The 57671-nt window shown below is 64.0% G+C and carries 48 protein-coding genes (1 of these 48 cut by a window edge); 24 read left to right on the top strand and 24 right to left on the bottom strand.

Annotation, left to right across the window (positions count from 1 at the left end):
- Positions 1-430: 430 nt before the first annotated feature.
- Positions 431-979 (bottom strand): CreA family protein, encoded by a 549-nt coding sequence (locus ABIB66_RS13640; protein WP_354203884.1) that lies wholly within the window; start codon positions 977-979, stop codon positions 431-433.
- A gap of 208 nt (positions 980-1187) precedes the next feature.
- Between ABIB66_RS13640 and ABIB66_RS13635 the strand changes: the two genes are divergently transcribed.
- The 4 genes from ABIB66_RS13635 (at position 1188) to ABIB66_RS13620 (ending at position 5203) form a co-directional block, all read left to right on the top strand.
- Positions 1188-2786 (top strand): L,D-transpeptidase family protein, encoded by a 1599-nt coding sequence (locus ABIB66_RS13635; protein ID WP_354203886.1) that lies wholly within the window; start codon positions 1188-1190, stop codon positions 2784-2786.
- A gap of 91 nt (positions 2787-2877) precedes the next feature.
- On the top strand, positions 2878-3447 hold the full coding sequence (locus tag ABIB66_RS13630; protein WP_354055048.1) for a glutathione peroxidase: 570 nt from the start codon (positions 2878-2880) through the stop codon (positions 3445-3447).
- Between the two features lie 167 nt (positions 3448-3614).
- The gene (locus ABIB66_RS13625) at positions 3615-4643 is read left to right on the top strand and encodes a polysaccharide deacetylase family protein (protein WP_354203888.1); all 1029 of its coding nucleotides are present in this window, start codon (positions 3615-3617) and stop codon (positions 4641-4643) included.
- Positions 4644-4651: 8 nt separating this feature from the next.
- On the top strand, positions 4652-5203 hold the full coding sequence (locus ABIB66_RS13620; RefSeq protein WP_354203890.1) for a dihydrofolate reductase family protein: 552 nt from the start codon (positions 4652-4654) through the stop codon (positions 5201-5203).
- Between the two features lie 11 nt (positions 5204-5214).
- On the opposite strand, the gene ABIB66_RS13615 is transcribed toward ABIB66_RS13620, so the two are convergent.
- The gene (locus ABIB66_RS13615) at positions 5215-5667 is read right to left on the bottom strand and encodes a DoxX family protein (protein WP_354203892.1); all 453 of its coding nucleotides are present in this window, start codon (positions 5665-5667) and stop codon (positions 5215-5217) included.
- A 261-nt stretch (positions 5668-5928) separates the two neighbouring features.
- Positions 5929-8238: an NADP-dependent malic enzyme gene (locus tag ABIB66_RS13610; protein WP_354254942.1), complete on the bottom strand. Its 2310-nt coding sequence runs from the start codon at positions 8236-8238 to the stop codon at positions 5929-5931.
- A 245-nt stretch (positions 8239-8483) separates the two neighbouring features.
- Between ABIB66_RS13610 and ABIB66_RS13605 the strand changes: the two genes are divergently transcribed.
- On the top strand, positions 8484-10454 hold the full coding sequence (locus ABIB66_RS13605; RefSeq protein WP_354254941.1) for an aq_1923 C-terminal domain: 1971 nt from the start codon (positions 8484-8486) through the stop codon (positions 10452-10454).
- A 157-nt stretch (positions 10455-10611) separates the two neighbouring features.
- On the opposite strand, the gene aspS is transcribed toward ABIB66_RS13605, so the two are convergent.
- Positions 10612-12384 (bottom strand): aspartate--tRNA ligase, encoded by a 1773-nt coding sequence (gene aspS, locus ABIB66_RS13600; RefSeq protein ID WP_275167165.1) that lies wholly within the window; start codon positions 12382-12384, stop codon positions 10612-10614.
- Positions 12385-12578: 194 nt separating this feature from the next.
- Here aspS and ABIB66_RS13595 point away from each other — a divergent pair, with 194 nt between their 5' ends.
- Positions 12579-14054 carry a protein adenylyltransferase SelO gene (locus tag ABIB66_RS13595; RefSeq protein ID WP_354254940.1) on the top strand — a complete coding sequence of 492 codons (1476 nt, stop codon included), beginning with the start codon at positions 12579-12581 and terminating at the stop codon, positions 14052-14054.
- Between the two features lie 126 nt (positions 14055-14180).
- Here the strand turns inward: ABIB66_RS13595 and ABIB66_RS13590 are convergent, their stop codons facing one another.
- Positions 14181-14714 (bottom strand): REP-associated tyrosine transposase, encoded by a 534-nt coding sequence (locus tag ABIB66_RS13590; RefSeq protein WP_354203899.1) that lies wholly within the window; start codon positions 14712-14714, stop codon positions 14181-14183.
- A 198-nt stretch (positions 14715-14912) separates the two neighbouring features.
- Here ABIB66_RS13590 and ABIB66_RS13585 point away from each other — a divergent pair, with 198 nt between their 5' ends.
- From ABIB66_RS13585 to rnd, 5 genes are all read left to right on the top strand, one after another.
- The gene (locus ABIB66_RS13585; protein ID WP_275167168.1) at positions 14913-15764 is read left to right on the top strand and encodes a phosphodiesterase; all 852 of its coding nucleotides are present in this window, start codon (positions 14913-14915) and stop codon (positions 15762-15764) included.
- Position 15765: 1 nt separating this feature from the next.
- Positions 15766-16713: a carbohydrate ABC transporter permease gene (locus tag ABIB66_RS13580; protein WP_354203901.1), complete on the top strand. Its 948-nt coding sequence runs from the start codon at positions 15766-15768 to the stop codon at positions 16711-16713.
- Positions 16710-17579 (top strand): carbohydrate ABC transporter permease, encoded by an 870-nt coding sequence (locus ABIB66_RS13575; RefSeq protein ID WP_354203903.1) that lies wholly within the window; start codon positions 16710-16712, stop codon positions 17577-17579. Before ABIB66_RS13580 ends, ABIB66_RS13575 begins: the two co-directional genes overlap by 4 nt.
- An 11-nt stretch (positions 17580-17590) precedes the next feature.
- Positions 17591-18922: an ABC transporter substrate-binding protein gene (locus ABIB66_RS13570; protein ID WP_354254939.1), complete on the top strand. Its 1332-nt coding sequence runs from the start codon at positions 17591-17593 to the stop codon at positions 18920-18922.
- A gap of 411 nt (positions 18923-19333) precedes the next feature.
- Positions 19334-20485, top strand: coding sequence for a ribonuclease D (rnd, locus tag ABIB66_RS13565; RefSeq protein ID WP_007591909.1), 1152 nt, complete (start codon positions 19334-19336; stop codon positions 20483-20485).
- Between the two features lie 185 nt (positions 20486-20670).
- Here the strand turns inward: rnd and ABIB66_RS13560 are convergent, their stop codons facing one another.
- The 5 genes from ABIB66_RS13560 to ABIB66_RS13540 all read right to left on the bottom strand — a co-directional run bounded on the left by ABIB66_RS13560 (position 20671) and on the right by ABIB66_RS13540 (position 24226).
- Positions 20671-22053 (bottom strand): aspartate aminotransferase family protein, encoded by a 1383-nt coding sequence (locus tag ABIB66_RS13560; protein WP_275167172.1) that lies wholly within the window; start codon positions 22051-22053, stop codon positions 20671-20673.
- A 158-nt stretch (positions 22054-22211) separates the two neighbouring features.
- Entirely contained in the window at positions 22212-22382 is a 171-nt protein-coding gene (locus ABIB66_RS13555) for a hypothetical protein (RefSeq protein WP_275167173.1), read from the bottom strand.
- 30 nt (positions 22383-22412) lie between these two features.
- Entirely contained in the window at positions 22413-22976 is a 564-nt protein-coding gene (locus ABIB66_RS13550) for an isochorismatase family protein (protein ID WP_275167174.1), read from the bottom strand.
- Positions 22977-23001: 25 nt separating this feature from the next.
- Positions 23002-23622, bottom strand: coding sequence for a GNAT family N-acetyltransferase (locus ABIB66_RS13545; protein WP_275167175.1), 621 nt, complete (start codon positions 23620-23622; stop codon positions 23002-23004).
- The gene (locus ABIB66_RS13540; protein WP_354203909.1) at positions 23609-24226 is read right to left on the bottom strand and encodes a hypothetical protein; all 618 of its coding nucleotides are present in this window, start codon (positions 24224-24226) and stop codon (positions 23609-23611) included. The genes ABIB66_RS13545 and ABIB66_RS13540 overlap by 14 nt, the downstream gene beginning before the upstream one ends.
- A gap of 71 nt (positions 24227-24297) precedes the next feature.
- Between ABIB66_RS13540 and ABIB66_RS13535 the strand changes: the two genes are divergently transcribed.
- Positions 24298-25338 carry a LysR family transcriptional regulator gene (locus ABIB66_RS13535; protein WP_275167177.1) on the top strand — a complete coding sequence of 347 codons (1041 nt, stop codon included), beginning with the start codon at positions 24298-24300 and terminating at the stop codon, positions 25336-25338.
- A 78-nt stretch (positions 25339-25416) separates the two neighbouring features.
- On the opposite strand, the gene ABIB66_RS13530 is transcribed toward ABIB66_RS13535, so the two are convergent.
- Complete coding sequence (locus ABIB66_RS13530; protein WP_354203912.1) at positions 25417-26571, bottom strand: autotransporter outer membrane beta-barrel domain-containing protein; 1155 nt, start codon at positions 26569-26571, stop codon at positions 25417-25419.
- 378 nt (positions 26572-26949) lie between these two features.
- On the opposite strand from ABIB66_RS13530, the gene ABIB66_RS13525 reads away from it, so the two are divergent.
- Positions 26950-27156 carry a cold-shock protein gene (locus tag ABIB66_RS13525; RefSeq protein WP_007591938.1) on the top strand — a complete coding sequence of 69 codons (207 nt, stop codon included), beginning with the start codon at positions 26950-26952 and terminating at the stop codon, positions 27154-27156.
- Between the two features lie 99 nt (positions 27157-27255).
- On the opposite strand, the gene purN is transcribed toward ABIB66_RS13525, so the two are convergent.
- Together purN and purM are read right to left on the bottom strand one after the other, a co-directional pair.
- Positions 27256-27909: a phosphoribosylglycinamide formyltransferase gene (gene purN, locus ABIB66_RS13520; RefSeq protein WP_354203914.1), complete on the bottom strand. Its 654-nt coding sequence runs from the start codon at positions 27907-27909 to the stop codon at positions 27256-27258.
- 14 nt (positions 27910-27923) lie between these two features.
- The gene (purM, locus tag ABIB66_RS13515) at positions 27924-28997 is read right to left on the bottom strand and encodes a phosphoribosylformylglycinamidine cyclo-ligase (RefSeq protein ID WP_354203916.1); all 1074 of its coding nucleotides are present in this window, start codon (positions 28995-28997) and stop codon (positions 27924-27926) included.
- Between the two features lie 155 nt (positions 28998-29152).
- On the opposite strand from purM, the gene ABIB66_RS13510 reads away from it, so the two are divergent.
- The 4 genes from ABIB66_RS13510 (at position 29153) to ppx (ending at position 34304) form a co-directional block, all read left to right on the top strand.
- Positions 29153-29695, top strand: coding sequence for a CDP-alcohol phosphatidyltransferase family protein (locus ABIB66_RS13510; RefSeq protein ID WP_027569696.1), 543 nt, complete (start codon positions 29153-29155; stop codon positions 29693-29695).
- A 93-nt stretch (positions 29696-29788) separates the two neighbouring features.
- Complete coding sequence (locus ABIB66_RS13505) at positions 29789-30466, top strand: P-loop NTPase family protein (RefSeq protein WP_354203918.1); 678 nt, start codon at positions 29789-29791, stop codon at positions 30464-30466.
- Positions 30467-30593: 127 nt separating this feature from the next.
- Positions 30594-32786, top strand: a complete 2193-nt coding sequence (locus ABIB66_RS13500; RefSeq protein WP_354204551.1) for an RNA degradosome polyphosphate kinase — start codon at positions 30594-30596, stop codon at positions 32784-32786.
- A gap of 15 nt (positions 32787-32801) precedes the next feature.
- Entirely contained in the window at positions 32802-34304 is a 1503-nt protein-coding gene (gene ppx, locus ABIB66_RS13495; RefSeq protein ID WP_354203920.1) for an exopolyphosphatase, read from the top strand.
- A 5-nt stretch (positions 34305-34309) separates the two neighbouring features.
- On the opposite strand, the gene ABIB66_RS13490 is transcribed toward ppx, so the two are convergent.
- From ABIB66_RS13490 to ndk, 4 genes are all read right to left on the bottom strand, one after another.
- Positions 34310-35434 (bottom strand): PepSY-associated TM helix domain-containing protein, encoded by a 1125-nt coding sequence (locus ABIB66_RS13490; RefSeq protein WP_354254938.1) that lies wholly within the window; start codon positions 35432-35434, stop codon positions 34310-34312.
- Between the two features lies 1 nt (position 35435).
- Entirely contained in the window at positions 35436-37367 is a 1932-nt protein-coding gene (locus ABIB66_RS13485; protein ID WP_354204554.1) for a TonB-dependent receptor, read from the bottom strand.
- A 622-nt stretch (positions 37368-37989) separates the two neighbouring features.
- Complete coding sequence (locus ABIB66_RS13480) at positions 37990-38850, bottom strand: TerC family protein (protein WP_275167185.1); 861 nt, start codon at positions 38848-38850, stop codon at positions 37990-37992.
- 44 nt (positions 38851-38894) lie between these two features.
- Positions 38895-39317, bottom strand: a complete 423-nt coding sequence (gene ndk / locus ABIB66_RS13475) for a nucleoside-diphosphate kinase (protein WP_275167186.1) — start codon at positions 39315-39317, stop codon at positions 38895-38897.
- On the opposite strand from ndk, the gene ABIB66_RS13470 reads away from it, so the two are divergent.
- From ABIB66_RS13470 to ABIB66_RS13455, 4 genes are all read left to right on the top strand, one after another.
- Positions 39310-39486, top strand: a complete 177-nt coding sequence (locus ABIB66_RS13470; RefSeq protein ID WP_275167187.1) for a hypothetical protein — start codon at positions 39310-39312, stop codon at positions 39484-39486. The genes ndk and ABIB66_RS13470 overlap by 8 nt on opposite strands.
- Before the next feature lie 140 nt (positions 39487-39626).
- Positions 39627-39884 (top strand): sulfur globule protein precursor, encoded by a 258-nt coding sequence (locus ABIB66_RS13465; RefSeq protein ID WP_354203925.1) that lies wholly within the window; start codon positions 39627-39629, stop codon positions 39882-39884.
- Positions 39885-40116: 232 nt separating this feature from the next.
- Positions 40117-40290, top strand: coding sequence for a hypothetical protein (locus tag ABIB66_RS13460; RefSeq protein ID WP_247434138.1), 174 nt, complete (start codon positions 40117-40119; stop codon positions 40288-40290).
- Between the two features lie 72 nt (positions 40291-40362).
- A complete protein-coding gene (locus ABIB66_RS13455) occupies positions 40363-42225 on the top strand; it encodes an ABC-F family ATP-binding cassette domain-containing protein (protein WP_354203927.1) in 1863 nt (620 codons plus the stop codon).
- A 158-nt stretch (positions 42226-42383) separates the two neighbouring features.
- On the opposite strand, the gene ABIB66_RS13450 is transcribed toward ABIB66_RS13455, so the two are convergent.
- The 7 genes from ABIB66_RS13450 to ABIB66_RS13420 all read right to left on the bottom strand — a co-directional run bounded on the left by ABIB66_RS13450 (position 42384) and on the right by ABIB66_RS13420 (position 53019).
- Positions 42384-43349, bottom strand: a complete 966-nt coding sequence (locus ABIB66_RS13450) for a tripartite tricarboxylate transporter substrate-binding protein (RefSeq protein ID WP_354203929.1) — start codon at positions 43347-43349, stop codon at positions 42384-42386.
- Between the two features lie 164 nt (positions 43350-43513).
- A complete protein-coding gene (locus ABIB66_RS13445; protein ID WP_354254937.1) occupies positions 43514-44968 on the bottom strand; it encodes an HlyD family type I secretion periplasmic adaptor subunit in 1455 nt (484 codons plus the stop codon).
- Complete coding sequence (locus tag ABIB66_RS13440) at positions 44955-47087, bottom strand: type I secretion system permease/ATPase (RefSeq protein ID WP_354254976.1); 2133 nt, start codon at positions 47085-47087, stop codon at positions 44955-44957. The genes ABIB66_RS13445 and ABIB66_RS13440 overlap by 14 nt, the downstream gene beginning before the upstream one ends.
- A gap of 29 nt (positions 47088-47116) precedes the next feature.
- The gene (locus tag ABIB66_RS13435; protein WP_354254936.1) at positions 47117-49963 is read right to left on the bottom strand and encodes a beta strand repeat-containing protein; all 2847 of its coding nucleotides are present in this window, start codon (positions 49961-49963) and stop codon (positions 47117-47119) included.
- A gap of 439 nt (positions 49964-50402) precedes the next feature.
- Complete coding sequence (locus ABIB66_RS13430; protein ID WP_354204558.1) at positions 50403-50894, bottom strand: hypothetical protein; 492 nt, start codon at positions 50892-50894, stop codon at positions 50403-50405.
- A gap of 166 nt (positions 50895-51060) precedes the next feature.
- Complete coding sequence (locus ABIB66_RS13425; RefSeq protein WP_275167194.1) at positions 51061-51513, bottom strand: DNA polymerase III subunit chi; 453 nt, start codon at positions 51511-51513, stop codon at positions 51061-51063.
- 6 nt (positions 51514-51519) lie between these two features.
- A complete protein-coding gene (locus ABIB66_RS13420; RefSeq protein ID WP_354203936.1) occupies positions 51520-53019 on the bottom strand; it encodes a leucyl aminopeptidase in 1500 nt (499 codons plus the stop codon).
- Between the two features lie 341 nt (positions 53020-53360).
- On the opposite strand from ABIB66_RS13420, the gene lptF reads away from it, so the two are divergent.
- The 3 genes in view from lptF to ABIB66_RS13405 are tightly spaced (each overlapping or abutting the next) and all read left to right on the top strand, a layout consistent with a single transcriptional unit that may run on beyond the window.
- A complete protein-coding gene (gene lptF / locus ABIB66_RS13415; RefSeq protein WP_275167196.1) occupies positions 53361-54530 on the top strand; it encodes an LPS export ABC transporter permease LptF in 1170 nt (389 codons plus the stop codon).
- On the top strand, positions 54527-55624 hold the full coding sequence (gene lptG / locus ABIB66_RS13410) for an LPS export ABC transporter permease LptG (protein ID WP_275167197.1): 1098 nt from the start codon (positions 54527-54529) through the stop codon (positions 55622-55624). The genes lptF and lptG overlap by 4 nt, the downstream gene beginning before the upstream one ends.
- A protein-coding gene (locus ABIB66_RS13405; RefSeq protein WP_354203939.1) for an LPS-assembly protein LptD crosses the window boundary here: on the top strand, positions 55624-57671 show its 5' portion. Its footprint extends 442 nt past the window's final position; the window shows 2048 of its 2490 coding nt (coding positions 1-2048); its start codon is at positions 55624-55626; its stop codon lies beyond the right edge, outside the window. Before lptG ends, ABIB66_RS13405 begins: the two co-directional genes overlap by 1 nt.

Genomic DNA, 57671 nt, shown 5'->3' with positions numbered 1-57671 from the left:
CGCGCCGGAACGCCGGCGCCGTCATCATCCCGCCTCACACCCTTCACATGCGTTTTACGTTTTTCTGTTGAAGAGAAGCCGAACGACGGCTGGGTCCTGTCGAACCGGGGGCGCTTCGACTGCGACCCAAGCTACCGAGACCGAGACGCCCGGGCATCGCCGAGCGCGTTCATGTGAGGAACGGCCATCATGACGGCGCAGAATCGCGCAACGACGCGCGATGCGGACCAACGAACGGACCGCCGGGAGCAACAACCTGTTCGCAGCAGCGCCAATTCGCCTGGCGAAATGGCGCTGCAATCGAGCCGGGGCTTTGAGGCAACGCCGCAGTCATTCGTGCGGCTGACCGGCTCCCATCTTGCAAAACCGCGTGGCAGCCGGGCTGACGTCACCGGGTGAACGCAAGCGCGTCACCGTGAACGCAAGAGCGTCACTGAGTGAAGAACTCGCCGCACTTCTGGACGTTCGCGTCCGCCGGTCCCCACGGCATGACCGGGACGGTCGAGGTCGAGTTCTTCGGCGAACCCTCGATCAGCCTGTCTGAATAGACCATGTAGACCAGCACGTTGCGCTTAGCGTCACAGCCGCGCACGATCTGCATCTTCTTGAAGAACAGCGAGCGGCGCTGGCGGAACATGTCGTCGCCCTGCTCCATCTTGTTCTTGAACTTGATCGGGCCGACCTGACGGCAGGCGAGCGAAATGTCCGAGACCTCTTCGGCAAGGCCCAGCCAGCCCTTGAAGCCGCCCTTCTCCGGTACCGTGAAATGACAGGCCACGCCCTCGACTTCGGGGTCGTCGAGACCATAGGTCGCAAGCTTGTCGTTCGGGCTCATCCATTTGAACACGGTTGAGCGGCGGAAGATCAGATCCGGCTCGTCCGCGGCGAAGGCGAACGCTGCCGGCACGGTCAGCGCCAGGAGGAATAAAGCGAGGCCTTTCAAGCGGATGCTGGAAAGACTGGGGAAACGAGATGACATGAAGTTCTCCGATAACAAGTCCCAGCAATGTAGGCATGAGGCGACCGATCAGGAAGACGATCGGCAGGCCGATACGGCCGCCGTTTACCGCTCCGTGAGGCTTTTTTGCTACGCTTTGGACAAAATTAGCTGATCGCAGAACCGCCGTGCTGGTGAACGCGTATCCCCTCTGAGAGACTAACATCTGATTTGGATTGTGGATTCGATGATGAACAGCGTGAACGGGTCTGGTTTTTCTGCCAAGCCGGCGCGATTTTGGCAGGTCGCCATTTTGACGGCGGCGGGTGCGATCGGCACGGCGAGCCAGGCGGACGCAGCATTTTATTACTGGACGGATTATTCCGACGGATCGTACGGGCGCCAGGAGCGCCATCCCGAAGTCCCGCGCCAGAAGCCCCAGAAGCGCGGTGCGGCCGGCAAGAAAGACCTCGTTTCCGAAAAAGAAGCGGGCACAAAACCGCAAGGTCCCCTCGTCATCGTCGTCTCGATCGACCGGCAGAAGGTCACGGTCTACGATACCAACGGCGTGTTCGCGGAATCCCCGGTGTCGACCGGCATGAAGGGCCATTCGACGCCGATGGGTGTGTTCAGCGTCATCCAGAAGCACAAATTCCACCACTCCAACATCTATAGCGGCGCGCCGATGCCGTACATGCAGCGGATCACCTGGTCGGGCGTTGCCATGCATGCCGGCGTGCTGCCGGGGTATCCGGCCTCGCACGGCTGCATCCGCATGCCGATGGCGTTCGCCGTGAAGATGTGGAACTGGACCAGGATGGGCGCGCGCGTGATCGTTTCGCCCGGTCAGATGTCGCCGCAGAACTTCTCACATCCGCTACTTGCCTCGGTGCGGGTGCCGCCGCAACCCGCGGCCAGCCTCGAGCCGCAGACCAATGCCGGCGACAAGGCCGATAAGGTCGCGGCCAATACCGGAGCCGCCGAAGCAAAGCCGGTTGAAACGAAGACCGCCAGCGCGGACGGCGTGCTCGAGCTGCGCTCGTCGGTCGGCCACACCGTGATGTCGGACGTGACCACCGGATATGCCCCGGGCCGCGAGGAGTCCGCGACATCCGCCGACCAGACCGAGACAACGGCAAAGCCCGAGACCAAGACCGCTGAGGCGGCGGACGCGGCCAAGTCTCAGGCCGGAGACGCCGCGCAGCCCGCGAGCACTGAAGCGAAGCCTGTCGAGGCCGCGGAGACGCCGAAATCCGAAACGGCCAAGTCCGAACCCGCGAAGACGCCCGATGCGCCGGCCGTGGCGCCAGCGCAGGCGGCAACGCCCGACGTCAAGAAGGACGAAACCCGCGTTGCCGATCCGGCGCCCGTGGCAAAACCTGACGCGCCCAAGCGGGCGGGCCAGATCGCGGTCTTCATCAGCCGCAAGGATTCCAAGCTCTACGTGCGGCAGAACTTTGCGCCGCTGTTCGAGGTGCCTGTCACGATCGCCGCGAGCGATCGGCCGCTCGGCACGCATGTCTTCACCGCCGAAGTCGACAAGGCCGATTCCAATGCGCTGCATTGGTCGGTGGTGTCCTTGCCAGTGTCCGTTCGCTCTGCCGCGCGCCAAGATGACGGCCGCCTGACAGGCCGCCAGCGTGGCGCGGCCGTGATTCCCGTCGCTGCCAAGCCTGTGGTCACGCCGGACAGCCCGGCCGAAGCCCTCGACCGCGTCTCGATCCCCGCCGACACGATCGCGAAGATCAACGAAATGCTGACGTCAGGCGGCTCGATCATCGTCTCCGACCAGGGCATCAACCAGGGCGAGACCGGCGAAGGCACCGATTTCATCGTCCGCCTGTACTAACGCGCTTTATCGCGGCAGATAACGCGGTGTTGACGACGCCGCTCGCACCGGAGGGGTAACATCCGCCCGGATCATTTCGGGGGACGCCGTCATGATGAACCGCAGGACCATGCTCATCGCCGCCTTTGCAAGCACGCTGGCGCCGGCGACGCGTGCACTGGCGGATGGCGGCATGAGCCGAATCTCCGCCTACGCCTTCTCTTTCCCGGCATTGTCAGGCGACGACATCCGGCTTGCGGCCTTCACCGGCAAGCCGCTGCTGGTGGTCAACACCGCTTCGCTTTGCGGTTACACGCCGCAATATGCCGGTCTGCAAGAAATTTGGGGCGAGTTTCGCGAGCGCGGCCTCACCGTCATTGGCGTGCCCTCCAACGATTTCGGCGGACAGGAGCCCGGCGGCACCAGCGAGATCTCGGAGACCGCCCACCACCAATACGGCGTTACCTTCCCTATTGCGGCCAAGGCCGTCGTCGTCGGTGCAAAGGCGCATCCGTTTTACAAATGGGCGGCAGAGGCACGCCCGCGGGAAGTTCCGCGCTGGAACTTCCACAAATATTTGATCGGCCGGGACGGCTATATTGCCGACGTCTTTGCATCCACCGTGGAGCCGGCCGACACGCGGATCAAAACGGCAATCGCCAAGGCTCTGGCCGACACTTGACGCCACACGTCTCCCCAACCCGGTTGGGCACAATTGTGTTGGGGCGCCAAACAGCCGTTGCAATGGCGAGGGCCCACCATCTAGGCTAGGATCGTTAGGGGCAGGATGGTTTTGCCGGAGGCGAAAAGCCGCGGCGGAACAACGGGATCAATCTCGAGGACAACACCATGCGTGTGGCGGCAGGACTGATTTTGGCAAGTGCGATGTCTCTTGCGATGACGGGCGCGGCATGGTCGCAGACCCCACCTGCAAAGCCCGCTGCCGCGACGCAAGCCCCTCCGGTGGCAACGCCGGCTGCGGCTGCGCCCGCTCCGGCTCCGGCACCCGCTCCTGCAGTAGCGGCCGCCGCGCCGGCGGGTTTCGTCAATCCTCCCCCGCCCAAACAAGCTCCGCAACCCGCCCGCGCAGCCTGCAACACGCCGGGCGCGCTCGGCGTCGCCCGCACTGTCGAGATCGACACCACCGGCGGTCCCGGCTTCGGCTTCGAGCATTTCAAGGAGCTCGATTTCCTGCGCGACCACGAGGTGGTGCTGACCTTCGATGACGGCCCCTGGCCTAAAAACACGCCCGCGGTGCTGAAGGCGCTCGCCGACGAGTGCACCACCGGCATCTTCTTCTCTATCGGCAAGCACGCGACCTACGAGCCGGAGATTCTCAAACAGGTCTACGCGGCCGGCCATACCGTCGGCACCCACACCTGGTCGCACGCCAACCTCAACAACAAGAAGCTCACGGAAGCGCAGCGCAAGGAAGAGATCGAGAAGGGCCTGTCTGCCGTGAAGTGGGCGCTCGGCGGCATTTCGCCCTCGCCGTTCTTCCGCTTCCCGGCGCTCCAGCATCCGCCGGAGATGGTCACCTATCTCGGCAACCGCAACACCGCGATCTTCTCCTGCGACATCGACTCCTTCGACTTCAAGGCTTCGAAACCCGAGAAGGTGGTCGAGACCGTCATGAAGAAGCTGGATACCAAGGGCAAGGGCATCATCCTGATGCACGACTTCCAGAAGCACACTGCGGAGGCCCTCCCCGAATTGCTCAAGCGCCTGAAGGCCGGCGGTTATAAGGTGGTGGCGATGCGCGCCAAGTTCCCGGCCTCGACGCTGCCGGAATACGACCAGGAGCTGCTCAAGGACGTCAAGCTGCCGACGGTGAGCACCCGGCCGGTCAACAGCGTCGTGACGACGGTTTCCGAATAGCCGCGCCATTGTCCTTTCGGATCGAAGGCTACGTCATCGTCTCCGCGGACGGCATGCTCGCCGACGCTGACCATGTCATGCCCGACAGCCTGAAATTCGAAGGCGACAAGCTGTTCTTCGAACAGGCGCTCGATCGCGCGGCGCTGATCGTGCACGGTCGTCACTCGCACGAGCAGCAGCCGAATTCACCCAAGCGCAAGCGCCTGATCCTGACGCGCAAGATCAAGGCGCTGACCGTCGATCCCGAGATGCCGAACGCGACCTTGTGGAATCCGGATCACGCCAGCTTCGAAGACGCCTGCGCGTTCGCCGATGTCGCTTCCGGTACCATCGCAATCATCGGCGGGCCCGTCGTGTTCGACATGTTCATGGACCGCTACGACACGTTCTGGCTGTCGGAAGCCCCGCATCTGCGGCTGCCCGGCGGCGAAGGCTGTTTTGTCGAAGTACCGTCGCGTACACCTCGGGAAGTGCTGGCCTCACACGGGATGAAGCCGGGAGCGCCGTATCTGCTCGATGCGGCGCATGACGTGACCGTCACGCCGTGGCGCAGGACGTAGTGGTTTAACCTTCACACGTCCCCGTAGGCTGCCTCCGCCGGACGCGTGACGCGGCCGTAGCCCATGATCATGAACAGCGCGCCGATGATCGACAGGTTCTTGAGGGCGTCGACCAGCATCTTGCCGTTGTCGGGCGGAACCTGGTTCCAGAAGTCGTAGAACAGGAAGGTCGCGACCGCGAGATAGACGATCATCAGCATCGCGAAGAAGCGCGCGCCGAAATTCAGAGCGATCATCACCCCCGCGACGATCTCGAGCACGCCGACCGCGATCGCCAGCAGTTGCGGCGTGGTCATGGCCGTCGCCGTCTCGATCTGCTTGGTGTAAGGCGCAATCATGTCCGGCACGACAACCTTGGCGGCGATGAAATCAACCGTCGACTGCATGGCAAACAGTCTTGCCGCACCCGTGTAGATGAACAGCACGGCGAACAGGATCCGCCCGAAAGTCACGAACGCTGGCATGATCGGCCTCTTTGCTCAGGCTTTTTGAAACCGGATTTTTGGCGAAAGCACTAAGGGATTATGGAGAGTCATTCGCCGGTTTACAAACGGGGAAATGGAAAACTGCGAGCAATTCAAAGTTGGTGGCGCGCTATTCGCTTGGCGCTCCCTAGCGGAATCGAAAAAAGCAGCGACCGCACCGCGCTCGGCGTCATGGCCGGGCACGACGAGCCTGCGGAACGATCGCGGCTCCGAGAGACGCCCAACGCGCCGCCCCGCCCCTTACGTAAACAACGTCGGCTGCTGCCGCGACGCGCGCTCCTGCGCTTCCACCACAGCCACCGCGGTCATGTTGAGGATGCCTCGCGCCGTCACCGACGGGGTCAGGATGTGGGCCGGGCGCGCCGGGCCGATCAGGATCGGACCGACGGGCAGCGCGTCCGCCAGCGACTTGATCATCTGGTAGGCGACGTTGGCGGTGTCGAGGCTTGGCATGATCATGATGTTGGCCTCGCCCTCGAGATCGGAGTGCGGCAGCACCATTTTGCGCGCAGCGGCCGAGAGCGCGGTGTCGCCCTGCATCTCGCCGTCGGCCTCGAGTTCCGGATGCTTCTCCTTCAGGAGCTGGGTTGCCCGGCGCATCTTGCGCGAGGATTCCGTGTCGTAGCTGCCGAAATCCGAATGCGAGACGAAGGCGATCTTCGGCTTGATGTTGAAGCGTTGGACGTGGACCGCCGCGAGCGAGGCGATCTCGGCGAGCTCTTCGGCGCTCGGATTGGGCCGCACCTGGGTATCGGCGATGAAGAAGGCGCCCTTGCTCGTGATCAGCAGCGCCAGCGCCGCATAGTCGCTGATCCCCGGCGTAAACCCGACGATCTCGCGGACATGGCGCAGATGACTCATGTAGCGGCCCTCGACGCCGCAGAGCATGGCATCCGCCTCTCCGCGCACCACTGCGAGCGCCGCGATGACGGTGTTGTTGGTGCGCACCACCGTGCGCGCCGCATCCGGCGTCACGCCGCGGCGGCCGGCGACCTCGACATAGGACTGCACGTAGGAGCGGTAGCGCGGATCGTCCTCGGGATTGACGAGGTCGAAGTCCTTGCCGGCCTTGATCGACAGGCCGAAACGCTTGATGCGCGCCTCGACCACCGAGGGACGTCCGACCAGGATGGGGGTCGCCAGATTCTCTTCCAGCACCACCTGGGTCGCGCGCAGCACGCGCTCATCCTCGCCTTCGGCGTAGATCACGCGCACCGGCTGGGTCTTGGCCTTGGCGAACATCGGCTTCATGACGAGGCCGGAGCGGAACGCGAAGCGCTCGAGCAGCGCGGTGTACTCGTCGAAATTGGTGATGGGCCGGGTCGCAACGCCCGATTCCATCGCGGCCTTCGCCACCGCCGGCGCGATGCGCAGGATCAACCTCGGATCAAAGGGACTCGGGATCAGCGAGCCCGGGCCAAACCCTTGCGTCTCGCCGGTGTCGAAGCCTTGCGCGACCGCATCGGACGGCGCCTCGCGCGCGAGCTGCGCGATGGCCTCCACGGCCGCGTGCTTCATCTCCTCGTTGATGGCGCTGGCGCCGACGTCGAGCGCGCCGCGGAAGATGAAGGGAAAGCACAGGACATTGTTGACCTGGTTCGGAAAATCGGAGCGGCCGGTGCAGATCATGGCGTCGGGACGCACTTTGCGCGCCTCCTCCGGCATGATCTCCGGCGTCGGGTTCGCGAGCGCCATGATGAGCGGCTTGTCGCCCATCGCCTTGGCCATCTCGGGCTTGAGCACGCCCGGTGCGGACAGGCCGATGAAGATGTCCGCGCCGCCGATCACGTCGGCGAGCGTGCGCTTGTCGGTCTTCTGCGCATAGACCGCCTTCCAACGATCCATGGTGGTGTTGCGGCCTTCGTGCACGAGGCCGTCGATGTCGCAGACCCAGATGTTCTTGCGCTGCGCGCCCATCGACACCAGCAGGTTCAGTGTCGCGAGCGCTGCGGCCCCTGCCCCCGATGCCACGATCTTGACGTCCGACAGGTTCTTGCCGTTGAGGCGCAGCCCGTTGGTGATCGCGGCGGCGACGATGATCGCGGTGCCATGCTGGTCGTCATGAAAGACCGGGATCTTCATGCGCTCCTTGAGCTGCGCCTCGATCTCGAAGCATTCCGGTCCGCGGATGTCCTCGAGATTGATGCCGCCGAAGGTCGGCTCGAGCGCGGCCACCGTCTCGACCACACGCTCGATGGTGTCGGCCGCGATCTCGATGTCGAACACGTCGATGCCGGCGAATTTCTTGAAGAGGACCGCCTTGCCCTCCATCACCGGCTTCGAGGCCAGCGGGCCGATATTGCCGAGGCCGAGCACGGCGGTGCCGTTCGAAACCACGGCGACCAGATTGGAGCGGATTGTCAGCGTCGCCGCTTCCGCGGGGTTCTTGGCGATCTCCATGCAGGCGGCGGCGACGCCCGGCGAATAGGCCAGCGCGAGGTCGCGCTGGTTGGCAAGCGGCTTGCTTGCCTGGATCTCGAGCTTTCCGGGGCGCGGCAGCCGATGATAGGCCAGCGCCGCCTGGTGGAGATCATCAGAATAGGACGACATGCGGTGTCTTGCCTCGCGTTACCGGCCTCAAACTACATTGTCCTGACCGGTCCGCCTTCGGGTGGTATTTCCGGGTCATGGAAACGGGATGAAGCACGCCGGGCGCCCCGGTGGCAACATCCGATTGCGGCCCCATCAACAGGGCGCGCGGTCAAATATCTGATAGCGCTAGCTTTCCCTGGACCGCGCGTTGCTTTGCGAATATGGCAGGTTGCCTCGTGCAACGCGGGCAACTGGAGCTGGGAATGAAGCGAATCCTGATCGGCCTGATCGTCGTGACCGTGGTCGCCGCGAGCGGATGGTTCGGCTTCAGCTTCTACGCAAAACATCGCGTCACTGCCGAGATCGAGGCGGCGTTCGAGCAGATCCGGGCCAGTGGCGGCAAGGCGAGCCACGGCAAGGTGGCGTTCGATCTGACGAGCCGGACGTTGACGATCGAGGATATCGCGGTTGAGCCTGCCAACCAGCCACAGGCTCATGTCAAGATCGCCGCTATCAAGGGCGTGGGCATTCGTCAGGTCGAAGAGACACGCTTCGCGGCCGACAGCATCGATATCTCGGGCTTCGAGGTCGCGCTGGACGAAATCGGCCCCGCGAAGCTGAAAGTCTTCTACAAGGTGCCGCAGTTGACCATGCGGGATTACGTCGGTCCCATTCATGCTCAGAACGCGCCGACGTCAGGCTCCCTGATCGACATGTACCGTTTCGTGCTCGATCAGTACGCAAACGTGACGGCTTCTTCCATCATAGTGCCGACCCTCGCAGTCGCCTTCGATGCGGGCAAAAGCGCCGGAGGCAGTGGCGAGGTCGCCTATTCGGGTCTTGCGATCCAAAAGCTCGGCCAGGGCAAGATCGCCACGATCAAGGCGGAGCGCGCCAGTTTCACGATCAACGTGCCGCAGCCGGGCAAGGCGGACAAGCTGACCGGCGAGGTGTCCGACATCATCATCAATGATTTCGATTCTACCGCGATGGCCGCCGCGCTCGATCCCCAGAAGGCCAACGACGACAGCTATCATCGTGTCTACGGACAGATGTCCAGCGGCACTTATGTCGTGACGTCGACGCTCGGCATCCGGATGCAGGTCGATGGGATCGCCATCACCGACATTGCGGTGCAACCGTCGAAATTCCGGCCCGCCGAGATCCTGGCGCTGCTGCCGGCGGACAGCTCGGTCCCGCCGACGCCGGCGCAATCGCGCTTGATGATGGAAAAGCTCGCCGGGTTCTACGAAGGCCTTCGCGTCGGCAAGATCGAGATCGGCACCATGTCGATGACGACCCCGCAAGGAACGCCCCGGCTGAGGGCCATCAGATACCAAGAGGGCGAGTTCGCGCTCGAGGGCCTCGATGCGCCGACGCCGCAAGGTCAAATCAAGATGGAGCGCTTCGCACTCAAATCGCTCAGCATCGCGAATTTGATGCGTTGGGCGGCAAGCCTCACCACTCCCGGGCGGGCGCCCTCGCCGGATCAGATGCTCGGGCTGTTCGGCGTGCTCACAGGCGCGGAGATCAAGGGCGTGACGGCGCCGTTCAAGACCACCAAGAAGCTGGTCACGATCGACACGCTGAGCCTGGACTGGGGGCAGCTGGTCGGCTCGATCCCGAGCAAGGCGCATGTGGTTGCCAAACTTGTCACGCCCACCGATCCTTCCGATCCGAATCAGCTTCCATTGCTAGCCGCCGGCGTCGACAAGCTCGCCATCGACCTCGATCTCGGCGCCGCCTGGACCGAACAGTCCAACAGCTTCGCCCTGACGCCCGCGACCCTCGACATCGGAGGGATCGCAAGAGCGCAACTGCGTATCGGCCTCGGCAACGTACCACGCGAGGTGTTTTCGGCCGATCCCGCCCAGCTCATGGGCCAGGCGGCCCAGATCGAGGCGGGCACGCTCGAATTTTCATTGCGCGACGGCGGCGTCGTCGATCTCGTCGCGGCACAGTTCGCGCGCATGCAGAATGTCAGCCGCGATACCGCACGCCAGGCGCTCGTCGAGAGCATCAAGGCTAAACGCGAGCAAGTTGCTTCCGCCAATCCGGATGCAAACGCGGCCGTGGACGCGATCGCCCGCTTCGTCGAGACACCGGGCCAGACGCTTTCCATCAAGCTGTCCCCGCGCGCCAAGGCACCGCTGATGCAATTGATGCAGCTCTTGCAAACCGACCCACAGAGCGCGCTTGCGCAGTTCAGGATCGAGGCGTCGACGGGGCTGTAGGGCGAGCCGGCCCGCGCACGCCTCACTTGCCGTCATGGCCGGGCTTCTCCCGGCCATCCACGTTCTCTCATGCAATCCTAAAAACGTGGATGCCCGGGACAAGCCCGGGCATGACGAATCCGTGGCCCTCTCCCGCGTGAGAGGAGAGGCGTTGCATTCACTTCTGCGGCAGATTCACCTTCACATGCAGCTCGCGGAGCTGCTTGGGGCTGGGCTCCGACGGTGCGCCCATCAAGAGGTCCATAGCCTGCTGGTTCATCGGGAACAGCGAGATCTCGCGCAGATTGTTGGTGCCGCACAAGAGCATGACGATGCGGTCGACGCCGGCGGCCATGCCGCCATGCGGCGGGGCGCCGTACTGGAAGGCGCGGTACATGCCGCCGAAGCGATCGACGACTTCCTGCTCGCCATAGCCGGCGATCTCGAACGCCTTCACCATCGCTTCCGGCACGTGGTTGCGGATTCCGCCGGAGGCGATCTCGTAGCCGTTGCAGGTGATGTCGTACTGGAACGCCTTGATGGTCAGCGGGTCCTGACCCTTCAGCGCCTCGAGGCCGCCCTGCGGCATCGAGAACGGGTTGTGCGAGAAGTCGACCTTCTTGTCTTCCTCGTTGTACTCGTACATCGGGAAGTCGACGATCCAGGCGAGCTCGAACCGCTCCTTGTCGGTGAGGTTCAACTCCTCGCCTACCTTGTTGCGGGCCAATCCTGAAAACTTCCAGAACTTGTCGGGATCGCCGGCGACGAAGAACGCGGCATCGCCTTCCTTCACGCCGATCTGCGCGCGGATCGCGGCGGTGCGCTCAGCACCGATGTTGTTGGCGAGCGGACCGGCCCCCTCGCCGCCCTCGCGCCACATGATGTAGCCGAGGCCCGGCTGTCCCTCGCCCTGCGCCCAAGAATTCATGCGGTCGCAGAAGGCGCGAGAACCGCCGCCCGGCGCCGGGATCGCCCACACCTGGTTCTTGGGGTCCTCCAACATCCGCGCGAACACCTTGAAGCCGGAGCCGCGGAAGTGTTCGGAGACGTCCTGCATCTCGATCGGGTTGCGCAAGTCCGGCTTGTCGGAGCCGTATTTGCGCAGCGCCTCGGCGAACGGAATGCGGCGCCAGCCCTTGGTCACCGGCTTGCCCTTGGCGAACTCCTCGAACACGCCGGTGATGACAGGCTCCATCGCGGCGAAGACGTCGTCCTGCGTGACAAAGCTCATCTCGACGTCGAGCTGGTAGAACTCGCCCGGCAGACGATCCGCGCGCGGATCCTCGTCGCGGAAGCAGGGCGCGATCTGGAAGTAGCGATCGAAGCCCGACATCATCAGGAGCTGCTTGTACTGCTGCGGCGCCTGCGGCAGTGCATAGAACTTCCCGGGATGAATGCGCGATGGCACCAGGAAGTCGCGCGCGCCCTCCGGCGAGGACGCGGTCAGGATCGGGGTATTGAACTCGAAGAAGCCCTGCCCCTCCATGCGCCTGCGCATCGACTTGATGATTTCGACCCGCGTCATGATGTTCTGGTGCAGCTTCTCGCGACGCAGGTCGAGGAAGCGGTACTTCAGGCGGATGTCTTCAGGGTATTCCTGGTCCCCGAACACCGGCAGCGGCAGGTCGCCGGCCGGGCCCAACACCTCGATCTCGCTGACATAGATCTCGATCTTGCCGGTGGGCAAATCGTCATTGTCGGTGCCTTCGGGACGGCGGCGGACCTTGCCGTCCATCTTGACCACGAATTCCGAGCGCAGCTTCTCGGCCTGCGCAAACGCCGGCGAGTCCGGGTCGACCACGCACTGGGTCAGGCCGTAATGGTCGCGCAGGTCGATGAACAGCACGCCGCCGTGGTCGCGAACGCGATGGACCCAGCCTGACAGGCGGACCGTCTCGCCGATGTTGCTCTCGCGGAGCGCGCCGCATGTATGTGACCGGTAGCGATGCATGGTCGTCCCAAATTCAATGTCGGAGGATCGAATCGAACCGCCGAGACGGCAGGCCCAAAGTTGCGGCAGGGTTTACCCGACGAGGCCGGGTGCGGCAACCAATGGAACGGCCCGTTTTCGGCTGGAAGTGCCCATTTTTGCCCAATCTGGGCTCAAGCCTTTGCCATCAGGCGTTCCACGCCTATCTTGAGGCCATGACAGTCCATTTCCCGTTCCAGAACTCCTATTCGGCGCTGCCCGACAGCTTTTTCGCCCGGGTCGCACCGACGCCGGTGGCGGCGCCCCGGCTGATCAAGCTGAACCGGCCGCTGGCGGTCCAGCTCGGGCTCGATCCAGATGTGCTGGAGACCCCTGAGGGCGCCGAAATCCTGGCGGGCAAGACGGTTCCCGCCGGTGCCGATCCAATCGCCATGGCCTATGCCGGCCACCAGTTCGGACAGTTCGTGCCTCAGCTCGGCGACGGACGGGCGGTGCTGCTCGGCGAAGTCATCGACAAGGATAGCATCCGCCGCGACATCCAACTCAAGGGCTCGGGACCCACCCCGTTCTCCCGCCGCGGCGATGGCCGTGCCGCGCTCGGGCCGGTGCTGCGCGAATATATCGTGAGCGAAGCGATGTTCGCACTGGGCATCCCGACCACGCGCTCACTCGCTGCCGTCGTCACCGGCGAGCACGTCATCCGCGAAACCGCGCTGCCCGGCGCGGTGCTGACCCGCGTCGCCTCGAGCCACATCCGCGTCGGCACCTTCCAGTTCTTCGCGGTCCGCCGCGACACCGACGCCATTCGCCGGCTCGCTGACCATGTGATCGCCCGCCATTATCCGGAGCTATCAGGCGCCGAGCGGCCCTATCACGCGCTGCTGTCCGGCGTGGTCGCGCGCCAGGCCGATCTGGTCGCACGCTGGCTGCTGGTCGGCTTCATCCACGGCGTGATGAACACCGACAACAGCTCCATCTCCGGCGAGACCATCGATTACGGCCCGTGCGCCTTCATGGACGCCTACAACCCTTCGCAGGTGTTTTCCTCGATCGACGAGATGGGCCGCTATGCCTATGCCAACCAGCCGCGCATCGCGCTGTGGAATCTGACGCGGCTGGCCGAATGCCTGCTGCCGCTGTTCTCCGACGATCAGGAAAAGGCGGTCGCCGAGGCCCAGGACATTCTCGGCGCCTTCTCCGACACGTTCAGCAACGCCTATCAGGCGGGCCTGCGCAAGAAGGTCGGCCTGTTCACGGAGCGCGACGGCGACGATGCGCTGATCCAGGACCTGCTCGACGCCATGGCGAAGAACCAGGCCGACTTCACCCTCACCTTCCGCAAGCTTGGTGATGCCGCTGGCGATCCGGCTGCGGACGATGCACGCGCCCAGTTCATGGACCCCGGGGCGTTCGATGAGTGGGCCAGGCGCTGGCACGAGCGCACAGCCCTGGAGCCGCAGAGCGCAGCCGAACGGCAAGCCGCCATGCACGCCGTCAACCCGATGTTCATCCCGCGCAACCACCGCGTCGAGGCCGTGATCCAGGCCGCCGTCAACAACGACGACTACACGCCGTTCGAGGAATTGGTGAAGGTGCTGGCAATGCCGTTCGAGGACCAGCCGGACTACGCCGCCTACGCCGATCCCCCGCTGCCAGACCAGCGAGTGCTGCAGACGTTTTGCGGGACCTAGAGGCAAATTCGGTGCGTAGGGTGGATTAGCCGAAGGCGTAATCCACCACCTGTCTCTCAACAAGCGGAAGTAAAGCGGTGGATTACGCTTCGCTAATCCACCCTACGACTGACGCTGCCGCGATCATCAAGCCCGCTCTCCGAACTCGCCTGTCATGTTGAGATCGCCACCCCAATCCTCGGGAAACAGTCCGTCGCGGACATCGCGATGAAACGACGAGTACGGCCAGTCACCCACGTTCGAAACGTGCCCGTGCTTGACGGGATTGTAGTAGCAGTACTCAACGTGACGTGCGTAATCGGTCTCGTCGCGGATGAGATGCTCCCAGAAGCGGCGCTGCCAGATTCCGCGCTCGTTTCGTGCAGCGCGGACGGCACTTAGACGCTCGTTCATTGGTAGCGCTTTGGCGAAACGCGTCTTGATCAATCGCCAACGTACCGAAAAATTCGCATCGTCTGGTGGCAGCTTCCAGATTGCGTGGATATGATCCGGTAGAACGACGAAAGCATTGATGGAGAACGGGTGGCTTTGGCGCGTTGCGGCGACTGCATCTCGCAACAACTCGATCCGGTCAGTCAGCAGAGCTTTCCGCCTATCAAGCAGATTCACCGTGAAGAACCAGCAACCTCCCGGAACGAATGCGCGGCGGTAGTCCGACATAGAGCAGCAAATACCACAACTTGCAGTTGGCTCACAGTGGTGGATTACGCCTTCGGCTAATCCACCCTACCGAGCCGAGCTTGTGGACGCCTCGCGCCACCGGAACCGCTGTCATCAAACTGAAACACTCGCACTCTAACGGCCTGTCAGGGTCGTCTTGCCGGAGGCGCCCACCCTCCAACGATCCTGACAAGCGCCATGCCCTTCAAGTTCATCCACATCACCGACACGCATCTCGCGAACCCCGGGTTGAAGCTGTATGGCCTCGATCCGCGCGCCCGGCTTGACGCTGCGATTGCCGACATCAACAAGCATCACGTCGATGCCGCCTTCGCGGTCGTGACCGGCGACCTCACCCATTGGGGCGAGGCCGAATCCTACGCCAATTTCGCCGACGCAATGGCGGCGTTGAAAATCCCCTACATCGCCATGGTCGGCAATCACGACCGCCGCGTCACCTGCCTCGATAGTCTTAAGTCCGCCCCGCGCGATTCCAACGGTTTCGTGCAGGGCACGCGCACCACCGAGCACGGCCTGTTCGTGTTTCTGGACACGCTGGACGAGACCAGCCACGCCGGTGAGATGTGCGCCAAGCGCCTGGGGTGGCTCGCAAGCACGCTGGCAGCCGCGCCGGCGGACATGCCCTTCGTCGTCTTCATGCATCATCCGCCGTTCCCGGTCGGCGTCCACGCGATGGACGAAATCTCGCTGGCACAGAGCGCCGAGTTCGCCGAGGTGATCGCGCCCTATCGTTCGCGCATCCGCCACCTCTTCTTCGGCCACGTGCACCGGCCGATCTTCGGCAGCTACGGCAAGATCCCATTCTCGACGCTTCGCGGCACCAACCACCAGGTCTGGTTCGAGCTCGACGCTGCTGCGGCCGAGCATCTCGCCAGCCATGAGCCGCCGGCCTACGGCGTGGTGCTGATCGACGGCGAGAACCTGGTCGTGCACAGCCACGACTTCCTCGACACCAGTCTGCGCTTTCCCTTCGAGCCACCGGCGGGAGTGGACGGCCGCGACTATGCGCTCAATTTCCCGGCGCGATGAGATGAGCTTCGCAGAACCCGCGGCTCTCCCGGTCGCGGCCTCGGCGCCACCGCGCCTGCATATCCTGAATCGGTTCTCTCACCGCTTCAAAACCTCGCTGCCGGCCTATCTGCTACTGCTGCCATCGCTCGTTTTCCTAGCGCTGTTCACCTACGGTGCGATGGGCCGCGTCCTCGTCGACGCGCTGTATCAGCGCGCCACGCCCAGGGCGCCGGTCCGTTTCGTCGGTCTCGACAACATCGCAGCGGTGCTTGCGGATCCCGCCTTCACCGGCGCGGTCGTCAACAATCTCGTCTATGCCGTCGGCACCGCGGTCCCGAGCATCGGACTTGCGTTGCTGTTCGCGCTGGCGCTGTCGCGCACCAACGCCGTGACCAGCGTGCTGCGCGCCGCGCTGTTTCTGCCGGTGCTGATTCCGATGGTCGCGGCCTCTGCGCTGTTCCTGTTCATCTTCCTGCCCAATGTCGGACTGCTCGACTATTACATTGGCAGCCTGCTTCCGGTGCTGCCGAACTGGCTCGGCGATTCCGACATCGCGCTTTATGCGATCATGGTCATCACGATCTGGAAGAACGCCGGCTACTACATGCTGTTCTTCCTGGCCGGCCTGCAGGCGGTGCCGGAAGATGTCATGGAAGCCGCCCATCTCGACGGCGCCGGTCCGTACCAGCGGCTGCGCCACATCATCCTCCCCGAGCTCAAGCCCACCTTCCTGTTCGTCACGGTCATCGCCACGCTCAACGCGGTCACGCAGGTCGACCACGTCTTCGTCATGACCAAGGGCGGCCCGTCCAACGCGACCAATCTCGTGCTGTTCTACATCTACCAGCAGGCGGTCGAGCACTACGACATCGGCAAGGCCTCGGCAGCGACACTGCTGACGCTTGCGGCGCTGATGGGCCTCACCGCGCTCTCTTTCCGGACCATGGCAAACCGCGAGGGGTCATGAAGCTGGTCGACCGTCTGTTCAGGGACGCCCCGCTCGCCACGCGCCGCGAGATCACGCCAAAGCTCGGCTTTGCGCTGACCGTGCTGCTCGCGGTCATCTGGCTGATCCCGTTCCTGTGGATGGGCGTGGCGACGTTGCGCCCGGCATCTGACGGAATCAATCTGATGGCCGAGCTGATGCCGAGCCTGAAGCCGACACTCGACAACGTCAGGGACGCCTGGGAGATCGGCGATTTCCCGCGCTACACCCTCAACACCATCATCATCTGCACCGGCATCCTCCTGGTGCAGGTCTTCACGATCACGCTGGCGGGCTTTGCCTTTGCCCGGCTCGACTTCGCCGGCAAGACGCTGATCTTCTATCTGTTCCTGATGCAGCTGATGCTGGTGCCTGTGCTGCTGATCGTGCCCAATTTGAGCCTGGTGGCGCAGCTCGGCCTCTACGACACGCTCACCGGCGTGATGATGCCGTTCTTCGCTTCGGCCTTCGGCACCTTCCTGATGCGGCAAGCGTTCGAGGCTATACCGACCGAGCTGGAAGACGCCGCCCTGATCGACGGCGCCAGCCTTCTCCAGCGCATCCGCCACATCTACGTGCCGCTGTCGATGCCGAGCTTCTCGGCCTTCGCCATCATCTCCGTGACCAGCCATTGGAACGACTTCCTGTGGCCTCTGATGGTGATCAACTCGCCGGACAAGCGGCCGCTCACGGTCGGGCTCTCGGTATTCACCGCGACCGCGGAAGGCACGCAGGCCTGGGGCACCATCGCCGCCGGCACGCTGATGGTGATCGCACCGCTGCTGATCACCTTCCTGATCTTCCAGAAACGCTTCATCAGCTCTTTCGTCACCTCAGGCATCAAATAGGAGATTTCTCGATGCAATTTTCCCGCAGGCTCATGCTTGGCCTTGCCATCGCAGGCACTTTGGCAAGCGCCCTCACCTTCCCGGCGCTGGCCGAAGGCCCGACCGAGATAGACCTGTTCTTTCCCGTTCCCGTCGACGGCAAGCTCGCCCGCGACATGGGCACCCTGATCAAGGAGTTCAACCAGACCCATCCCGCGATCAAGGCGACCGCCGTCTACACCGGCTCTTATGACGACACGCTGATCAAGACGCGCGCCTCGATCAAGGCCGGCAAGCCGCCGGCTGCCGTGATCATGTCGGCGAACTTCCTGCTCGATATGCAGATCGAGAACGAGCTCACAAACCTCGATCCCTTGATCGCCTCCGACGGCACCACCAAGGAGCAGTTTCTGGGCCAGTTCTTTCCGGCGCTGCAGGGCAACGCGGTGATCAACCGCTCGGTCTACGGCGTGCCATTCCATAATTCGACGCCGCTGCTCTACATCAACGCCGACAAGGCGAAGGAAGCGGGCCTCGATCCGAGCAAGCCGCCGCAGACCTGGGCCGAATTGACCGACTGGGCCAAAAAGCTCACCAAGCGCGAGGGTGACAAGGTGACCCAATGGGGCATCGCGATCCCCTGCGCCTACGACTATTGCGGCTGGATGATGGAAACGCTCACCATGACCAATGGCGGGCGCTACTACAACGAGGAGTTCGGCGGCGAGGTCTATTACGACGCGCCCTCGATGCTGGGCGCGCTGACCTGGTGGAACGACCTCGTCACCAAGCACAAGGTTCACGCACCCGGCGCTACGCCCGGCCCTGCCGTCAGCACCTCTTTCATCTCCGGCAACGCCGCGATGATGATGCTCTCGACGGGCTCGCTGACCTATGTGCGCGACAATGCCAAGTTCGCCTACAAGGTCGCGTTCATCCCGCGCAACGTCCGCAACGCCGTGCCGATCGGCGGCGCCTCGCTGATCGTTCCGGCGGGCCAGGAAGCCGACAAGCAGAAGGCCGCCTGGACGCTGATCAAGTGGATGACCTCGCCCGAGAAGAGCGGCTGGTGGAGCCGCGCCACCGGCTATTTCGCCCCGAACATGGCCGCCTACAAGACGCCTGAGATGGTCGAATTCCTGAACAAGAACCCGGACGCCAAGACCGCCGTCGAGCAGCTCGACGTCGCAAAACCGTGGTTTGCGACCTACAAGACCGTGCCGGTGCGCAAGACGCTGGAGGACGAGGTCATGCTGGTCCTCAACGGAAAGAAGCAGCCGAAGGAGGCCCTCGTCGCCGCCCAGAAGGCGGCGGACGAGACGCTGAAGCCGTACAATGCGGAGACATCGCTGAAGCTGCCGTAAGGCCGGCGACATCGGCAAGACAAGCCTCGGCGCTCCGTCATGCGGGGCGCCGAATTCGTTGGACGGCCGCCCCCGTTAACCCCGCGTCCACCATCCGGCCCACCCCGGGCGCCGGTAACCACGAGAATTAACAAACCCTCAATTCGCCCCAGACAAGTTTAGCGATGTTTCTGAGGGGTTTTGCCGTGGATCTGTTGGTTTTCGAGTTCCTGGGGCTGGCGCTGGTCGCCATGTGCGTGGTCGTGGTGGCGCTGCCTTGTGCGCGCAAACCCTCCCGGCGGGTCCGCTACGAATAGGATTTTCGTCGGAAAATGCGATTCCGGCCCAAATGCAAGGCTCGAATTCGCTTCGAGCCCCTTGACATCACAGCGCTTTCGGCAGAACGGCTGATGGACTTGTCATGGGCCGTTCATGGATTTAATTACCACCACCGCTGACCTTGCGGCTGCCTGCAGCCGGCTGGCCAAGCACCCCGTCATTACCGTCGATACCGAGTTCCTGCGCGAGACCACCTATTACCCGCTGCTGTGCGTGGTGCAGATGGCCAGCGCCGAGGAAGCGATCGTCATCGACACCCTGGCCGCGGGCATCGACCTCAAGCCGTTCTTCGAGCTGATGGCCAATGAGGCCGTGCTGAAGGTGTTCCACGCCGCCCGGCAGGACATCGAGATCATCTGGCACCAGGCGGGCATCATCCCGCACCCGGTGTTCGATACCCAAGTCGCGGCCATGGTGCTCGGCTACGGCGACAGCATCGCCTACGACGCGCTGGTCGAGAAGGTCACCGGACACCGTCCGGACAAGACCCACCGCTTCACCGACTGGTCGCGCCGGCCGCTGACCAAGGAACAGATGCATTATGCGGTCTCCGACGTCACGCATCTGCGCGACGTGTTCGCCGCGCTCGATGCCGACCTCAAGAAGCGCCGCCGCAGCGAATGGGTCTCGATCGAGATGGAGGTCCTGACCTCGCCCAAGACCTACGACTTCCACCCCGAGCGCGCCTGGGAACGGCTCAAGACGCGAGTGCGCAAACCCAAGGACCTCGCGGTCCTGATGGAGGTCGCCGCCTGGCGCGAGCAGGAGGCGCAGAGCCGCGACGTGCCGCGCGGCCGCGTGCTGCGCGACGAGGCCGTCAGCGACATCGCGACCCACGCGCCGAATACGATCGAGAAGCTCGCAAACCTGCGCTCCGTGCCGAAGGGTTTTGAGAAATCCAAATGGGGCGCCGACATCGTCGCCGCCGTCGAGCGCGGTCTGGCGCGCGATCACGCCACGCTGCCGAAGCTGGAAAAGCCGCGCAACAACAACAATGGCGCCGCGATCGTCGAGCTGTTGAAGGTGCTGCTGCGCATGACCGCGGAGCGCCATGCGGTCGCCAGCAAGGTGATTGCGACCGTCGACGATCTCGAGGAGATCGCGGCCGACGACGAGGCCGACGTGCCGGCGCTACGCGGCTGGCGCCGCGAGCTGTTCGGCGAGGCCGCACTGAAACTGAAGCGCGGCGAGCTGGCGCTGGCGGTCGAGAAAGGCCGCGTGATCGGGGTCCAGCGGGCGGAATAGGCCCGATGCCTCCTTGTCGTCATGGCGAAGGCCGGGACCCATACCACGGAATCTATCGTGGCGGGCGGTGGCTGTACCGAACGACCAATCTTCGCCAAACCACTCCCTGTGGTGATGGGGTCCTGGCTTTCGCCAGGACGACACCGAGAGCGCGGCGGATCGCTCCGCCTGCACTGACGTTTCCCTTACGCCGGCGTCAGCTTCGCCACTTCGCCCTTCATGTCGTCCAGCACGCCTGATATCGCCGTAACCAGCTCGTCGATCTGGGCCTTGGTGACGATCAGCGGCGGGCAGATGGCGATGGCGTCGAGCATGTTGCGCGAGATCACGCCGCGCTCCTGCAGCATGCGGCTGGCCATGCCGCCGACGGCGCCCGGCGTTGTCGCTGCGGTCTTGCGCGCCTTGTCGAGTACCAGTTCGATCGCTGCGATCATGCCGACGCCTCGGACTTCGCCGACCAGCGGATGGCTGGTGAGTTCACGCAGCTTGCCTTGCATGTAGCCACCGAGTTCGGCGGCGTGCGCAACCAGGCCCCGCTCCTCGATGATCTTCAAATTCTCCAGCGCAATCGCCGAGCCGACCGGATGGCCGCCCGCGGTGAAACCATGGCCGAGCACGCCGATCTTGTTGCTCTCATCGGCGATCGGTTCGAACATGCGATCGTTCATCATGATGGCCGACAGCGGGAAATAGCTCGAGGTGATCTGCTTGGAGACCACGATCGCGTCGGGCTTGATGCCGTAGGTTTCGCAGCCGAACATCTTGCCGGTGCGGCCGAAGCCGCAGATGACCTCGTCGGCGACCAACAGGATGTCGTACTTGTTCAAAACCTTCTGGATCTTGTCCCAATAGGTTGCCGGCGGCACGATGACGCCGCCCGCGCCCATCACCGGCTCGCCGAAAAACGCCGCGATCGTGTCCGGGCCTTCCTTCTGGATCAGCGCATCGAGCTCTTCGGCTCGCCGCGTCGCGAAGGCTTCCTCGCTCTCGCCGGGTGCACCGTCCTTGTAGAAATGCGGCGAGCCCGTGTGCAGGATGTTCGGGAGCGGCAAGTCGAAAGAGCGGTGGTTGTTCGGCAGGCCGGTGAGGCTGGCGGACGCAATGGTGACGCCGTGATAGGCGCGCATCCGGCTGATCACCTTCTTGCGCTGTGGCTGGCCGAGCGCATTGGAGCGATAGGCAATCAACTTCAGAACGGTGTCGTTGGCCTCCGAGCCGGAATTGGTGAAGAACACCTTGCTCATCGCAACCGGCGCGAGCGCGACTAGCTTCTCGGCGAGATCGATCGAGGGCCCGTGCGATTTGGCGGAGAACGTGTGATAGAACGGCAGCGCCTGCATCTGCTTGTGCGCAGCCTCGACCAGCCGCTTCTCGTTGAAGCCGAGCCCGACGCTCCACAGGCCTGCCATCGCCTCGAAATAGCGCTTGCCCGAGGCGTCGAACACGTAAGGGCCCTCGCCGCGTTCGATCACGAGGGGACCGGCCTGCTGATGGGCGCGCGCGTTGGTATAGGGATGGAGCTGATAGGCCACATCCCGGGCCTCTTGCGAATTGGGTAGCATGGACATTTGCAGGCATCCTTGAAAGCGTCACGTCGCCGGCGCGGCCGGCGTCATCACTCGATGATCCAGCTCCTTGGCTATTGCCACCGCGCAAAACTTGCAACGTCAATCCGTGGGCGGCAAGCGCTCAGCAGCGTTGCACAAAGCCGCACATCGGGAAGCCGTCACGCCGCGCCGTCGTCATTCCCCTCATTAACGGCGGCAGCGGCCTCCCGCACCTCCACCAGTGCCATCGAGAGCAGATACACCGTCGTGGGCAGACCAAGACGGCGCGCCGCCTCGGCGGCATGCGACAGGTCGCTTGCCAGCTCCTCGAGCTGATCTCCCCGTGACAATGTCCCACTCCATCCGTCGATCGCGGCCGCCTACACCGCAACGGCGCCGCTGGTTCTGATCAGTTCGGCGCTGGACTGGATTGTAGCAAAATTCCCGATCACATTCACTACCGCATGCTTGTAGGCGGCAGCATCGCCTGTCCCCGGCTGCCGGCAGGCCACCGCGTCGGCCACTATCTGGTAGCGATGGCTGCGGTGAAACCCGTCGATAGCGGTGGCCAGAATGGTTTCATCCAGGGAAAAGCCCGCGAGCACGCAACGGACATTGCGGATATTGGACATGTAGTCCACAAACCGCGACGAGCTGTAGGCCGACGGCAGCGGGTGCTCGAACGTCATTTCTCCCGGCCGCGGCTTCGCCTCCGCGATCCAATCGGTCAGCCTGGATGCCGGATTGAACCAGGCCGCCTGCGCGATGCGCTTCAGATGCATCACCGGCCAGAGATTGACGCGCCACAGCGTCAGCATTTCCACGCAGCGCGCGGTGGCGTCATCGCCGTCGAGGATGACGTGGCGACGTCCTGGGGTCAGGTATTCGACCTGGAGATCCGCGCAGACCAGGATCGGCGGATCGTCGGTGATGGAAACCAGCATGGTTTTGCGCGCAGCTGCACCAGTTTCAGCGGCCGGCGAGCGCGACGTCCCGCAGCGGCGACGTCACGGCCCGTCCTGCCGAGGCGTCGAGCACGCCCGGCCGGTCCCAATCGCCTTCGGGGCGGATGATCACGTATGGATCGCTGTCCAGGGTAATGGCATCCGGGCCCGGCTCGATCTCCAGCAGCATTTCCGTATAGGAGAAGTCGGAGAAGGTGATCTTGCGATTGTGGCCGAGCGGCTTGGCGCCGAAATGGGCCCAGAAATCGACCAGACGGTCCTGCGCCTGGCCGTAGATCTTGCGAAAGCCCTTGCGCTTCACATAGTCGACGCTCGCCTGTACCAGCTTGAACGAGACGCGCGAGCGCCGATATTGGTGCCGCACCGCAAGCCGTTCCACCTTGGCGAAATCGCCGAAGAACCGCACCCGCAGACAGCCCGCAGGCTCGTTGCCGACATAGCCGATGAAATGCGCGGCGACCATGTCGTTGCCGTCGAACTCCTCATCGAACGGGCAATCCTGCTCGGCGAGATAGACGGCTGAGCGGATCGAGGTGACCAGCATGAGATCGCTGAGATCGCGTGCGAGGCGAACGGTGATGGCGCGGGAATCGGGCTTCGCGAGAGGAATCCTAGTACCGTGCATCTGCAAAACTCCTTGCTTGAATGATCGCGCCGGGCATGCGCATCGGCTGCCGATGCCAGGGCCGCTCGTAGCACCACAGATCGGGTTGGAAGCTTGGAACAGGCTCGAAGCCTGTCGCCTTCATGATGTCGCGTCCGGCCACGGTTGACGGCTGCGCATAGCAATCCGAGTTGCGAAACCTTAGCTGTCTCAGATGAGCCGCGGCTTTGCCGAGACCGGCGACGCCGCGCCCCGTCGCCGCGATCGCCCAGATGTAGATGGCGGAAACGTCCTCGTTCGCGGACGCGAGATGGCGCGTCTCCGGCGCGGTGAGGCAGATCTCGTCGAGCAACAGCCCATCATGCCCGCGATCGTTGAGAAACAGGAAAGCCATTCCGCCGACGAGGTTGCCCTTCCGGCTGAAAGTCAGGATGCTGTCGGGATCGAAGGCGAAATATTTTGCAAGCTCAGCCGCCCCGATCCGAACGCCCGGCACCAGCCGGTGCGCCAACTGCGAAAGCGCGGCTATTTCGGAAAATTGGGCGCGACGGACGTCGACATCCGGACTGAGCGGCAGCGCGTCGAAATCATGCCTTGCGGCAAACGAGCCCCTTTCCATACCCATGTCACCCCTCTATCGTTCGCGGCTTTCGTGCCCCGCTATGACAAAGAGCTTAGCGGCTGGGGATCAGGCGTATGCAGCAGTTATTGCACCGGGGTGCTGCGATGATGCAGCACCGTGAAGAAGCCCTGGACATGTCCTGGGACGATTTGAAACTGTTTTTAGCTTGCGCAAAATATAAAAGTTTCCGCAACGCCGCCGAAGAGCTCGGGCTCACCTCCACCACCCTGATGCGCAGGATCGACCGGCTCGAAGAGAGCATCGATTGCAAGCTGTTCCTGCGCGACCAGAGCGGGCTCACGCTCAGCGACGAAGGCAGCGCGATGATCGCCGACGTCGCGCACATGGAGCGTCATGCCTTCAACGTGTTCCGGCGTGCCTCGCGATCGTCGAATGACATGTCAGGCACCGTACGCGTCGCGGTGACGGAAGGCCCCGGCAATTTCTGGATCCTGCCGCGACTGATCGACTTCCAAAAGACCTATCGCAAGATCACCGTCGACCTGCGCTGCGCGATGGAACAGGCCGATGTCGCGCGGCTCGAATCCGATATCGCGATCCAGCTCGAGCCACCGACCAATCCCGATCTGATCGTCGCCAAGCTCGGCCGGCTGCACATCTATCCGTTCGTCTCCAAGGAGTACGAAAACCTCTACGGCGTGCCCGCGAGCCTGGCCGAGCTGAAGAACCACCGCATCATCAAGCAGAGCGCCCCGCAGGTCGACGACGGCGCTTATGCCCGCGTACTCGGACTTAAGTCGCTCGAGGGCATCGTCGGGATCAAGACCAATTCCTCGGTCGGCGTGCTCTATGCAGTGGAGCGCGGCGCCGGCATCGGATTCCTGCCGACGGTCTCAATCGCGCTCGGCGCCCCGCTCGTTGCCGTCGATCTCGGCGTCAGCCACCATGCCGATCTCTGGCTCACCTATCACAAGGAGTTCCGCACCTCCGAGCGCCACAAGATCGTGGTCGATTGGCTGAAGAAAATCTTCGATCCCAAGACCCACCCCTGTTTCCGCGACGAGTTCATCCACCCGAACGCGCTTGCGCCGATGATGACGGCCGCGCGCGAGGGCTTTGGATTGACGGGATATGTCGCGGCAATGCCGACGTAAAGCTTGAGCGTGATCTTTTCGGAAAACCGCTTCGCGGTTTTCCGATCCTGCTCTGGGCGGACGTGGGCAGGCTTCGCCTCACCAACGATATTCAAAGCCGACCGTGCCCTGATGCGACGTCAGTTCGTTGCGGAACTTGCCGTCGTAATTGACGTAGAGCCGCGCCGTGTTGGTCAGGCTGAGCGAGGCCGAGGCGCCGGCATCCATGCCGTAGCGGCTCTCGCCGATGCCGGGCACGACGATGCTCTGGGTCCCGAGGCTGACCTGCACCGATCCCAGGTCCTGATGGAAATTGTCGACGAACTTGCCATAGGCGGACAGGTCCAGGATCTTCTGGTCGAAGATGAAGTAGCGCCCGATCTCGGCTCCGATCATGACACGCGCGCGCGAGAGCGCCGTCGAGCCGACATTGAGTGGATCGAGGCCGCCAACCTCCTGGAATGCGACGCTGGTGGCGCGGACATATTCCAGTGCGCCCTTGGGCACGATGCGCATCTGGTCCTTGGTCCAGTAATAGCTGATCTCGGTCAGCGCGCCGTCAACTGCGGCGCGATAACCCGCGGTCGCCAGTCCCAGGCCGGTGTCCCGGCTGGAGCGGACCTTGCCGAAGCCGTGCACCACCGCGAACGCCCAGGTCCAGGGACCCTTGTCGACCGAGCCGCTGAAGCCGAGTTGGGTCAGGTCCAGCGTCGCGGACTGAAGTGCGAGCGGCACGTCGACGTCGGTGTGGCTCTGGTCGACGGAGAAGCCGAGATTGACACCCGGCGCGAGCCGCGCGCCGAAGCCTGCGACACCGCCAAACGTCTTGCGCTTGTCGCCGACAAAGTCTCCTTGCGCATCCGTCCGAACCGTGATGCCGTAACCCTCGAACCAGGTGCGGTAGCGCGGGTCTTCCGTGCTCGCCGACGCGCCGCCGCCGCCGGGATTGGTCCGAAACGCCCGGTTCACGCCGCCAGATGCTCGGTCGCCGAGCCGCTCCAGGAAATTCGAGCCGAGATTGAGCGCGCTGTTGCCGGCCGACTGGTCGTAATTGGTCGCGGTCGGCATCGGAATCGGCGTCGGTGACGGCGTGGGTGTCGGGGTCGGCGTGGGCGTGGGCGTCGGACTTTGCGCAAAGCCTGACGTCGTCGACAGCACCATGATGAGCGCAAACGCCACGGCAGCCGCGATCCGGCGGACGCGGTTCAGCCTGATCGCCTGCCGTGTCTCTGAGGGCTGCGACGTGCAGCACATGGCGACAAATCCCGAAGCAAAGGGCGGCGCGCAAAAATGCAACAGGAGCGGCGCACGCGTGCCGCGATTTGTGCCGAACTGTTACTGAGGGTCAACCGGCTGGCGCGTCAAGGCAAAGGCATTGCTTTCGATTGTGGTTCCGCGGCCACAGGTCGCAAATTGCGGACGGGCACTCCGGTCGGGCTCTTGAAATTCGCGCGCGGCTTGCTAACGGGCGATTTTCATGTTGCAATATCGGACACAATCGGAATTGGCCGCTCGACTGTGCGTTTCGCGACATTGAGACTCAAGACTCGAACAGACTACCGGAAGCCCGTTTGTGGCGTGGCACGCGAAAAGCGGCCGCGTCGTTTTTGTATCTAGCGGAGGAGACTGAGGATGCCGCAAAAGGGCACCGTCAAATGGTTCAACCCGACCAAGGGCTATGGGTTCATCAAGCCGAACGGCAGTGACAAGGACGTCTTCGTCCATATCTCCGCCGTCGAGCGCGCCGGACTCTCGACCCTCAATGAAAATCAGGTGGTTGAATACGACCTCGTGGAGAACCGCGGCAAAGCATCCGCGGAGAACCTCAAGGTCTCCTGATTTCTCTCGCGGTCTGCGCAAGAGATCATGACGTTGCCCCCGGCTCTGCCGGGGGTTTTTTGTTTGAGTATGACGAAGTATTCCGAGTGCGACGGCGCTTCACCGCGCCAAAGGCGCTATCAGAAAATTCTCCGACGGCCCGCTGCCCGCGGTCTTGCACACATCGCCCTCGATCCGGACCTTGCCGGCCGCGAGCAGGCTCAGTGCTGCGGGATAGATGCGGTGCTCGACTTCGAGGATGCGCTCCGACAGCGTGTCCGCCGTGTCGTGGTCGCTGACGGGAACCGCGCCTTGCATCACGATTGGGCCGGCGTCGGTCTCGGGGATCACGAAGTGCACCGTCGCGCCGGACAGCTTGACGCCGGCGCGCAACGCTTGGCCGTGTGGGTCGAGACCGGGGAACGACGGCAGCAGCGAGGGATGGATGTTGAGCATCCGCCCGTACCAGGCCCTGGTGAACTCGGCCGTGAACAGCCGCATGAAGCCGCCGAGGCAGATCAGCTCGATGCCGTGCTGATCGAGCGATGCTTGCAGCGCCTTCTCGAAGCCGGCGCGGTCCTTGCCGAATGGCTTGCTTTCGATCACGAGTGTCTTCACGCCGCTCGCTTTGGCCCTTTCCAGCCCCTGCGCATGGGCCTTGTTCGAGATGACGAGCGAAATCTCCGCCGGAAAATCCGGCGCGGTCGCGCCCTTGATCAGCGCAGCCATGTTGGAGCCGCGGCCGGAAATCAGGATGGCGACGCGGCGTTTCATCACAGCGCCGGTCACTACAGCGCCAAATCGAGATGGCCGTTATAGACGACGCGATGCTCGCCCTCGGCCGGGATCACGGTACCGAGCTGGGCCACGGTCTCACCGGCATCGGCGAAGACCTCCACGACCTCGTCGACCTTGTCCGGTTCGACGATCGCGATCATGCCGATCCCGCAATTGAAGGTCCGCAGCATTTCGAGTTCGGCGATGCCGGCCTGCGCGGCCAGCCATTTGAACACCGGCAGCACTGGCAGACGCGCCAGATCGATACCCACACCGAGATGCTTCGGCAGCACGCGCGGAATGTTGTCGGTGAAGCCGCCGCCGGTGATATGGGCAAGCCCCTTCACCGCGCCGGTCTCGCGGATCGCGCGCAGGCAGGATTTGACGTAGAGCCGCGTCGGCGTCAGCAGCGCGCCGCCGAGCGTCATGACGGGCGCAAACGGCGCCTGCGCTCCGAAGCCGAGGCCCGATTGTTCCACGATCTTGCGCACCAGCGAGAAACCGTTGGAGTGCACCCCCGACGAGGCCAGCCCGATCACGGCATCGCCGGCGGCGACGTCCTTGCGCGGCAAGAGCGTGCCCCGCTCCGCGGCACCGACGGCAAAGCCGCCGAGGTCGTAGTCGCCGTCCTTGTAGAGGCCGGGCATCTCGGCCGTCTCGCCGCCGATCAGGGCGCAACCGGATTCGCGGCAGCCTTCGGCGACACCGGCGACGATCGACGCGGTCGCCTCCGGATCGAGCTTGCCGCAGGCAAAATAGTCCAGGAAGAACAGCGGCTCGGCGCCCTGCACCACGAGGTCGTTGACACTCATGGCGACGAGGTCGATGCCGATCCCGCCATGCAGGCCGGTCTCGATCGCGATCTTGACCTTGGTGCCGACGCCATCGGTCGCGGCCACTAGGATGGGGTCCTTGAAGCCGGCGGCCTTGAGGTCAAACAGGCCGCCAAAACCGCCGATTTCGGCGTCGGCGCCAGCACGCGCGGTGGCGCGCACCATCGGTTTGATCAGGTCGACCAGGCGGTTGCCCGCGTCGATATCGACGCCTGAATCGGCGTAAGTGAGGCCGTTTTTGCGGTCGGTCATGCCCGATTTCCAGTGGGTTTGCGGCTGGTTACGTCGAATTCCGGGGACACGCAATGGCTCGCATGGCGCGCCTCCGTATACTATGTAGAGATATCAACCGGTTCAGCCTCCAAAGGGCCGAATTCGAGGTCAGGCCGGGTGCCGGGAAGCGCCGTGTGAGTATACCGAACATCATTACTTTGGGCCGCATCATGCTGGTCCCGATCATCGTCTGGGCCATCGTGTCGAGCCAAATGGAGGTGGCGTTCGCCGTCTTCCTGATCGCCGGTATCAGCGACGCGGTCGACGGCTTCCTTGCCAAGCGCTTCAACATGACCAGCGAGCTCGGCGCCCTGCTCGACCCGCTCGCCGACAAGGCGCTGCTGGTCTCGATCTACATGGCCTTGGGCATCTGGGGCGCGATTCCGCGCTGGATCGTCATCTTGGTGGTCTCGCGCGATATCATGATCGTCGCTGCCGTGATCATATCTTGGCTGTTCGACCGCCCTGTGGAGATGAAGCCCTCGAAGGTATCCAAGCTCAACACTGTGGCCCAGGTGGCATTCGCGGCGCTGGTGCTGGCCGCCCTCGCCTTCGGCTTCAAAGCCGGTCCTTATGATATCATCCTGATGGGCCTCGTCACGGTCTTCACGCTTTCCTCCGTGTCGCTCTATCTCGTCGAGTGGTTGCGGCACATGAGCACGATCGAGGCCAAATGAGTTGGGAAGCGGCCCCGCAAAAGGCCAACTCCCGCTCGATGAAGTCGCATCTCTTGAAACGAAGCCGGCCCGCCGGCACGGAGCAAAGCAAGCGTGCCAGGCCGCGTTCATCCCCGACAATTGGCGTTTTCGCTTCCGCACGCGGAGAGCCTGAGCCGGGACAATTTCCTCGAAGGCCCCGTCAATGCCGCCGGTCTTGCCCTCATCGACGCCTGGCCGGAATGGCCGAACCGGATCATGTGGCTGGCCGGCCCGGAAGGAAGCGGCAAGAGCCATCTCGCCGCGATCTGGGCCGAGGCCTCAGGCGCCCGCTCGACCACGGCGAATGGGCTGACCGCCGAAGCCGTCCCGGCTGCGCTCGCCACCGGCGCGCTGGTGGTCGAGGATACCAAGGCCGGGGAATTCGACGAGCGCGCCCTGTTCCATCTGATGAATCTGGCCCGCGAGGACGGCGCCTACGTCCTCTTCACCGGACGCGAGGTGCCCGCATCTCTCCAGATCGAGCTCCCCGACCTGCGCTCGCGGCTCCGCGCCGTCCCCGTTATCTCGCTGCTGCCGCCTGACGACCAGCTCTTCCGCGGCCTGATCGTCAAATTCTGCGCCGACCGCCAGCTCGCGGTGGACGAGAGCGTGGTCAGCTACCTCGCCACGCGCCTGGAGCGGTCCTCGGCCGCCGCCCGACGGGCCGTGGACCTGCTGGACAGCGAGGCCCTGCGCCTCGGCCGCCCCGTCACCCGGGCCTTGGCCGCCGAGCTGCTCCGGGATGTCTGACAAGGCGGCTTGACGCGGCCGGACGGCGGAACATCAATGTCATCGAAACGTCATCGCTCTAACACATGCTCCCGCGGGTTTTGCGCGTAAGTCGCAAATTGGGGCGAACTGGATGGACCGACTTCTGATGGATTCTGCGCAAGCTGTTGAAGTTAAAGAAAAAGCCCCGGAAGCCGAGGGCCCGCCTGCGATCGCATCGAACCCCGAGCGGTTCATCAATCGCGAGCTCTCCTGGCTGCACTTCAACCGCCGCGTCCTGGAGGAATCGGTCAATCCCAGCCACCCCATGCTGGAGCGGGTGCGATTCCTGTCGATTTCGGCGAATAACCTCGACGAGTTCTTCATGGTCCGCGTTGCCGGCATCAAGGCCCAGGTCCGCGAGGGCATTGCCGAGCGCAGCCCCGACGGCCTGACGCCATCCGAGCAGCTCGCGCTCATCAACCGAACCGTCTCGCAGCTTGCCTCGGACCAACAGGCAATCTGGCGCGACCTGCGCGGCACGCTCGCCGACGAGGGCATCGTGCTGGTCGAGGGCAAGGAGGTCACCAAGGCGGAACGAACCTGGGTTGAGGACTACTTCCTCAGTAACGTGTTCCCGCTGCTGACCCCGCTCGCGATCGACCCCGCCCACCCCTTCCCGTTCATTCCGAGCCTCGGCTTCACCATCGCGCTCCAGCTCACGCGCGCCGCCGACGGCAAGCAGATGAACGCGCTGATCCGCATGCCCGGCAAGATCGACCGCTTCATCCGTCTGCCGGCTGACGGCAAGGTCGTCCGGCTGATCTCGCTGGAGCAGGCCACTGCGCTGTTCATCAACCGCCTATTCCCCGGCTACAATCTGCACGGCCAGGGCGCCTTCCGTGTGATCCGCGACTCCGAACTCGAAATCGAGGAAGAGGCCGAGGATCTCGTCCGCCTGTTCGAGACCGCGCTGAAGCGCCGCCGCCGCGGCTCGGTGATCCGGCTCGAGATCGACGCCAAGATGCCGGAGCAGCTGCGCAACTTCGTGCAGCACGCGCTGTCGACCGCCGACGACGAGGTATTCCTGGTCGACGGCGTGCTCGCCATGAACGAGCTCTCGCAGCTCACCCGCCTCGACCGGCCCGATCTGGAATTCACCCCTTATGTACCGCGCCATCCCGAGCGCGTGCGCGAGCAAGGCGGCGACATCTTCGCCGCGATCCGGCAGAAGGATCTCGTCGTCCATCACCCCTACGAATCCTTCGACGTCGTGGTGCAGTTTCTCCAGCAGGCGACGCGCGACCCCGACGTCGTCGCCATCAAGCAGACGCTCTACCGCACCTCCAGCAACTCGCCGATCGTGCGCGCGCTCGTGGAAGCCGCCGAAGCCGGCAAATCGGTCACCGCGCTGATTGAGCTGAAGGCGCGCTTCGACGAAGAGGCCAACATCCGCTGGGCACGCGACCTCGAACGCGCCGGCGTGCAGGTCGTCTACGGCTTCCTCGAATTGAAGACGCACGCGAAACTCTCGATGGTGGTGCGGCGCGAGGGCGGAAGCCTCACGACCTACGTCCACACCGGCACCGGCAACTACCACCCGGTGACCGCGCGCATCTACACCGACCTCTCCTACTTCACCTCGGATCCGACCATCGGCCGCGACGCCGCGCGCGTGTTCAACTTCATCACCGGCTACGCCGCGCCGAGCGACCTGGAAAAGATGGCGGTCTCGCCGCTGACCTTGCGCAAGCGCATCATCGAGCACATCCAGGGCGAGACCGCGCATGCGCGGCACGGCCGGCCCGGTGCGGTCTGGATGAAGATGAACGCGCTGGTCGACCCCGACATCATCGACGCGCTCTACGAGGCCTCACAGGCCGGCGTGCAGGTCGAGCTCGTGGTGCGCGGTATCTGCTGCCTGCGACCCGGCATTCCCGGATTGTCTGAGAACATTCGCGTCAAGTCGATCATCGGACGCTTCCTCGAACACGGCCGAATCTACTGCTTCGGCATGGGCCAGGGCCTGCCGAGCGCGAAAGCGGCTGTGTATATCTCCTCAGCCGACATGATGCCGCGCAACCTCGACCGCCGCGTCGAGGTGCTGTGTCCGCTGCAAAATCCCACGGTGCATCAGCAGGTTCTCGAACAGATCATGGTCGCCAACCTCAAGGACAACGAGCAGAGCTGGCAATTGTTGCCGGACGGGTCCTCAACGCGTATGAAGACCGCGAAGGGCGAGGAGCCTTTCAACGTCCACAACTACTTCATGACAAATCCGAGTCTGTCTGGCCGTGGTAAGTCGCTCAAGGAATCCTCGCCGCGCCGCCTCACGCGCCGTAATGAACGTCATCAATCCTGATCCGGGATCGTCGACGTGAAGCGGCCGCGCAAGCGCGGCTCGAGCGTCGCGGTCATCGACATCGGCTCCAACTCGGTCCGTCTCGTCGTCTACGAGGGACTGACGCGGAGCCTGATTCCGATCTTCAACGAGAAGACGCTGTGCGGCCTCGGGCGCGAGGTGCAGAGCACGGGACTGCTCGCGCCTGACGCCGTCGACAAGGCGCTGACCTCGCTCAAGCGCTTCCGTGCGCTGTGCCGGGTCATGCAGGTCGGACGGGTGTTTGCGATTGCGACCGCCGCCTGCCGCGACGCCTCGAACGGCCCCGACTTCATCGCGAAAGCCGAGCGCATCTGCGCGGTGAAGATCGAGATCCTGTCGGGCCCGCGCGAGGCGCGGCTGTCGGCGCTTGGCGTGATCTCCGGCATCCATCATCCCGACGGCATCGTCGGCGACCTCGGCGGCGGCTCGCTCGAACTGATCGACGTGCGCAAAAACACCGTGCGCAGCGGCGTGACGCTGCCACTCGGCGGCCTCGCGCTGCAGGACCTCGCGCATAAATCCCTGAAACGCGCCGACCGCATCGTGCGCGAAGCGCTCGACGGGGTGCCGCAGCTCAAGGCAGGGAGCGGCCGCAGCTTCTACGCGGTCGGCGGCACCTGGCGCGCGCTTGCGCGCATCCACATCATCCAGAGCGGCTATCCGCTCCAGGTAATGCACGGCTATTCGATTTCGGCTGCCGAGGCGCTCGATTTTTCGCGTCGTCTCCGCCGGCTTGCAGCCGCGGGCATGCTCGCCGACATCGAGATCGTCGCCGATGCCCGGCGCCCGCTCCTCACCTATGCCGCACTGGTGCTCGAGCACATCATCCGGGTGGCGAAGCCGAAAACGATCGTGTTCTCGACCTTCGGCGTGCGCGAGGGCCTGCTGCACGAGAAGCTGCCGGAGTCCGAACGCAACAAGGACGGACTGATCTGCGCGGCCGAGGAGCTGAACCAGCTGCTGTCGCGTTCGGCCAAGCATGCGCGCGAACTGATCGCCTGGACCGACCGCCTCGCGCGCGTGGTGAAGCTGCGCGAGACCCAGGAGGACCGCCGCCTCCGCCACGCCGCGTGCCTGCTGTCCGACATCGGCTGGCGCGTGCATCCCGACCATCGCGGCGAGCAGACGCTGAGCCTCGTCGTCAACGGCAATTTCGGCGCGATCACCCACACCGAGCGCGCCTTCGTCGGGTTGTCCGTGTTCTATCGCTATGCGGGCCTCAGCGAGGAAAACCAGCCGCCGGTCGCCATGCAGGAGCTGCTGACGCCGGCGCAGCTCGAACGCGCCCGCCTGCTGGGCGCGGCCTTCCGCGTCGCGCATCTAATCTCGGCGGCGCGTCCGGGCGTCTTGCCCGCGACGCATTTCCGCAGCCTGGGCCGCAAGCTGTTGCTGGTGTTCGAGCACCGCCTCGGCGACCTCGTCGCGGATCGCGTCGGCAGCCGCTTCCGCGCGCTCGCCCGGCTGATCAACCGCGCCGGCTCGATCGTCCGGCGGTAGATCGGCTAGCCTAACCTGATCCTGCCCGGACGTTTCTTGAGCCACATGATCCCGCCGCTGATGAACAGAACGAGGGGAGCGAAGCCGGCTGCGAAGACGAACAGACGCCCGACGAGTCCGAACGTCGCACCGTTGTGGATCCAGAGCTGTTCGGCCAGATAGCGATCGCCCATCGACGTGGCGCCCGAAGTGCGATCGTGCACCACCGCACCGCTCCATGGATCGAGCCAGATCGCCCCCCGCGCACGTACCGCGGCATCAGCGCCTTCGGCCCGGAACTGCACGCGCCAGGTGTTGCGCGTTTCGGTTGGCGGATCGAACATGGCAATCGTCGTATCCGGCCTGGCCGCTTGCACGATTCGCACGATCGCATCGGCTGAGAGCTGCGGCGTCCCTGCGGCCGGCAGTTCGATCCGCGGCGAAGGATCAGGTGTCGGTTGCGACACGAGCCCGATAATGGGACGCACTACGCCAGGAAAAATGATCCCGACACCAGTGATCGAGATCATCGTGAGCGCGAACAGCGCCCAAAAACCAGCCATGCCGTGGACGTCGAAAACAAATCGAAGAAGCGAAACGTCCTTGCTCACCGATACCGAGCGCCAGAACCGCCCCGGTTTCGGCCACCACAAGAACAGGCCCGAGACGGCCAAGCCGAGCAGTACGAACCCGACAGTGCCGACCAGCTCCTTGCCCCACCACTCATGGAGCAGCAGCGTATAGTGGAGACGGTAAACCTGGAGGGCGAACGCATTTATGTAGTCACGCCGTCCGAGAACCTTCCCGTTCGACGGATCGACCATGGTCGTCCAGCGATTGGGGTATCGACCTGTCGCGGTTTCGTGCGCGTGTATCACGACCCAGACCGGCCAAGTCCGGTCCGGAGCCAGGATCGTGGAAATCGGCGCGGTATCCGCCGCCGCGGCGGCGCGCATCACCTCGCTCAAGGTGACCTTTTGTGCGGGACCGGCGGGGACGTAAAGCGCGGAATTAAGAACAGCGTCGATTTCCCGATAGAAGACGATGAAGCTTCCCGTGAGGCCTATCAGCACCACGACGATGCCGCCGGTCAACCCGAGCCATCGGTGAGCCCAGAGAAGCCTGCGCCTTACGCGTCCAGGCCGCTTCAACTCAGAAATCCGTGGACATCGACAACAGCAGGGTCCGCGGAGCCCCCTGTGAGAGCGCGGAGAAGCTTGCCACGCCCGACCAGTAATTTTTATCGAACACGTTCTGGACCAGCGCCCGCAACGTGACAGGCCGGTTGTTGATGCGCGTGTTGTAGCGGGCACCGAGGTCGAGCCTCGTCCACGCCGGAACGACCTGCGTGTTTGCCGCATCCAGATACTGGTATCCCGTATAGATGGTGCTTGCGACCAGCGTCAGCCCGGGCGCGAATGGGGCGTCCCATTCGGCGGACAAATTGGCTTGCACCTGAGGTACACCGATCGGCGTCTTGCCGAGATTGGAAGGCGTGCTCGTCTTCGTCAGCTCCGGGTCGATCAGCGTCACGCCGCCAAGCACGCGAAGGCCTGTCTGCACCTCTCCGAATACCGTGAACTCCAGGCCGCGATTGCGCTGTTCGGCGTCGGCCCGGAAGACTTTGTCGACACCCAACTGCCCCGACGGCTTGGTGATCTCGAACAGGCTGATCGTGGTGGCCAGCATGCCGAAATCGATCTTGACGCCGGCTTCGTGTTGCTTGCTGAAATAAGGTGCAAGAACTTCTCCGGAATTGCTCGCCGTCGTTGGTGCGACATCCCCCTTGCTGAGTCCTTCGATGTAGTTTGCGTACAGGGAGACGTGGCTCCAGGGCTTGACGACCAAGCCGACCATCGGCGTAAGCGCCGTTTGATCGTAAGAAGCGCTAACGGCACCCGTGGCGGTGTTGTAGTTGTTCGACTTCACGCCCTGTTGCCGGACGCCGACGGTCAGCTGAATGCGCTCCTGAAAGACCGACAAGGTGTCGGCCAGCGCGAGGCCGGTGAATTCGGTATCGGAAAGCTTTGGAACAGTCGCGGGAGCCGGAACGAGCTGCTCCGGACGGGCGATCGGGGCATAGATATTAGACAGCACCGGCGCGCCGGAAACAGAACCTCGCGACAATTGATCGGTGTAGTAGCTCCCCTGGAAGCTCACGGCATGATTGATCGCACCGGTCTCAAACCGGGCGCGCACGCCGGCGTCGGCGACGTTCCTGTCAATATCGAATTTGAAGCGGCCGGGTGTCGAACTGGTATTGCCGACCGAATTCAGGATCGTCGGCGTACCAAACAGACGATCGACCTGGGTCCTGCCGCCACCGCCGTCGGCGAACACCGTCACGGAATCGGTCACGTCGTATTCGGCGCGTGCTAGCAGCGAGTTGTCATGGACCTTAGCGAACTCCCAGGCCTGCGTGACATTGCGTCTCCCGACCGGAGCGGCCGGGACAGCGACGCCTGTCGCAACCAGAAACGGCCTTGCGGGCGCGTCGAACTTTTCTTCCTGGTCGATGAAGTCGAGCGAAGCCCTGAACTTCTCGCCGCGATAATCGAACGCCGCAGAGCCGACATGCGCCTGGCGGCTCTGGTTGTCGAGCGGCGTATCGCCGTTGTGATAACTGCCATTGACGCGAATTCCGAATTCGCGGTTCTCGCCGAACCGTCGGCTCACGTCGAGATGCGTGCCGAACTGGGAGTTCGTGGCGTAGTCGGTGGTAACCCGCGTGAGATCGACGTCACCTGCGCGTTTCGGAACGATGTTGATGGTGCCGCCGACGCTGCTGTTCGGAGCCATACCGTAAAGCAGCGCGGTCGGGCCTTTGATGATTTCAATGCGTTCGACGTAGTCGGTGAACACACGGTAGTTTGGTGCAACACCATAGACGCCATTGAAGGCAATTTCTCCGACATTCCCCTCGCCGATCGGAAAGCCGCGGATGAAGAAGGAGTCGAGAATGCCACCGGTCTGCCCCGTGAAACGGACCGAGGGATCGTTGCTGACGACATCGGCGACCGTGGTGGCCTGTTGATCTTCGATCTTCTTCGCCGTGTAACTGGTGATGTTGAACGGGGTGTCCATGAAGTCCCTGTTGCCCAGCAAGCCAATTTGCCCTCCGCGGGCCACCTGCCCGCCTGAATAGGCCGGCGGCAGCGTGCCGGGCTTCGGCGCTGCGGGAGTTCCTTCCGCTTGCGTCGTGACCTGCCCAACTGCGGGCGAGCTTCCGCGGGCTGCTCTTCGGCCGGGATTGGAACGTGCGCGTGCGCGCTGCTTCGGCACGTCTGCCGTAACGGTCACCGCCGGCAACGTTGTCGCCCGCTCTGTCTCCGGCACAGCGCTCTGCGCGTTGCTGCCGTGAAGGAAGCCGTCGCTGAACAAGGCGATGGAAATCACAGAGGCCGCGAAAGCTGTCGGTCTGGAGATCCTCGGTCGGGATCTGAAGGCAACAGCAAGAACAGCAACAGGGCGGCAAGTGACTCTCGGCGGCATCTCTTAACAGCTTCCGGTTTGATTAAATGAATACCGGAGCGACGTGCAGCGGGAACAGTCACCGAGTCAACGAAAACGGTTTTGTTTTCAGTACTTTAGAATAAGACAACGTCTAATTATGGAAGGATCGCCATGGCAATGCTGCGCCGTTCCAGTCCGGCGCGGCTTCCGTAGGCGACAACAGGCTTGGTGCGGACGGAGGCTGCCGCAGAGATCACTCCGCCGATGCCTTGGCGTGGCGTTCGGAGGACTCCAGAGCGGCCGCGCTCATGCTGCGGCGGCGCCAGATGGAGCCGACGACCAGCACGACGACGACCCCGAGAGCTGCGCAGAGATATTCGCCGCCTCCGCCGCCATGGGCGAATTGCGGCGGGATGCGCAGGGCGCCGAGCATGTTGTCGAGCGAGGCGCCGAACGGACCGTCGAACAGCGTGTGCAGCCTCGGCGCGATGCCGGGATCGGTCGCGATCACCTCGCCCGCGATCCAGCCGAGCAGCGCCGCGCCGGCCCACACCAGAACCGGCAGCTTCGCAAGCAGCGCCATGATCAGCGCCGCACCGGCAACGATCAAGGGCACGCTGATGGCAAGACCGAGCACCAGCAAGGGCGCGCTGCCATTGGCGGCCGCGGCCACCGCAATGACGTTGTCCAGGCTCATGACGATGTCGGCAACGACGACGATCTGCACGGCCTGCCACAGATGCGAAGCCGACTCGACGCCGTCCTCGTCCTCCTGTTCCGGCACCAGCAGCTTTGCCGCAATCACGATCAGCGCAAGACCGCCGACCAGCTTGAGGTAGGGCAGCTCCATCAGGCTCGCGACGATGCCCGTGAAGATGATCCGCAGCAGCACCGCGGCGCCGGCACCGAAGATCATGCCCCACAGCCGATGCCGCGGCTTGAGCCCGCGGCAGGCGAGCGCGATCACCAGCGCATTGTCGCCGGACAAGAGGATGTTGATCCAGATGATCTTGCCGACCGCGACCCAGAAGGTCGGTTCGGCCATCTCAACGCGGAACTGGGTGAAGAATGCCCCGATCGTAGCGGGATCGAAGATCTGCCAGAGCCAGTTCACACTACGTCCTTTCGCCGCGTCTCGTTAAATTATCGGCTGACGGATCAGCCGACGATCTCGTTGCCCGAAAAGAACTGCGCGATCTCGATCGCGGCGGTTTCCGGGGCATCCGAACCGTGCGCGGAGTTCTCGCCGATCGACTTTGCGTAGAGCTTGCGGATGGTGCCGTCAGCCGCCTTGGACGGATCGGTCGCACCCATCACGTCGCGATACTTGGAGACGGCACCCTCGCCTTCCAGCACCTGCACCACCACGGGACCCGACGTCATGAAGTCCACGAGCTCGCCAAAGAAGGGGCGCGCCTTGTGGACCGAATAGAAGGTCTCGGCCTGTTCCTTGGTCATGCGGATGCGCTTCTGCGCGACGATGCGCAGGCCCGCCTTCTCGATCACGGCGTTAACCGCACCGGTAAGGTTACGCGCGGTGGCGTCGGGCTTGATGATCGAGAAGGTGCGTTCGATGGCCATGATCATGTCCTTGAAGAGAAAACGGTGGTTCGGAGTTGCCGGGCTTATATCGGCGCCTTCGCCATACGGCAAGCGACCGCCAAAACCGACTCGCGGGCGCTTCGCCGCAGGCCAGGCGCCGAATTCCAACATGGATTACAACGATTTCACCCAGATGAACCCAATCTGAAGGCCTCGTCAGGGTTTGGTTCAGCCTCGCTCGGATAACCTCAGGTCCATCGAAACCAAAGCCTCTGCCCGAGGCGGACCATTTCGGCGGCCTTTCCATCGACGCGATAGCCCCGCGCCGGCAGTTTTGAGGAGATCACCATGTTGAGGAAACTTTCGCTCGCCGCGGTCGCCGTGGTCGCGCTCGGTGCCGCGCTGGCCCCGACCTCCGCCTCCGCGCACGGGCATGGCGGCGGCTGGCATGGCGGCGGTGGCTGGCACCACGGCCACAGTTGGGGTGGACCGCGCTTTTATGCCCGCGGCCCCGTCGTCTCCTACGGCTATGGCGGCTGCTATGTGCGCCGGCTGGTCCCGACCCCCTGGGGACCCCGCTGGCGGATGATCAACCGCTGTTACTGAGCCCGACAGCACCTTTCCAAGAGCACCAACCAAGGGTACCTGTGCCCCCCAAGGTACCTTCCGAGCGAAGCCCCGGCGTCCCCCAGCGCCGGGGCTTTGTATTCGGAGCGGGATATTGCACGGCTTCACACAATTTTTGCTAGAATGCCGCGCAATCGCCGCGAGTGGCGAAACCATTTGGGGGCCAAGGACTTGGTACCGTGTCGCTTCTATGAGAACACGGAACCCTGCGATGGTTAGCCTTTTCGCCGATGACAGCGAGCAAATCGACCGGCGCACCAGCCGCTCGATCCGCGATGCGGTGGGTGAACGGCTCCAGCAGAGCCTGCGGCCCGAGGCCAGGCTGCCGACGCACCTCGAGCAACTCCTCAATGAGCTGAAGCAGCGCGACCGCGATTCGCACTGACTTCACAAGAACCGGCTTGCGGACACGGAAAAACGGGGTTGCGTTTGACCCCGGCTGCGGTGACAAGGCCGCATGCTCTCGATCACCGACCTCTCCATCCGCCTCGCCGGACGCCTTCTGATTGACCAGAGTTCCGTGCAGATCACGCCCGGATCCCGCGTCGGCATGGTCGGTCGCAACGGCACCGGCAAATCGACCCTGTTCAAGGTGATCCGCGGCGAGCTTGCGGCTGAGCACGGCACAGTGACCCTGCCGCCCCGCTGGCGCGTCGGCAGCCTTGCGCAGGAAGCGCCGAACGGCCCCGAGAGCCTGATCTCGGTCGTGCTCAAGGCCGACCTCGAACGCGACGCGCTGCTCAGCGAGGCCGAGAGCGCGACCGACCCGCACCGGATCGCCGAGATCCAGACCCGGCTGGTCGACATCGACGCGCATTCGGCACCGAGCCGCGCCGCAGCCATCCTCTCCGGCCTCGGCTTCTCGGCCACCGACCAGCTCCGCCCTTGCGCCGAATTCTCCGGCGGCTGGCGCATGCGCGTTGCGCTCGCCGCAACGCTGTTCGCGGCTCCCGACCTGTTGCTGCTCGACGAGCCCACCAACTATCTCGACCTCGAAGGTACGCTGTGGCTCGAGGATCACCTCGCGCATTATCCGCGCACCGTGATCGTGATCAGCCATGACCGCGACCTGCTGGAAAGCTCGGTCGACCAGATCCTGCATCTGGAACGCGGCAAGCTCACGCTTTACAAAGGCACCTACTCCTCCTTCGAGGAGCAGCGCGCCATGCGCGAGATGCTCGATGCCAAAGCGGTCAAGCGCCAGGAAGCCGAACGCGCCCGCCTGCAGGCCTTCGTCGACCGCTTCAAGGCCAAGGCCTCGAAAGCCCGCCAGGCCCAATCGCGCGTCAAGATGCTGGAGCGGCTGAAGCCGATCACGGCGCTAGTCACCCAGGACGTGCGCGAGATCAGCTTTCCCGCGCCCGAGAAAATCCTGTCGCCGCCGATCATCGCCGCCGACAACGTCGTGGTCGGCTACGACCCGAACGCGCCCGTCCTTAACCGCGTCACCTTGCGCGTCGACAATGACGACCGCATCGCGCTGCTCGGCTCTAATGGCAACGGCAAGTCGACGCTGGTGAAACTGCTCGCCGGCCGCCTCGCGCCGTTCTCGGGCAAGGTGACCCGCGCCGACAAGCTCTCGATTGCCTATTTCGCCCAGCACCAGCTCGACGAATTGAACGAGGATGCCTCGACCTACGACCACGTCCGCAAGCTGATGGGTGAAGCGCCTGAGGCAAAGGTGCGCGCACGCGCCGGCGCCATCGGATTCTCCGGCAAGGCGGCCGACACCAAGGTCGGAAAATTGTCGGGCGGCGAGAAGGCGCGGCTCCTGCTGGGGCTTGCGACCTTCTTCGGCCCCAACATGATCATCCTGGACGAGCCGACCAACCATCTCGACATCGACAGCCGCGCAGCGCTTGCGGAAGCCATCAACGAGTTCCCCGGCGCCGTCATCATGGTCTCGCACGACCGCTATCTCATCGAGTCCTGCGCCGACCAACTCTGGATCGTCGCCGACCGCACCGTGACCAATTACGACGGCGACCTCGACGAATATCGCCGCCTGGTGCTGTCCGCGCGCAATGGCGAGCCCGCCCCGCGCGAGCGCAGCGCGGTGAGCGAGAAGCCGCAGCGTCCGAGATCGGACAATCGCGGCTCGCTGAAGAAACGTATCGCGGAAGCCGAAACTGAGATCGCCCGCGTCAGCGAGATCATCAGCAAGATCGACACTGCGCTCGCCCTGCCCGACATCTTCACCCGCGATCCCAAGCAGGCCGCGCAACTGTCGAAAGCACGCGCGAACGCAGCCGACGCGCTCGCGCGCGCCGAGGAGCAGTGGCTCGAGGCGAGCACGCAGTTCGACGCGGCGGCGGGTTGAAGCTCCACGACCGGGCCGACATTAAAATCGCGAAAACAACCCCATGCACAGTACTGGTATTTTGCTACCCGGTACTTAACTCTTGAACAGACAGCTCTTTACCGTGTTGGCTTAGCGCGTCCACGGAGCGATGTCGGCTCGAATTGCGCAGGAATGGCTCAGTCCGCAAACTGGCCGGCGGCCTTGATCATCGGAGCCCAACGGTCGACTTCACTCGCCAGCGTCGCGGCCAGCGCCTCCGGCGTCGCCTTCTCCTGCGGGACCGGCTCCGTGTTGATGTCGTTGAACCGGGCGATCAGCGCGGGATCCCTAAGCGCGGACTGGAGCGCCGCCGTCAGCTTCTGAACGACCGCCGGCGGTGTGCCCTTCGGCGCGTAGATGCCGTGCCACACGCCAAGTTCGAACCCCTTGAGGCCGGCCTCATCAGCCGTCGGCAAATCGGGCAAGCTCTTCAACCGCTCCTTGGTGGTGATCGCATAGGCCTTGACCTGCTTCGACATGATCGGGCCGGTCGTGTTCGTCGCCTGGTCGCAGGTGAGATCGATCTGCTTGCCGAGAAGATCGTTCATGATGGGGCCGTTGCCCTTGTAAGGCACCGCGGTGAGCTGCTTCTGGATCGCCGTCATGAACAGCATCCCGCAGAGATGCGAGGCCGCTCCGAGTCCGGCATTGGCATAGGTCAACTTGTCGCCCTGCTGTTGGGCGTAGGCGACCAATTCCTTCAGCGTGTCGGCCGGAAAATCCGCACGCGCGATGATGGTCATCGGCGCATTGGTCACAAGCCCGATCGGCGCAAAGGCGGTCTTGGTGTCATAGCTGAGGTTGCGGTACAGTGTGGCGGCGGTCGAGAGGCCGACATGATGGATCAGCAGCGTGTATCCGTCGGGCTGGGCTCGCGAGGCGCGGGTCGTCGCGATGGTGCCACCGGCGCCAGGCGCGTTCTCCACGATGACCTGTTGGCCGAGCGATTTCGCCATGCCTGCCGCCGTCAGGCGAGCAATGGTGTCCGTAGGTCCGCCGGCGGCGAACGGCACCAGCAGGGTGACGGGCCTGACTGGATAGTCCTGGGCGAGCGCCGCGCCAAACGGCAAGAGCAGAGCCGACACGAGGGCAATGAGCCGCATAGTTTCCTCCAAATTTTTGCTTGCTCCTATGTACGCATTCCGGGCTGCGCGGCCACACGAAAACGACCTCGTCGAGAGTGGAGCGCCCGCGGCATGGTGTAGCTGCCGAAAAGCCCGATCGGTTCTCAGGGCGCCTGCGAAGCTTCGTCGGCAACAGGCGGGAACTAGCGCTCCCGCATGATCTCGTGCCGGTAGCGCTGCAGCGGCGATAGCAGGTAGCTCAGGATGGTGCGCGAACCGGTCCTGATCTCGACGGTCACCGCCATTCCCGGCGACAGGTTGACGAGGCGGTCGTCCACCTGCATCTGGGTGCGATCGAGCGAGATACGGGCGCTGTAACTCAACTCCTGCCCGCTGGGCTCGCTGCTGTCGCGTTGCGTCGCGGGCGCACGCTCGCTCCCGCGCTCCTGCGGCCGGTCACGGACGATGGCATCCTGCGAGACGCTCAGGACCCGGCCTGCGAGAAGCCCGTAGCGGGTGAAATTGAAAGTGTCGATCTTGATGGCGGCGCCCTGCCCGGCCTCGACAAATCCGATATCGCGATTCGAGATCATCGCCTCGATCTCGAGCCGCGTATCGGTCGGCACGATCACCAGCAGCGACTGTGCGGGCGTGACCACGCCGCCTACGGTGTGGACCGCGAGCTGCTGCACGACGCCGTCGACGGGCGACGTCAGTTGCTGAAGCCTCGTCCTCTGCTGCGCCTTGATCAGATCGCGTGCGACGCCATTGGCTTTCTGTTCGCTCTTGGCAAGCTCATCGGAGAGACTTTTCCTGTACTCGGCCAAGGCCTGGATGCGGGTCTCCCGGATCGCGGCGACGGCCGCCTCGGCCTCCTTCAAGCGGCTGCTCTGGACGCGAAGCTCCTCCTGCTGCTCGATCTGGAGCTGGAGGGTCTCATAATAGGTCAGCTTCGAGCCGATCTCCTTCTCCATCAGCGTCTTGCGGATCTCGACACGCTGCTGGGTGACCGGCAGCAACGCATCAAGCTTGTGAATCGTCGCAGCAATCGTCTGATGTTCGGCCTCCTTCTGCGCTTCTTGACGGGCGAGCGCCGCGAGCTTGGCCCTGTTCTCGCTGACCTGATTGGCGAGGAGCTGCCGTTGCGTCGCGACCAGCATGGGATCGGCGTCCTCTGGTACGACGAGATCGGCGGATACCCCTTCGCCGCCCGCCAATGCGGCGCGGAGGCGCGCGACGTTGAGCCGCTCGGCCATGAGATCGTCGTGCAGACGATCGCGCTCTGCGGCGTTCACGGTCGGATCGAGCTCGATCAGCAGGTCGCCCGATTTGACCGATTGCCCGTCCTGCACGTGAATGGCGCGCACCACGCCGGTCTCGAACGGCTGGACCACCTTGCTTCGTCCGCTCGACACGACCTTGCCGGTTGCGGACGCCACGATGTCGATCGTGCCCCAGGTCGACCAGGCCAGCGCCGCGCAGACGAGCAGCATCAGGGCCATGGCGATGGCGCGGCCGATCGGCGACGGCGGTGTTTCCGTGATTTCCAGCGCCGCCGGCAGGAAGGCGACTTCCTCGGCGCGCCGGCCCTTTCCATTCCGGAACGGGATCACGGTCTGCTCCGGCCGAGCGGCCGGCACAGTGCTAGCCGACCTCATAAATGCCTCCCTGGAGACGATGCAGGGCGGCGTAGCGGCCGCCGGTCTTGATCAGCGCATCATGCGTGCCGTCCTCGACCAGACGGCCGCGTTCCAGGGTGAAGATGCGATCGGCGCCGCGGACGGTGGACAGACGGTGCGCGATGATCAGGACGGTGCGGCCTTTCGCGATCTCCTTCATGTTGTCATGGATGATCCGCTCGCTTTCATAGTCGAGCGCGCTGGTGGCTTCGTCGAAGATCAGGATCCGGGGATTGCCCACCAGTGCGCGGGCGATCGCGATGCGCTGGCGCTGGCCGCCCGAGAGCGTCGAGCCGCGCTCGCCGACCACCGTATCGTAGCCTTCGGGCAGCTCCAGAATGAAATCATGCGCGCCCGCCAGCTTCGCCGCGTCGATGATGCGGTCCATCGGCAGGCTTGGATCCGCCAGCGCGATGTTGTCGCGCACCGACCGGTTGAACAGCATGTTGTCCTGGAGCACGATTCCGATCTGCCGACGGAGCCCTGCCGGATCGGTCGTCATCAGATCCATTCCGTCGACGAGTACGCGGCCGCCTTGCGGAACGTAGAGCCGCTGCACCAGCTTGGCGAAGGTGCTTTTGCCCGAACCGGACGATCCGACGATGCCGACGGTTTGTCCGGCTGGAATGTCGAACGAGACATTGTGCAGGATCTCCGGCCCATCGAGGCGGTAGCGGAAAGAGACGTGCTCGAAGCGAATGTTGCCCCGGATCGACGGCAGCCCCGCGCGGGCGGCGGAGTAAGCAGGCTCCGCCGCGCTGTTGAGGATGTCGCCGAGCCGCGCGATCGACAGCCGCGCCTGATGAAAATCCTGCCAGACCTGCGCGAGCCGGAGCACCGGGGCCGACACCCGCCCCGCGAAGATGTTGAAGGCCACGAGCTCGCCGACCGTCAATGCGTCACCGATCACCAGCCTGGCTCCGACATAGAGAATGGCGGCAGTGACAACCTTACTGACGAGCTGCACCAGCTGGCTTGCCGTGTTGCCGAGGCTGGTGACACCGAAGCTCGCGGAGACATAGCCGGCGAGCTGCTCTTCCCAGCGGCGCTGCATCTGCGGCTCGACCGCCATCGCCTTCAGCGTTTCGATGCCGCTGACGCTCTCGACCAGGAAGGCCTGGTTCTCCGCGCCGCGGCGGAATTTCTCGTCCAGCCTGCGGCGAAACAGCGGCGTCGCCACGGCAGAGATCGCGATGTAGAATGGAAATGATGCCAGCACGATGAAGCTCATCTGCGCCGAATAGGCGAACATCACCGCCAGGAACACCGAGGTGAAGACCAGGTCGATGAGAAGTGTCAGTGACGAGCTGGTGATGAAATTGCGGATGTTCTCGAGCTCACGGACCCGGGCCACGGAATCTCCGACGCGCCTGGCCTGAAACCAGGCCATTGGCAGCGCCAGCAGATGGTGAAACAGACGTGCCCCGAGCTCGACGTCGATGCGGTTGGTCGTGTGCGCAAACAGGTAATTGCGCAGGATCCCGAGCACGGTGTCGAACAGGGAGACGACGACGAGGCCGACGACGAGAACGTCGAGGGTGGACAGCGAGCGGTGCACCAGCACCTTGTCGATGACGATTTGGAAGAACAGCGGCGAGACCAGCGCAAAAAGCTGGATGAAGAACGAAGCCGCCAGCACCTCGCCCAGCAGCCGCCGGTATTTGCCGATTGCGCCGATGAACCAGGTGATATCGAAGTGCCGTCCGAGATCGGACAGGCCGGCGCGCCGGACCATCAGGATCAAGCCGCCGTCCCAGATCGCGCACAGCTCGTCGCGATCCATCAGCACCGGGCGCTGCGCCTCCGGAGACTGCACCAGCACCTTGTCGGCGGAGGCCTTTGCGATGACCATGAAGCCGCCGTCCCGCAGCATTGCGATCCCGGGCAGCGGGGTGTCCGACAGACGGCTCCACTGCGTTCGATAGGTTCGCGCTTTAAGTCCGAGAGACCTGGCGCAGCGGACAATATCCGCTGCGCCGAAGCTTGCCGCGCCCAGCCGGTGCCTGAGCTGCGCGCGATCGGCCGCGACACCTTGCAGATGCAGCAGCGTCAGCAACGCATCGAGCCCCGTATCGGAGGAGACCGCGTTGGTCATAATGAGCGTTCTCCGGGCCGATGCCGCCGGCTTCAGGCGTGCTGCGGCGATGCGAGCACCTGGCTTTGCGTCGCGTGCGGATCGGGCAGCGGCATCTCGCCGTTGCCCTCACCTGCCGGGACGAAGCTGGCCGCCATGGCCTGGTTGAGCAGCATCGCGGCCGCGAACGCTCCGCCCTGGATGACAACGTTGTTGCCGGTGCCGCCGTCCAGGATGTCGAGGCCGCCGCCGCCGATCAGCACGTCATCACCGGCACCACCGGCCAGCGAGTCGTTGCCGGGGCTTCCGATCAGCACGTCGTCGCCGTTGCCGCCATTGGCGACGAGCTGGATGCCGCCGTGCAAGCCGGAAGCCGTGATAACGTCGTCGCCATCGAGGCCGTTGATGACAATCCTGTCGCCCGCGCCGGCATCGCTGATGTTGATGTCCTGGCCAAGCCCCGACACCGTGATGATGCCGTCGTGCTCGGTCACCATGATGACGTCGTTGCCGCCGGTTGCGTTGATGGTCACGGTATCCGCGGCGCCGTCATTGGCGCCGAGATCGAGGTCGACCTGGCTCACGCCAGTGCCGGAGAGGTCGCCGACCGTAATGTTGTCGGCACCGCCGAGGGCATTGAAGTCGACATGTTCGACCCCGTTCAGGTCCATCGCAATGGCGGCGACATCTCGGGTGAACAGCACCCGGCCGCCATTGGCCGAGATGTTGATGGTCTCGCTGATATTGGCGCCGTTGAATGCCAGCGTGTCGGTGCCCTTGCCGCCTTCGACGGTGTCGCTGCCGTCGCCGGGATTCCAGACGAAAGTGTCGTCGCCCGCACCGAGATTGGCGAAATCGTTGCCGCGTCCGCCGTTCACAATGTCATTGCCGGCACTGCCGGTGATGGTGTCGTTGCCGTCGCCGCCGTTGATGTTGAGGCTGAACGACTGTCCCGCCTTGATGGAAGACGCATTGATGACGTCATTGCCTTGTCCGCCGTTGATGCCGAGCACATCACCGGCGTCCGCATGCGCAATCGACACCTGCGCAGCGAGGCCGTTGACCACGATCGATCCGCCGGCGGTCACGACCGATATGTTGTCGTCATCATTCGTGCCGTTCACGGTCACGCGGTCCGCCGCGCCATCGCCGCTCTGGCTGCCGGGGCCGGCGCTGAGGTCGATGGCAACCTGCGTGATTCCTGTCCCGGTCAGATCGTTGACGGTGATGTTGTCGGCGCCGCCTGCTGCCGCGATCTGCACGTGCTCGACGCCAGCGAGGTCCATGACGATAGCACCGACGTCACGGGTGAGTAGCGCACGGGTTCCGTTCGCCGAGATCGACATGTTCTCGGCCACATTGGCGCCGTTGAACACCAGCGTATCGGCTCCCGTGCCGCCTTCGACGGTGTCGCTGCCGTCACCGGGATTCCACGTGAAGATGTCGTCGCCTGCGCCGAGAAGCGCGACGTCATTGCCGCGGCCGCCGATGACCTTGTCGTTGCCGTCGCCGCCGATCAGGGTGTCGGCTCCCTGGCTGCCGGTGATGGTGTCGTTGCCCGCACCGCCGTCGATGGTCAGCCCGATCGCCGCGCCGAGCGTGGATGCATCGATCGCGTCGTTGCCGCCGAGCGCCTGCACGACCAGCCGGTCGTTGCCGGCCTCTGCATTTGCGATCGTCACGACCTCCGGCAGCCCCGTGACCGTTACCGTTGTGCCCGTGGCTGTGACCTCGATGTGCTGATTGCCGTTGCTGCCGTTGACGGTCACCGTATCCGCTGCGCCGTCGCCTTGCGTCCCTCCCGGAACGGCTCCGAGATCAACCAGCACCTGCTTGACGCCGGTCCCGGTGAGGTCGCCGATGGTGATGTTGTCGGCGCCGCCACGCGCATCGAATTCGATCTGCTCGACGCTGTTGAGATCCATCGTAATGTTGGCGACATCGCGGGTGAAGCGCACCCGGCCGCCATTGGCCGAGATGTTGATGGTCTCGTTGATGTTGGCGCCATTGAAAAGCAACTTGTCGCTGCCCGAGCCGCCTTCGACCGTGTCGCTGCCGTCGCCGGGATTCCAGATGAAAGTGTCGTCGCCACTCCCGAGCTGGGCGACGTCGTTGCCGCGTCCGCCATTGACGATATCGTCGCCGCTGCCGCCGATGATGAGGTCGTTGCCGTCGCCGCCGATGATCCTGTCGTTGCCGGCGCCGCCATCGAGCGTCAGCGAGATCAGGCTGCCGAGCCCGTTGCCCGCGGTGATGACATCGTCGCCGCCGCCGCCGTGCAGGACGAGATTTTCCGTCGTGCCTATGTCGAGCGAGAACGGCGCCGCGCCCGTCCCGTCGAGCCGCACGCGGGTGCCGTTCGCCGTGATCGTGAAGGTCTCGGCGCCGTTGCTGCCGTTGACCTGAGCCGTATCGTTGCCCTCACCACCCTCGAACAGGTTGGTGCCGCCGCCGGGATTCCAGATCATGACATCGTCGCCGGCCTGACCGAACAGCTGGTTGTCGCCGCTGCCGCCATCCAGGACGTCGTTACCCGCTCCGCCGAACAGCAGATCGTTGCCGCCGCCGCCCTTGATCAAATCGTCGCCGGCCTGACCAAACAGAAGGTCGGCTCCCGAGCCGCCCGTGATCCTGTCATTGCCGTCGCCGCCGAAAATGTGCACCGCGGGCATCGGTCCGTGGCACTCGTCGACGGTGATCGTGTCGTCACCGCCTTGACCGAAGATGTCGATCGCCGTGGTGTTGTCGACCGTGGGTTCGCCACCAACCGTTTTCACGTGCCCGTTATTGACAAGGATGCGGCCGGACTTGTCGCGACTTATCACGAGGCCGTTATTCGCGCTGTCGCCGAAAATGGTGAGCTGCCCCGTAACCGGGGAAAACACAGAGGTAATGGACATCCAAATGATCCTTCCGACCTAGCCCCTCCCCTCGGTGCGTAGCATTCGCGCACATGACGTTCTTGAACCGTTGCTTGAGACGCGCGTGATTATTCTGGAGATTTCCTCCAGTTTTGCTTCGGAGCAGTTTTCGACAGCGGACGCGAAGGCTCGCTGATCACGAACCGCGTGATCACGGATCACGCGTAACGCCCCCGTGATTTTCGACGCGCGCGGAAGAACGCGGCCCGAGGCAATGAAGGCGCTTTGGGCGAAGGTCGGCATCCCGCGATGTCGAAACTCGCGAATGAGATCGCCGGCGGGTGCGAGCGGAGAGATAACGGTTCACGCCTCCGCCATCGCAATCAAGGGATGCAAAGCCGCTTGACGATGGGGACGAGCATGCGCGGCTGATCGCTTCGACAGCCGCAACCACCTTCAGGGCAGAAGGCGACCCGTGTTACGCCGCCGACTTCTTCTTCGGCTTTGGCTTGGTCGCCTTCGGCATGACCGGCGCCTCCGGCGTGCCCTCGATCGAGGACAGGCGGCCGGACGTGAAGGTATAGATGCCGGCGCGCGGACCGGTCGTCCACGTCACGACCGCAACGCGTCTGCCCGCGGCATCACCGGAGAGGTTGACGCTCGAGGGCGCGCCGATGCCGCGCACCACATCGCATTCGGTGTGACCGAGCGCGACGGTGCCGCCCATGGGCGCCGGCGCGGTTGTCGACGCATTGGCATCGGCCGGTCCGGGCGGCGGCGCCATGCCGGCACAGCCCCCGTCGGCGCTGACCAGATCCTCGGCGCGAACCGGCTTGTCGGGTGTCAGCGGCGGCGACTCGATCGAGATGCTTTTGATGAACAGGCGGCTGGGCGTGTTGAACCACTGGGCATCCCTGGACAACAGATCGGTCCCCGAACAGCCCGCGACCAGCGGTGCTACGGCCACCAACGCAACTATGAGCGAGCTGGGAAGCTTTTGATGTCGCACGATAAACTAAATTCCCCGAGTGAAGGATCGGCCCTAAGCAATTGTACCAACACCACTTTGCGGCACGAAGGTGACAAAAGCCATCATCACCCGAAAAGTGCAAATTATCATTAATTGCGAGCGACCGCTAATTCCGCTTCTGCCACCGCCCCCGCTCGTCGGCCTGCCAGTAGGTGACATCAAATCCCCGCGCCTTGCAATCCGTCCAGGCGCTGCGGGCGAAAGCAAGCGCGTCCGGATCGTCGCCATCGAACAGCAGCACCATGCGCTCATAGCCCTGCGCGTCCTGCGGCAGCGCGGCGTTGTCGACGAGGAAACGAACATTGGCACCGTTCGGATTGTCCTCCTCGACCGCCAGCACGATCGGCTGATCGGCAGCGTCGCTCACCCGCCATGTCGCGTGCGGCAGGAAGGAATCGTCGCGATAGGTCCACAAATGGGCGTCGAGCGCATCGGCGCGCTCCGGCGAATTCGACTGCACCACGACGCGCCAGCCGCGCTCGAGCGATTTCTCGAGAAGCGGCGGCAACACGTTCTCCACCGTCATGTTTTGCAGATGGTAGAAAAGGACTTCAGTCATCCCGGGTCATTTGCGCTCGTAATGGTCAGCGACCAGACGGTCCAGCAAGCGAACGCCATAGCCGCTTCCCCAGCTGTGGTTGATGTCGGTCTTCGGCGCTCCCATGGCGGTACCGGCGATGTCGAGATGCGCCCAGGGCGTGCCGTCCACGAAGCGCTGGAGGAACTGCGCCGCGGTGATCGAGCCGCCATGGCGTCCGCCGGTGTTCTTCATGTCCGCGAACTGGGAATCGATCAGCTTGTCGTATTCGGGGCCAAGCGGCAGGCGCCAGACCTTCTCGCCGCTCTCGATGCCGGCCGCCAGAAGCCGCTCGGCAAGCTCGTCATTGTTGGAGAACATGCCGGCATGCTCGGTGCCGAGCGCGACCACGATGGCGCCGGTCAACGTCGCCAGGTCCACCATGAATTTCGGCTTGGTTTTCTTGGCGACGTACCAGAGCACATCGGCAAGCACCAGACGGCCTTCCGCGTCGGTGTTGATGATCTCGATGGTCTGGCCCGACATCGAGGTGACGATGTCGCCCGGGCGCTGCGCGTTGCCGTCCGGCATGTTCTCGACGAGGCCGATGGCGCCGACGACGTTGACCTTGGCCTTGCGTGCCGCGAGCGCATGCATCAGGCCGACGACGCAGGCAGCGCCCCCCATGTCGCCCTTCATGTCCTCCATGCTGCCGGCCGGCTTGATCGAAATGCCGCCGGTGTCGAAGCAGACGCCCTTGCCGACGAAGGCAACCGGCGCCTCACCCTTCTTGCCGCCGTCCCAACGCATGATCACGGTACGGCTCGGCCGCGCCGAGCCCTGGCCCACGCCGAGCAGCGCGCCCATGCCGAGCTTGTCCATCGCCTTGACGTCGAGCACCTCGATCTTGACGCCGAGTTTGCGGAGCAGGCCTGCGCGGCGTGCGAACTCCTCGGGAAAAAGCACGTTCGGCGGCTCGTTGACGAGGTCGCGCGCAATGATCACGCCGTCCACGATCGCAGCGGCCGATGCGAACGCCTTCTTCGCGGCGACGACATCGCCGACCCCAAGCGAGACGTCGGCGCGCGAGCCGCCCTCCTCGCCGTCCTTCTTCTTGGTCTTGTAGCGATCGAACTTGTAGGTGCGCAGCCGCAGGCCCGAGGCGATCGCGACCGCCTGCTCGCTCGTCATGGCGCCATTGGGCAGTTCCGCCATAATGGTCATGGCCGCCGTCCCGACCGGAAGCTTGCTCGCCGCCACGCCGCCGAATTTGAGGAGGTCGTTAGCCTTCAGGCCGGTTGCCTTCCCGGCGCCGATCACGATCAGGCGGGTGGCCTTCACGCCCTCGGGTGCAAGGATGTCGAGCGCGGCGCCGCTTTTGCCTTTGAAGGCGGCGGCGGCCGCCGCCCGCTTCACGAGTTCGGTGGCGCCGCCGAGCGCCTTTGCGGTCGCCGGGCCGAGCTTCAGAGCGTCGTCGCAGAACACGACCATGATGCCACGGACGGCGGCAGATAATGGAACGAAGCCGACCTTGATGGCATCGGACATGAGTAACTCCTCAAAAACATTGCGCTTTTTACCGATCGGCGGTCCCGGTCACGGGGGCAGAGCTGAACGGCGATTCACTGAGCGTGCCGCACTATGGGCCACCGGCCCGGCAGATGCCAAGCACCCCCCGTGGCCGAGGGGCCACAACGAGGGAAATATTAACCATATATTGAGGGTGCCACGGGGCAGCCATTTTGTTGACGGATCAAAGGGATGGTACTGAGAGAGTAAGCCGGCGGATGAGACGGTTGGCCGACCTTGGGGATCCCCTTGCGGGGATTGGTTGGACAGCCGGAATTCCGGCCGGCATTGGGGACTTGGTGGGATTCGTGCGGTAGCGCATGGGGTCAATCGATAGGTATATCTTCCGCACGACGCTCGCGTCGTTTGCGCTGGTCCTGGTCAGCCTCACGGGCGTGATCTGGATTACGCAGGCGTTGCGCGGCATCGACCTGATGACGAGCCAGGGTCAGACCATCCTGACCTTCCTCGGCATCACCAGCCTCGTTGTGCCCGCACTGGTCCTGATCATCTCGCCGATCGCGCTGATGATCGCGATCTCGCATACGCTGAACAAGCTCGCGACCGATTCCGAGATCATCGTGATGAATGCCGCCGGCTTCTCGCCGTTCCGGCTGTTCTATCCGTTCTTCTACGCCACCTGCGTCGTGGCGCTGCTGGTCGCCTTCATCGCGGCCTATCTCGCTCCCGACGGCATGCGGCGGATCAAGCAGTGGGACGCCGAGATCACCGCCGACGTGCTCACCAACATCCTGCAGCCCGGCCGCTTCGCCCAGCTCGACAAGAACCTGACGATCCGGATTCGCGAACGCCAGCCCGGCGGCATCCTCGCCGGCATCTTCATCGACGACCGCCGCGATCCGAACGAGCGGGTCTCGATTGTCGCCGAGCACGGCGAAGTCGTGAAGAACGAGACCGGATCGTTCCTGGTGCTGGAGACCGGCAATCTCCAGCGCTTCGAGGCCGGCAAGCGCGATCCGGCGCTGGTGGCGTTCGGGCGCTACGGCTTCGACATGTCGAAGTTCTCGGGCCAGGGCCGCGACGTCACCCTCGGCATCCGCGAGCGTTATCTCTGGGAGCTGCTCTCGCCGTCCGAGGACGATCCCGTCTACAAGCAGATTCCCGGTCAGTTCCGCTCGGCCCTGCATGACAGCCTGCTGGCGCCGATCTATCCGTTCGCCTTTGCCGTGCTGACCTTCGCGTTTCTGGGTGCGCCTCGCACCACGCGCCAGAGCCGCAACTTCTCGATCGGCTCCTCGATCCTCGCCGTGTTCGGCCTGCGCATGGCCGGCTTCGCCTGCTCGGTGATGGCGGTGAAATCGCCGGGCGCGGTGCTGGTTCAATATGCGATGGTTATTGGTGCCATCGGCATCGGGCTGGCGATCATCATTGGTGGCCTCGTGGTCGAACCGCCACCGCGCCTCATGGAGGCCATCAACAGGTCGAACGCGCGCATCGCGCGGCTGTTCGGACGGCCGGCCACCGCATGAGCATGCTCACCAACACACTCGGGCGGTATTTCGCCGGCCGTTTCGTGGTCGCGGCGCTCGGCGTGTTCGCCAGCATTTTCCTGCTGCTGGTGCTGGTCGATTACATCGAGATGGTGCGCAAGACCTCAGGGCTCGCATCCGCCTCCGCGGTCATGGTGGCCGAGACCTCGCTGTTCCGGGTGCCGCAGCTGCTGGAGAAGCTGACGCCGTTCTGCATGCTGATCGGCGCCATGACCTGCTATCTCGCCCTCTCCCGCCGGCTCGAACTCGTGGTCGCGCGCGCCGCCGGCGTCTCCGCATGGCAATTCATCTCGCCGGCGCTCGGAAGCGCGCTGCTGATCGGCGTGATCGCCACCGTCGCCTACAATCCGATGTCGGCCAATCTGCGCGAGCTCTCCAAGCGCATGGAAGCCGAGCTGTTCGGTTCGGCGCCCGGCGGCGGCATTCAGGACGCCTCCGGCTTCTGGCTCAATCAGGTCACCAATGACGGCCAGACCATCATCAACGCGGCGCGCAGCGAGCAGCAGGGCGTCCGGCTCACGGGGCTCACCCTGTTCCGGTTTGACACAGAGCAGCACTTCAAGGAACGGGTCGAGGCGCGCGAGGCGACGCTCGAGGCCGGCCGTTGGCTGTTCAAGAACGTCCGCCGCTTCTCGCTGGATTCGCCGCCGGTCGATCAGGCCAGCCTGGAGATTCCGACGACGCTGACGGAGGCGCAGGTCCGCAACAGCTTTTCCACACCCGAGACTGTGTCCTTTTGGCAACTACCGAGCTACATCCGCTCTTCCGAAAGCTCGGGCTTCGCGACAGCCGGATACCGACTCCAGTATCAGAAGCTTCTGGCACAGCCGTTTTTGCTTGCGGCCATGGTGATGCTCGCGGCCTCCGTGTCGTTGCGCTTCTTCCGGATGGGCGGCGTGCAGAAGATGGTTTTGAGTGGCGTGGGCGCAGGCTTTCTGCTCTACGTCCTGTCGAAAGTGACTGAAGATTTGAGCAAGGCTGAGTTGATGCATCCGATCGCTGCGGCGTGGTTGCCTGTGGTGGTGGGCGGCCTCACCGGCTTTTTGGCCTTGCTGTATCAGGAGGACGGATAGTGACGGCCGTCCACCGAGGGCCCGTGTCTCGTTTGACGCGGCGCACATTGGTGCGCGCGAACGGGTGTGGCTTGTCCATTCGCAGGTTCCTGCTTGCCGTCGCCGCCGCGGCATCGCTCGGTGGCCTGATGGACGTTGCCGCCGTGGCGCCGGCTTCCGCCCAGAGCTTCACCTACAATCCGCTGCCGCCGCGTGCGAAGCCGCCGAAGGCCGTCAACGACAACCAGATGCTGGTTCAGGCGACCGAGGTCGACTACGACTACAACAATTCGCGCGTCTCCGCGGTCGGTAACGTCCAGCTGTTCTACAACGGCACCAGCGTCGAGGCCGACAAGGTCATCTACGACCAGAAGACCAAGCGGCTCCATGCCGAAGGCAACATCCGCATGACGGATGCCGACGGCAAGATCACCTATGCCGAGATCCTGGACTTTTCCGACGACTACCGAGACGGTTTCGTCGATTCGCTGCGCGTCGACACGGCCGACCAGACCCGCATGGCGGCGAGCCGCTCCGATCGCTCCAGCGGCAACTACACGGTGTTCGAGAACGGCGTCTACACGGCCTGCGCGCCGTGCAAGGACGATCCGAAGAAGCCGCCGCTATGGCAGGTCAAGGGTGCGCGCATCATCCACGACCAGCAGGAGAAGATGCTGTATTTCGAGACGGCGCAGCTCGAATTCTTCGGCGTGCCGATCGCCTATATGCCCTATTTCTCGACGCCCGATCCGACCGTGAAGCGCAAGACCGGCTTCCTGATGCCGGGCTTCACCTCGAATACGCCGTTCGGCTATGGCGTCGAGGTTCCGTTCTACTGGGCGATCGCGCCCGACATGGACGCGACCTTCAACCCGCGCATCACGTCCAAGCAGGGCGTGCTGTTCCAGGCCGAATTCCGCCAGCGCCTGATGGACGGCGCCTATCAGATCCGCGTCTACGGCATCGACCAGCTCGATCGGAGCGCGCTCGCCGGCCAGCCCGGCGACAAGCAGTTCCGCGGCGCCGTCGACACCAAGGGTCAGTTCGCGCTGAACGACAAATGGGTCTGGGGTTGGGACGGCGTCCTGATGTCCGACTATTATTTCTTCTCGGACTATCGGTTGTCGCAATATCGCGATCCGCTGGGCTCGTTCCTGTATCTGCCGACGGATGCGCTCTCGCAGCTTTACCTGACCGGTGTCGGCAATCGCAGCTTCTTCGACGCGCGCACGATGTACTGGCTGAGTTACTCCGGCAACCAGAGCCAGGTGCCGATCGTCTACCCCGTGATCGACTACTCGAACGTGCTGAACTATCCGGTCTTCGGCGGCGAGTTCAGCTACAAGACCAATTTCGTGAACCTGTCGCGTGACACCGCGGTGTTCGATCCGATCACGACGCTCGCCAACACCAATGGCCTGTGCACGACGGTGTCGGCCGATCCGCTCGCGCGCACGCCGTCGCAGTGCCTGCTGCGCGGCTTCCCGGGCACCTACACCCGCCTGACGGCCGAAGCGCAGTGGCGCAAATCCTTCACCGATCCATTCGGTGAAATCTGGACCCCGTTCGCCATTCTCCGCGCCGACGCGATCAACTCCTCGGTCTCCAACCAGCCGGGCGTGTCGAACTATCTTCCTGCCGGGGACACCCAGGCGCTCCGCCTGATGCCGACCGTGGGCCTCGAATACCGCTACCCCTTCATCAACGTTCAGCCCTGGGGCTCGACCACCATCGAGCCGATCGCGCAGATCATCATCCGGCCAAACGAGACCTATGCCGGCAAGCTCCCCAACGAGGACGCGCAGAGCATGGTGTTCGACGCCTCGAATCTGTTCAGCGTCGACAAGTTCTCCGGCTACGACCGTGTCGAGGGCGGCGGCCGCGCCAATGTCGGCGTGCAGTCCACCACGCAGTTCGACAGGGGCGGCGCGATCAAGACGCTGTTCGGACAGTCCTACCAGCTGTTCGGCATGAACTCCTTCGCGGTCCAGGACTCCATCAATACCGGCGTGGATTCCGGCCTGCAAAGGCCGCGCTCCGACTACGTGGCGAGCGCCGCCTACTCGCC

Origin of the sequence: Bradyrhizobium sp. F1.13.3 (assembly GCF_040548265.1) — a bacterium.
In the GTDB taxonomy this organism is placed as follows: Bacteria; Pseudomonadota; Alphaproteobacteria; order Rhizobiales; family Xanthobacteraceae; genus Bradyrhizobium.
This window is presented reverse-complemented; position numbering and strand designations above follow the sequence as displayed.

What these genes read in the sequence shown, in the direction of transcription:
- ABIB66_RS13445 (WP_354254937.1), bottom strand. Translation starts at nt 44,968, where the DNA reads ATGAGGTCGGCTAGCACTGTGCCGGCCGCTCGGCCGGAGCAGACCGTG.
- ABIB66_RS13500 (WP_354204551.1), top strand. Translation starts at nt 30,594, where the DNA reads ATGGATTCTGCGCAAGCTGTTGAAGTTAAAGAAAAAGCCCCGGAAGCC.
- ABIB66_RS13540 (WP_354203909.1), bottom strand. Translation starts at nt 24,226, where the DNA reads ATGGGTATGGAAAGGGGCTCGTTTGCCGCAAGGCATGATTTCGACGCG.
- ABIB66_RS13460 (WP_247434138.1), top strand. Translation starts at nt 40,117, where the DNA reads ATGGTTAGCCTTTTCGCCGATGACAGCGAGCAAATCGACCGGCGCACC.
- ABIB66_RS13580 (WP_354203901.1), top strand. Translation starts at nt 15,766, where the DNA reads ATGAGCTTCGCAGAACCCGCGGCTCTCCCGGTCGCGGCCTCGGCGCCA.
- ABIB66_RS13425 (WP_275167194.1), bottom strand. Translation starts at nt 51,513, where the DNA reads ATGACTGAAGTCCTTTTCTACCATCTGCAAAACATGACGGTGGAGAAC.
- ABIB66_RS13450 (WP_354203929.1), bottom strand. Translation starts at nt 43,349, where the DNA reads ATGCGGCTCATTGCCCTCGTGTCGGCTCTGCTCTTGCCGTTTGGCGCG.
- ABIB66_RS13545 (WP_275167175.1), bottom strand. Translation starts at nt 23,622, where the DNA reads ATGCACGGTACTAGGATTCCTCTCGCGAAGCCCGATTCCCGCGCCATC.
- ABIB66_RS13635 (WP_354203886.1), top strand. Translation starts at nt 1,188, where the DNA reads ATGAACAGCGTGAACGGGTCTGGTTTTTCTGCCAAGCCGGCGCGATTT.
- ABIB66_RS13625 (WP_354203888.1), top strand. Translation starts at nt 3,615, where the DNA reads ATGCGTGTGGCGGCAGGACTGATTTTGGCAAGTGCGATGTCTCTTGCG.
- ABIB66_RS13640 (WP_354203884.1), bottom strand. Translation starts at nt 979, where the DNA reads ATGTCATCTCGTTTCCCCAGTCTTTCCAGCATCCGCTTGAAAGGCCTC.
- ABIB66_RS13465 (WP_354203925.1), top strand. Translation starts at nt 39,627, where the DNA reads ATGTTGAGGAAACTTTCGCTCGCCGCGGTCGCCGTGGTCGCGCTCGGT.
- ABIB66_RS13615 (WP_354203892.1), bottom strand. Translation starts at nt 5,667, where the DNA reads ATGCCAGCGTTCGTGACTTTCGGGCGGATCCTGTTCGCCGTGCTGTTC.
- ABIB66_RS13550 (WP_275167174.1), bottom strand. Translation starts at nt 22,976, where the DNA reads ATGCTGGTTTCCATCACCGACGATCCGCCGATCCTGGTCTGCGCGGAT.
- purN (WP_354203914.1), bottom strand. Translation starts at nt 27,909, where the DNA reads ATGAAACGCCGCGTCGCCATCCTGATTTCCGGCCGCGGCTCCAACATG.
- rnd (WP_007591909.1), top strand. Translation starts at nt 19,334, where the DNA reads ATGGATTTAATTACCACCACCGCTGACCTTGCGGCTGCCTGCAGCCGG.
- ABIB66_RS13530 (WP_354203912.1), bottom strand. Translation starts at nt 26,571, where the DNA reads ATGTGCTGCACGTCGCAGCCCTCAGAGACACGGCAGGCGATCAGGCTG.
- ABIB66_RS13570 (WP_354254939.1), top strand. Translation starts at nt 17,591, where the DNA reads ATGCAATTTTCCCGCAGGCTCATGCTTGGCCTTGCCATCGCAGGCACT.
- ABIB66_RS13455 (WP_354203927.1), top strand. Translation starts at nt 40,363, where the DNA reads ATGCTCTCGATCACCGACCTCTCCATCCGCCTCGCCGGACGCCTTCTG.
- lptF (WP_275167196.1), top strand. Translation starts at nt 53,361, where the DNA reads ATGGGGTCAATCGATAGGTATATCTTCCGCACGACGCTCGCGTCGTTT.
- lptG (WP_275167197.1), top strand. Translation starts at nt 54,527, where the DNA reads ATGAGCATGCTCACCAACACACTCGGGCGGTATTTCGCCGGCCGTTTC.
- ABIB66_RS13575 (WP_354203903.1), top strand. Translation starts at nt 16,710, where the DNA reads ATGAAGCTGGTCGACCGTCTGTTCAGGGACGCCCCGCTCGCCACGCGC.
- ABIB66_RS13420 (WP_354203936.1), bottom strand. Translation starts at nt 53,019, where the DNA reads ATGTCCGATGCCATCAAGGTCGGCTTCGTTCCATTATCTGCCGCCGTC.
- ABIB66_RS13630 (WP_354055048.1), top strand. Translation starts at nt 2,878, where the DNA reads ATGATGAACCGCAGGACCATGCTCATCGCCGCCTTTGCAAGCACGCTG.
- ndk (WP_275167186.1), bottom strand. Translation starts at nt 39,317, where the DNA reads ATGGCCATCGAACGCACCTTCTCGATCATCAAGCCCGACGCCACCGCG.
- ABIB66_RS13595 (WP_354254940.1), top strand. Translation starts at nt 12,579, where the DNA reads ATGACAGTCCATTTCCCGTTCCAGAACTCCTATTCGGCGCTGCCCGAC.
- ABIB66_RS13605 (WP_354254941.1), top strand. Translation starts at nt 8,484, where the DNA reads ATGAAGCGAATCCTGATCGGCCTGATCGTCGTGACCGTGGTCGCCGCG.
- purM (WP_354203916.1), bottom strand. Translation starts at nt 28,997, where the DNA reads ATGACCGACCGCAAAAACGGCCTCACTTACGCCGATTCAGGCGTCGAT.
- ABIB66_RS13585 (WP_275167168.1), top strand. Translation starts at nt 14,913, where the DNA reads ATGCCCTTCAAGTTCATCCACATCACCGACACGCATCTCGCGAACCCC.
- ABIB66_RS13610 (WP_354254942.1), bottom strand. Translation starts at nt 8,238, where the DNA reads ATGTCGTCCTATTCTGATGATCTCCACCAGGCGGCGCTGGCCTATCAT.
- ABIB66_RS13470 (WP_275167187.1), top strand. Translation starts at nt 39,310, where the DNA reads ATGGCCATGATCATGTCCTTGAAGAGAAAACGGTGGTTCGGAGTTGCC.
- ABIB66_RS13590 (WP_354203899.1), bottom strand. Translation starts at nt 14,714, where the DNA reads ATGTCGGACTACCGCCGCGCATTCGTTCCGGGAGGTTGCTGGTTCTTC.
- ABIB66_RS13525 (WP_007591938.1), top strand. Translation starts at nt 26,950, where the DNA reads ATGCCGCAAAAGGGCACCGTCAAATGGTTCAACCCGACCAAGGGCTAT.
- ABIB66_RS13560 (WP_275167172.1), bottom strand. Translation starts at nt 22,053, where the DNA reads ATGTCCATGCTACCCAATTCGCAAGAGGCCCGGGATGTGGCCTATCAG.
- aspS (WP_275167165.1), bottom strand. Translation starts at nt 12,384, where the DNA reads ATGCATCGCTACCGGTCACATACATGCGGCGCGCTCCGCGAGAGCAAC.
- ABIB66_RS13435 (WP_354254936.1), bottom strand. Translation starts at nt 49,963, where the DNA reads ATGTCCATTACCTCTGTGTTTTCCCCGGTTACGGGGCAGCTCACCATT.
- ABIB66_RS13485 (WP_354204554.1), bottom strand. Translation starts at nt 37,367, where the DNA reads ATGGACACCCCGTTCAACATCACCAGTTACACGGCGAAGAAGATCGAA.
- ABIB66_RS13535 (WP_275167177.1), top strand. Translation starts at nt 24,298, where the DNA reads ATGCAGCAGTTATTGCACCGGGGTGCTGCGATGATGCAGCACCGTGAA.